At 48.3% G+C, this 57,671-nt stretch carries 59 protein-coding genes and 1 pseudogene (2 of these 60 only partly in view); 6 read left to right on the top strand and 54 right to left on the bottom strand.

The genetic code is table 11. The features are described 5' to 3' along the window. The 6 genes from ACFORK_RS03330 to ACFORK_RS03305 form a co-directional block, all read right to left on the bottom strand. Window positions 1–147 carry the start of a PDDEXK family nuclease gene (locus tag ACFORK_RS03330; RefSeq protein ID WP_379195567.1) on the bottom strand. It extends 717 nt beyond the left edge of the window, so the window shows 147 of its 864 coding nt (coding positions 1–147); the start codon lies at window positions 145–147; its stop codon lies off the left edge, out of view. A gap of 766 nt (window positions 148–913) precedes the next feature. Then, window positions 914–1,516 carry a DUF4145 domain-containing protein gene (locus ACFORK_RS03325; RefSeq protein ID WP_379195565.1) on the bottom strand — a complete coding sequence of 201 codons (603 nt, stop codon included), beginning with the start codon at window positions 1,514–1,516 and terminating at the stop codon, window positions 914–916. Between the two features lie 232 nt (window positions 1,517–1,748). Further along, entirely contained in the window at window positions 1,749–1,988 is a 240-nt protein-coding gene (locus tag ACFORK_RS03320) for a hypothetical protein (RefSeq protein WP_379195563.1), read from the bottom strand. Between the two features lie 19 nt (window positions 1,989–2,007). Continuing rightward, window positions 2,008–2,460, bottom strand: a complete 453-nt coding sequence (locus ACFORK_RS03315; protein ID WP_379195561.1) for a hypothetical protein — start codon at window positions 2,458–2,460, stop codon at window positions 2,008–2,010. Then, a complete protein-coding gene (locus tag ACFORK_RS03310) occupies window positions 2,454–2,657 on the bottom strand; it encodes a hypothetical protein (protein WP_379195559.1) in 204 nt (67 codons plus the stop codon). The genes ACFORK_RS03315 and ACFORK_RS03310 overlap by 7 nt, the downstream gene beginning before the upstream one ends. Window positions 2,658–3,117: 460 nt before the next feature. Then, on the bottom strand, window positions 3,118–3,366 hold the full coding sequence (locus ACFORK_RS03305; RefSeq protein ID WP_379195557.1) for a DUF7669 domain-containing protein: 249 nt from the start codon (window positions 3,364–3,366) through the stop codon (window positions 3,118–3,120). 179 nt (window positions 3,367–3,545) lie between these two features. On the opposite strand from ACFORK_RS03305, the gene ACFORK_RS03300 reads away from it, so the two are divergent. Continuing rightward, window positions 3,546–4,529, top strand: coding sequence for a hypothetical protein (locus ACFORK_RS03300; RefSeq protein WP_379195555.1), 984 nt, complete (start codon window positions 3,546–3,548; stop codon window positions 4,527–4,529). Beyond that, complete coding sequence (locus ACFORK_RS03295; RefSeq protein WP_379195553.1) at window positions 4,522–4,647, top strand: hypothetical protein; 126 nt, start codon at window positions 4,522–4,524, stop codon at window positions 4,645–4,647. The genes ACFORK_RS03300 and ACFORK_RS03295 overlap by 8 nt, the downstream gene beginning before the upstream one ends. Window positions 4,648–4,808: 161 nt before the next feature. Here ACFORK_RS03295 and ACFORK_RS03290 read toward each other — a convergent pair. The 27 genes and pseudogenes from ACFORK_RS03290 to ACFORK_RS03160 all read right to left on the bottom strand — a co-directional run bounded on the left by ACFORK_RS03290 (window position 4,809) and on the right by ACFORK_RS03160 (window position 28,227). After that, a pseudogene (locus ACFORK_RS03290) lies at window positions 4,809–5,772 on the bottom strand (tyrosine-type recombinase/integrase). 173 nt (window positions 5,773–5,945) lie between these two features. Further along, window positions 5,946–6,764, bottom strand: a complete 819-nt coding sequence (gene spo0A / locus ACFORK_RS03285) for a sporulation transcription factor Spo0A (RefSeq protein ID WP_379195551.1) — start codon at window positions 6,762–6,764, stop codon at window positions 5,946–5,948. Window positions 6,765–6,963: 199 nt separating this feature from the next. Next, entirely contained in the window at window positions 6,964–8,082 is a 1,119-nt protein-coding gene (gene spoIVB / locus ACFORK_RS03280) for a SpoIVB peptidase (RefSeq protein WP_379195549.1), read from the bottom strand. Between the two features lie 122 nt (window positions 8,083–8,204). Beyond that, entirely contained in the window at window positions 8,205–9,947 is a 1,743-nt protein-coding gene (gene recN, locus ACFORK_RS03275; RefSeq protein ID WP_379195547.1) for a DNA repair protein RecN, read from the bottom strand. 55 nt (window positions 9,948–10,002) lie between these two features. Beyond that, window positions 10,003–10,452: a transcriptional regulator AhrC/ArgR gene (gene ahrC / locus ACFORK_RS03270; protein WP_175373063.1), complete on the bottom strand. Its 450-nt coding sequence runs from the start codon at window positions 10,450–10,452 to the stop codon at window positions 10,003–10,005. Between the two features lie 30 nt (window positions 10,453–10,482). After that, window positions 10,483–10,962: a hypothetical protein gene (locus ACFORK_RS03265; RefSeq protein ID WP_379195772.1), complete on the bottom strand. Its 480-nt coding sequence runs from the start codon at window positions 10,960–10,962 to the stop codon at window positions 10,483–10,485. Between the two features lie 59 nt (window positions 10,963–11,021). Continuing rightward, window positions 11,022–11,921 (bottom strand): TlyA family RNA methyltransferase, encoded by a 900-nt coding sequence (locus ACFORK_RS03260; RefSeq protein WP_379195544.1) that lies wholly within the window; start codon window positions 11,919–11,921, stop codon window positions 11,022–11,024. A gap of 48 nt (window positions 11,922–11,969) precedes the next feature. Then, window positions 11,970–13,874, bottom strand: a complete 1,905-nt coding sequence (gene dxs, locus ACFORK_RS03255) for a 1-deoxy-D-xylulose-5-phosphate synthase (RefSeq protein WP_379195542.1) — start codon at window positions 13,872–13,874, stop codon at window positions 11,970–11,972. A 97-nt stretch (window positions 13,875–13,971) separates the two neighbouring features. Then, window positions 13,972–14,916, bottom strand: coding sequence for a polyprenyl synthetase family protein (locus ACFORK_RS03250; protein ID WP_379195539.1), 945 nt, complete (start codon window positions 14,914–14,916; stop codon window positions 13,972–13,974). Next, a complete protein-coding gene (gene xseB / locus ACFORK_RS03245) occupies window positions 14,903–15,157 on the bottom strand; it encodes an exodeoxyribonuclease VII small subunit (RefSeq protein ID WP_379195537.1) in 255 nt (84 codons plus the stop codon). The genes ACFORK_RS03250 and xseB overlap by 14 nt, the downstream gene beginning before the upstream one ends. Beyond that, complete coding sequence (gene xseA / locus ACFORK_RS03240; protein ID WP_379195535.1) at window positions 15,129–16,514, bottom strand: exodeoxyribonuclease VII large subunit; 1,386 nt, start codon at window positions 16,512–16,514, stop codon at window positions 15,129–15,131. Before xseA ends, xseB begins: the two co-directional genes overlap by 29 nt. A 9-nt stretch (window positions 16,515–16,523) precedes the next feature. Beyond that, entirely contained in the window at window positions 16,524–17,381 is an 858-nt protein-coding gene (folD, locus tag ACFORK_RS03235) for a bifunctional methylenetetrahydrofolate dehydrogenase/methenyltetrahydrofolate cyclohydrolase FolD (protein WP_379195533.1), read from the bottom strand. Window positions 17,382–17,913: 532 nt separating this feature from the next. Then, a complete protein-coding gene (nusB, locus tag ACFORK_RS03230; RefSeq protein WP_066363708.1) occupies window positions 17,914–18,369 on the bottom strand; it encodes a transcription antitermination factor NusB in 456 nt (151 codons plus the stop codon). Between the two features lie 197 nt (window positions 18,370–18,566). Next, window positions 18,567–18,803: a DUF2273 domain-containing protein gene (locus tag ACFORK_RS03225; RefSeq protein WP_379195530.1), complete on the bottom strand. Its 237-nt coding sequence runs from the start codon at window positions 18,801–18,803 to the stop codon at window positions 18,567–18,569. Window positions 18,804–18,818: 15 nt separating this feature from the next. Next, window positions 18,819–19,358, bottom strand: a complete 540-nt coding sequence (gene amaP, locus ACFORK_RS03220) for an alkaline shock response membrane anchor protein AmaP (RefSeq protein ID WP_379195528.1) — start codon at window positions 19,356–19,358, stop codon at window positions 18,819–18,821. Between the two features lie 75 nt (window positions 19,359–19,433). Next, window positions 19,434–19,847: an Asp23/Gls24 family envelope stress response protein gene (locus ACFORK_RS03215; RefSeq protein ID WP_379195770.1), complete on the bottom strand. Its 414-nt coding sequence runs from the start codon at window positions 19,845–19,847 to the stop codon at window positions 19,434–19,436. A 113-nt stretch (window positions 19,848–19,960) separates the two neighbouring features. After that, the gene (accC, locus tag ACFORK_RS03210) at window positions 19,961–21,304 is read right to left on the bottom strand and encodes an acetyl-CoA carboxylase biotin carboxylase subunit (RefSeq protein ID WP_379195526.1); all 1,344 of its coding nucleotides are present in this window, start codon (window positions 21,302–21,304) and stop codon (window positions 19,961–19,963) included. Between the two features lie 55 nt (window positions 21,305–21,359). Beyond that, window positions 21,360–21,866 carry an acetyl-CoA carboxylase biotin carboxyl carrier protein gene (gene accB / locus ACFORK_RS03205; RefSeq protein ID WP_379195524.1) on the bottom strand — a complete coding sequence of 169 codons (507 nt, stop codon included), beginning with the start codon at window positions 21,864–21,866 and terminating at the stop codon, window positions 21,360–21,362. Window positions 21,867–22,015: 149 nt separating this feature from the next. Continuing rightward, complete coding sequence (locus ACFORK_RS03200; RefSeq protein WP_379195522.1) at window positions 22,016–22,903, bottom strand: SpoIIIAH-like family protein; 888 nt, start codon at window positions 22,901–22,903, stop codon at window positions 22,016–22,018. A gap of 31 nt (window positions 22,904–22,934) precedes the next feature. Next, entirely contained in the window at window positions 22,935–23,576 is a 642-nt protein-coding gene (gene spoIIIAG, locus ACFORK_RS03195; protein WP_379195520.1) for a stage III sporulation protein AG, read from the bottom strand. A gap of 46 nt (window positions 23,577–23,622) precedes the next feature. After that, complete coding sequence (spoIIIAF, locus tag ACFORK_RS03190; protein WP_379195518.1) at window positions 23,623–24,390, bottom strand: stage III sporulation protein AF; 768 nt, start codon at window positions 24,388–24,390, stop codon at window positions 23,623–23,625. Between the two features lie 84 nt (window positions 24,391–24,474). After that, on the bottom strand, window positions 24,475–25,701 hold the full coding sequence (gene spoIIIAE / locus ACFORK_RS03185; protein ID WP_379195516.1) for a stage III sporulation protein AE: 1,227 nt from the start codon (window positions 25,699–25,701) through the stop codon (window positions 24,475–24,477). Between the two features lie 47 nt (window positions 25,702–25,748). Beyond that, on the bottom strand, window positions 25,749–26,138 hold the full coding sequence (gene spoIIIAD / locus ACFORK_RS03180) for a stage III sporulation protein AD (RefSeq protein ID WP_379195514.1): 390 nt from the start codon (window positions 26,136–26,138) through the stop codon (window positions 25,749–25,751). A 12-nt stretch (window positions 26,139–26,150) separates the two neighbouring features. Continuing rightward, the gene (gene spoIIIAC, locus ACFORK_RS03175; protein ID WP_379195512.1) at window positions 26,151–26,354 is read right to left on the bottom strand and encodes a stage III sporulation protein AC; all 204 of its coding nucleotides are present in this window, start codon (window positions 26,352–26,354) and stop codon (window positions 26,151–26,153) included. Between the two features lie 13 nt (window positions 26,355–26,367). Then, window positions 26,368–26,886, bottom strand: coding sequence for a stage III sporulation protein SpoIIIAB (spoIIIAB, locus tag ACFORK_RS03170; RefSeq protein ID WP_379195510.1), 519 nt, complete (start codon window positions 26,884–26,886; stop codon window positions 26,368–26,370). Beyond that, window positions 26,879–27,880 carry a stage III sporulation protein AA gene (gene spoIIIAA, locus ACFORK_RS03165; protein WP_379195508.1) on the bottom strand — a complete coding sequence of 334 codons (1,002 nt, stop codon included), beginning with the start codon at window positions 27,878–27,880 and terminating at the stop codon, window positions 26,879–26,881. Before spoIIIAA ends, spoIIIAB begins: the two co-directional genes overlap by 8 nt. Before the next feature lie 83 nt (window positions 27,881–27,963). Beyond that, window positions 27,964–28,227 carry a YqhV family protein gene (locus tag ACFORK_RS03160; RefSeq protein WP_379195506.1) on the bottom strand — a complete coding sequence of 88 codons (264 nt, stop codon included), beginning with the start codon at window positions 28,225–28,227 and terminating at the stop codon, window positions 27,964–27,966. Window positions 28,228–28,454: 227 nt separating this feature from the next. On the opposite strand from ACFORK_RS03160, the gene ACFORK_RS03155 reads away from it, so the two are divergent. Beyond that, window positions 28,455–29,321, top strand: coding sequence for a YitT family protein (locus ACFORK_RS03155; protein WP_379195504.1), 867 nt, complete (start codon window positions 28,455–28,457; stop codon window positions 29,319–29,321). Between the two features lie 671 nt (window positions 29,322–29,992). On the opposite strand, the gene ACFORK_RS03150 is transcribed toward ACFORK_RS03155, so the two are convergent. From ACFORK_RS03150 to ACFORK_RS03135, 4 genes are all read right to left on the bottom strand, one after another. After that, complete coding sequence (locus ACFORK_RS03150) at window positions 29,993–31,246, bottom strand: aspartate kinase (protein ID WP_379195768.1); 1,254 nt, start codon at window positions 31,244–31,246, stop codon at window positions 29,993–29,995. A 273-nt stretch (window positions 31,247–31,519) separates the two neighbouring features. After that, window positions 31,520–32,077 (bottom strand): elongation factor P, encoded by a 558-nt coding sequence (gene efp, locus ACFORK_RS03145; RefSeq protein WP_379195502.1) that lies wholly within the window; start codon window positions 32,075–32,077, stop codon window positions 31,520–31,522. Between the two features lie 93 nt (window positions 32,078–32,170). Continuing rightward, window positions 32,171–33,241 carry a M24 family metallopeptidase gene (locus ACFORK_RS03140; RefSeq protein ID WP_379195500.1) on the bottom strand — a complete coding sequence of 357 codons (1,071 nt, stop codon included), beginning with the start codon at window positions 33,239–33,241 and terminating at the stop codon, window positions 32,171–32,173. Window positions 33,242–33,316: 75 nt separating this feature from the next. Further along, window positions 33,317–33,808 carry a YqhR family membrane protein gene (locus tag ACFORK_RS03135; RefSeq protein ID WP_379195498.1) on the bottom strand — a complete coding sequence of 164 codons (492 nt, stop codon included), beginning with the start codon at window positions 33,806–33,808 and terminating at the stop codon, window positions 33,317–33,319. 159 nt (window positions 33,809–33,967) lie between these two features. On the opposite strand from ACFORK_RS03135, the gene ACFORK_RS03130 reads away from it, so the two are divergent. Both ACFORK_RS03130 and ACFORK_RS03125 read left to right on the top strand, forming a co-directional pair. Further along, window positions 33,968–34,963: a DUF1385 domain-containing protein gene (locus ACFORK_RS03130; protein WP_379195496.1), complete on the top strand. Its 996-nt coding sequence runs from the start codon at window positions 33,968–33,970 to the stop codon at window positions 34,961–34,963. A 7-nt stretch (window positions 34,964–34,970) separates the two neighbouring features. Beyond that, on the top strand, window positions 34,971–35,312 hold the full coding sequence (locus tag ACFORK_RS03125; RefSeq protein WP_379195493.1) for a hypothetical protein: 342 nt from the start codon (window positions 34,971–34,973) through the stop codon (window positions 35,310–35,312). Between the two features lie 65 nt (window positions 35,313–35,377). Here ACFORK_RS03125 and ACFORK_RS03120 read toward each other — a convergent pair whose 3' ends face one another. The 3 genes from ACFORK_RS03120 to mntR form a co-directional block, all read right to left on the bottom strand. After that, window positions 35,378–36,301, bottom strand: coding sequence for a patatin-like phospholipase family protein (locus ACFORK_RS03120; protein ID WP_379195766.1), 924 nt, complete (start codon window positions 36,299–36,301; stop codon window positions 35,378–35,380). A gap of 90 nt (window positions 36,302–36,391) precedes the next feature. Then, window positions 36,392–38,098 (bottom strand): family 10 glycosylhydrolase, encoded by a 1,707-nt coding sequence (locus tag ACFORK_RS03115; protein ID WP_379195491.1) that lies wholly within the window; start codon window positions 38,096–38,098, stop codon window positions 36,392–36,394. A 138-nt stretch (window positions 38,099–38,236) separates the two neighbouring features. After that, window positions 38,237–38,662 (bottom strand): transcriptional regulator MntR, encoded by a 426-nt coding sequence (mntR, locus tag ACFORK_RS03110; protein ID WP_379195489.1) that lies wholly within the window; start codon window positions 38,660–38,662, stop codon window positions 38,237–38,239. A gap of 193 nt (window positions 38,663–38,855) precedes the next feature. Between mntR and splB the strand changes: the two genes are divergently transcribed. Then, the gene (gene splB / locus ACFORK_RS03105) at window positions 38,856–39,932 is read left to right on the top strand and encodes a spore photoproduct lyase (RefSeq protein WP_379195487.1); all 1,077 of its coding nucleotides are present in this window, start codon (window positions 38,856–38,858) and stop codon (window positions 39,930–39,932) included. A gap of 145 nt (window positions 39,933–40,077) precedes the next feature. Here the strand turns inward: splB and ACFORK_RS03100 are convergent, their stop codons facing one another. The 14 genes from ACFORK_RS03100 to ACFORK_RS03035 form a co-directional block, all read right to left on the bottom strand. After that, a complete protein-coding gene (locus tag ACFORK_RS03100) occupies window positions 40,078–40,791 on the bottom strand; it encodes a cytochrome c biogenesis CcdA family protein (protein WP_379195485.1) in 714 nt (237 codons plus the stop codon). A gap of 221 nt (window positions 40,792–41,012) precedes the next feature. Continuing rightward, a complete protein-coding gene (locus ACFORK_RS03095; RefSeq protein ID WP_379195483.1) occupies window positions 41,013–41,816 on the bottom strand; it encodes a metal ABC transporter permease in 804 nt (267 codons plus the stop codon). Between the two features lie 763 nt (window positions 41,817–42,579). Next, window positions 42,580–43,296 (bottom strand): metal ABC transporter ATP-binding protein, encoded by a 717-nt coding sequence (locus tag ACFORK_RS03090; RefSeq protein ID WP_483874833.1) that lies wholly within the window; start codon window positions 43,294–43,296, stop codon window positions 42,580–42,582. Between the two features lie 66 nt (window positions 43,297–43,362). Continuing rightward, the gene (locus tag ACFORK_RS03085; protein ID WP_379195479.1) at window positions 43,363–44,358 is read right to left on the bottom strand and encodes a metal ABC transporter solute-binding protein, Zn/Mn family; all 996 of its coding nucleotides are present in this window, start codon (window positions 44,356–44,358) and stop codon (window positions 43,363–43,365) included. Window positions 44,359–44,635: 277 nt separating this feature from the next. Next, window positions 44,636–45,769 (bottom strand): hypothetical protein, encoded by a 1,134-nt coding sequence (locus ACFORK_RS03080; RefSeq protein WP_379195477.1) that lies wholly within the window; start codon window positions 45,767–45,769, stop codon window positions 44,636–44,638. Between the two features lie 316 nt (window positions 45,770–46,085). Further along, window positions 46,086–48,098 (bottom strand): methionine--tRNA ligase, encoded by a 2,013-nt coding sequence (metG, locus tag ACFORK_RS03075; RefSeq protein WP_379195475.1) that lies wholly within the window; start codon window positions 48,096–48,098, stop codon window positions 46,086–46,088. A gap of 348 nt (window positions 48,099–48,446) precedes the next feature. Next, window positions 48,447–48,710, bottom strand: a complete 264-nt coding sequence (gene yidD, locus ACFORK_RS03070) for a membrane protein insertion efficiency factor YidD (RefSeq protein ID WP_379195473.1) — start codon at window positions 48,708–48,710, stop codon at window positions 48,447–48,449. Between the two features lies 1 nt (window position 48,711). Next, window positions 48,712–49,173, bottom strand: a complete 462-nt coding sequence (locus ACFORK_RS03065) for a Fur family transcriptional regulator (protein ID WP_379195471.1) — start codon at window positions 49,171–49,173, stop codon at window positions 48,712–48,714. A gap of 216 nt (window positions 49,174–49,389) precedes the next feature. Continuing rightward, the gene (locus ACFORK_RS03060; RefSeq protein ID WP_379195469.1) at window positions 49,390–51,642 is read right to left on the bottom strand and encodes a stalk domain-containing protein; all 2,253 of its coding nucleotides are present in this window, start codon (window positions 51,640–51,642) and stop codon (window positions 49,390–49,392) included. Between the two features lie 314 nt (window positions 51,643–51,956). Further along, window positions 51,957–52,748: a response regulator transcription factor gene (locus ACFORK_RS03055; protein ID WP_379195467.1), complete on the bottom strand. Its 792-nt coding sequence runs from the start codon at window positions 52,746–52,748 to the stop codon at window positions 51,957–51,959. Continuing rightward, window positions 52,726–54,579: a cache domain-containing sensor histidine kinase gene (locus tag ACFORK_RS03050; protein ID WP_379195465.1), complete on the bottom strand. Its 1,854-nt coding sequence runs from the start codon at window positions 54,577–54,579 to the stop codon at window positions 52,726–52,728. Before ACFORK_RS03050 ends, ACFORK_RS03055 begins: the two co-directional genes overlap by 23 nt. A gap of 25 nt (window positions 54,580–54,604) precedes the next feature. Next, the gene (locus tag ACFORK_RS03045; protein ID WP_379195463.1) at window positions 54,605–55,432 is read right to left on the bottom strand and encodes a carbohydrate ABC transporter permease; all 828 of its coding nucleotides are present in this window, start codon (window positions 55,430–55,432) and stop codon (window positions 54,605–54,607) included. Continuing rightward, on the bottom strand, window positions 55,432–56,316 hold the full coding sequence (locus ACFORK_RS03040) for a carbohydrate ABC transporter permease (RefSeq protein ID WP_379195461.1): 885 nt from the start codon (window positions 56,314–56,316) through the stop codon (window positions 55,432–55,434). Before ACFORK_RS03040 ends, ACFORK_RS03045 begins: the two co-directional genes overlap by 1 nt. Before the next feature lie 99 nt (window positions 56,317–56,415). Continuing rightward, window positions 56,416–57,671, bottom strand: partial view of an extracellular solute-binding protein gene (locus tag ACFORK_RS03035; protein ID WP_379195459.1) — the 3' portion only. 157 nt of this gene lie beyond the right edge of the window; the window shows 1,256 of its 1,413 coding nt (coding positions 158–1,413); its start codon lies beyond the right edge, outside the window; its stop codon occupies window positions 56,416–56,418.

The raw sequence follows: 57,671 nt of genomic DNA, 5'->3' as shown, positions 1-57,671 counted from the left end.
TGCCATAAAATCATTAATATAATTCATATATCTTGAGTATCTTGAACTTTTGTAATTTATGTCCTTTATACCAAACCATTTTAATACAGAAGGCATTCGATTTAAATATTCTAATGTATGTGTACTGGTAAAACTAAGTATATTCATATTTTTATTCACCTTCCAAACCTATTATCGACCGATTTTAAAACTATTTACTAATATAATTAGTATAACACTACTCTTTTTCATTATGTTTGTCATATTCATTGGCTAATAGAGGATAGAGATGAATGAAAGACTCTACTGAATTGGTGCCTACTACTGTAACGTTATAGCACATAATTATCACTCCGATTTCTCTCAAATTTATGGAAGTCTGTAAACATTATCTCTCTAGTATTACCCAGCGATATTTTACTACGGAAAATAGTTTCAGCATATTAGGTTTATTTTGCTTCAATCGATTTAAGCTGTACGCTGTGTATAACTTCTATCCCTTACGAAAAATTTTGCAGAGGGTACATCTTCAATCAAACAACTGTTAGTGTGGAGAAATAAAAAGCGGTACATGTATCTGTTATGGGCAGATGAGCATGTACCTTTAATTGCTGCTGAGACGTTCTAGGGCTGACTGTGAGGTTGTTATATGTAGAAAGTAAAACAGTCAAACAATCTTCGGGAGGATCTAATAGAATGATGTCTTTAGCAACCACAAAATGTTACCCTCACAAAACATATTTGCACTAAATTGTATCACTCAAAAAATACCCTCCGATAATTCTAGAGCGAAATTTAAAACATTCTGCAGTAAGGAGACAAAAAACCTTATAAGTCAAGGCTTTCAGGTATTCTTCTTCTCCTTAAGTGACCTTTGATTTCTTAGCATTATTGGAAGTATGCTACCACAATACTACCATAATTGACTGATGCTTTATGAGTCGCTAGGTCTTCTTTTCATGAAGTTCTCGAACTTGTTTCTCAAAACATAAACATAATCACATATTGCTATTGCAAAATCTAAAAGGTCCGAAGCGTCTACTTTATTTATCATCACATCAGAGGCATGCGCTCCGACATTCCGATGAATTCGCAGAGTATTTCCCCATTCATAAATTCTCTTGTCAATAATCTCACGCTCAAGCAATTCCTTAAGACCACCAGCGATGTTCGAACTCTTAGTGTCAAAATCCTTACAAATACCCTCAACAGCCCTTCCACACATAACAGCGCATGCCAAATACGCACTACCTTTAAAGCATTTCTCAGCCTCATTCAGAGAGAAACTGACCGTCTCAGGTAAATCCCAAGACAATTCTCTTCTAGGCTCTGGCCATAACCTAACAGCATGACTCCATTCAAATTCATCATGCCCTATCTGCCAGTATTCTGTTCGGGCTAACAATGAACTTTTACAGATAGGACATTCTAAAAGAACTCGCTTCGTCGGATGATCTTCATATTCGCCAAAAGTTTCATGCTCGCCTCTTACAATACCATCTACTTTAGATGCACAATACGGACACTCGACAATCATACCTTACCTCAATTCTGGAAACTAATCCATCTCAATAAAATTCTGTAGTGCGAATTAACAATGAGTACTTGTGTTAACACGTTCCACTTCACCATATTTATTCTACGTTATTATCACACATTCCTGCACTTTAAATATGAGTTTGTCTATTGGGTTCTTAATTTAGCCATTATTTACATCAAATGATTGCACTTTGGTTACCTCTCTTGCTAGTTAAACTAATCTTGATTTTTCATCTCTCATACCCGAGCGAATTTATATCGTCCAGCCGTATGCTTATAGGTTTCTGTTCAGCGCCGACAAGCATCATAACCCTGCCAAATTCAGTCTTCTTGTATTCAAATTGTACCGGAATTGCCACGCCTTGTTCATAGAAGGTAATGACTCCATAGTTATTGTTTGTAAAGGCTATTTTAAAGGCTTGTTTCTCTGATTTCCAGTTTCCTTCAGAATCCGTCAATTCATATTCCATATATTCCGTTGATACCTCATTAGGATAAAGGCTTGTTAGCAGATGATGCTTCTACTGAAGGATTTGGCTCACCTGCCGTTACTGGTATCGTTACCTTTCCTTCATTATATGCTGTTACGGATTGATACATATTAGTAAAGATGGTTTGGTCGTTATTGAATGATGAAGGGTACATAATATAGTCATCGACTTTTTGCCTCCACAGCTCCGTTCCTTTGGTGCCGTCAATAGCAATCAGATCAGAATAGGCAGGAGTACCTTTATACTTTTCATACTCTCCACCCCAAGCGCCAATGTATAATGCATCCTCAAGTATGGACGGCTGGGGTACAATCCAAGGAATGGTGGCGCGGTACTTCTCATCACCTATCTTAATCTTCCATAACTCCTTACCTGATTTAGCATCGATGCCAACCATTTGTCCGCTTCTCACTTCGGATGCGATTACCTTATCTTTAAGCAAGGTTAACACAGGGGTTTTGGCACCTCAAAGACATCATTACCATACTGCCATTCCTGCATTTTGGTCTTAAATTCAATAGCAGTGACATGTCCGCTCAGATCGACTATGTAGAGCTGATCTCCAGCGACATTCAAACTGGATATTGGCGCATCCGTGCTTATGGAGTCAATCTCCTTCCCATTTTTCTCATCTACAATATGAATCACGACATCAATTGGAACATAAAGCTTATTCGCTGCTAAAACAAAACCGACAAAGGGGATTGCATTGCCATATTCCCAACTTACTTTGCTTGTTTTGATGTCTATCGCTTCTAGGGTGACGACCCGACGTTAGTTTGTTCTGGGAGCTGATGAAATGATTAGATTCGCTGTAGGCAGTGTATTGAAATACTTAGAGATTATGGAACCAGTAACTTCATCCGTACACAACTCACCAAACTTGTGGAAGTTTGCATTACCAAGATTAACTGATCTGTAACGAACCTTATATCTTAGGATACCTCCGCAGCGCTCAATCTCTTCTTTCGTCACTCCCTTCTCTTTTAGTGACATTCTTCTGCTTATCATAGACCTGAAGCTCTATGTAACAGCGGTCAGTTCATCTCCTCCCAATTGAACTTAGGGATAAGCTCTGTAACAGTTTTAGTTTTCATGGTTACCACTCCTACAAATTAATGACCTTGTAGTAACCGTCTCCGATCCGTTCGTAATCATTAAAGACCGTAGCGTGATGCCGCTTTGCATTAGCGCAGCATTTTGAAACGATATGTGTCCTGATCGTAGATTCAGCATAGTTCGTATTGTTGCGCTGCATGTACTCAATAGCTTCCTTAGGTGTGAACCGATTTTCTCCTTTGGCTTTAACTATGATTCTCGTTGCTTGTAACAGTTCATCCCTGCAAGTGCTTTTCATTCAGAATCGCCCCATTCATGATTTTCCTCATCTTAACATAAACTTCATTTTCCAGAATAGTAATCTTCTATTGTGATTAAGTGTTGTGATTAGAGCCAATGTCTAATTCATTTCCGCATTCAACATCCATTGTTTTCATATTGTAGGCGGGCTACAATCGGTTCAAGAGGTGAAAAACAATGTTGAAAGCGGAATTGCTCGAACGAGTTCGAGAGCACGGAATATCAATAAGCAGCAATATGATTGAGCGGTACGTCGAATATGGTCTTATCGTTGGAAATCGTGTGAGTTTAGGATTCTCCCAGGGTGTCGTTACCCACTACGATGAGCGGACAATAGACGCTATTATCTTAATTGATAAGCTTAAATCTAGCAGACTATGTAAGCATCAGAAGGACTATATCTTCATCCTTTATTGGAAAGGATATCCTGTTCAGTGGGACAAGCTAAAGGCTCGACTTATTGAATTCCATTCGAGCATTATGAATACATTCAAGGAAGTTGCAGGTTATACTGCACATCCTGAGTATCCTGAGATCATCGAAGATATCGCTAACAACGAAGCAGCAAGAGCACCTAAAGCAATTGGAAGGCCAACAAAACATTCTGAAGAGATGCAGAGGATCGAAGCAAAAGAATCTGCTAAGCGATTAATGATAGTCAGTAAACTCGTTTCTGACATAATCGACAACGGAACCATATCGTTGGATGTGTTTCACACTTTCAATCAACTATCTAATATCGACTCGGAAGTAATGAATGAGACTATTCTTGGGCCAACAAACAACTGGCTGCAGATGATGACCTGGAAGAATTCAGTAAGACACTCAGATGAGCAAGACTATCAAGAAGCTTACGAACTTATCGCAATACTAAAGGAATACTGGTCGGATCTAGAGGTTCACTTCGGAAGCGTATATGATATTCCTTTCTTCGGGAATAGCATTAAAAATCTAGAGGATTCTTTTCAATTAAAGTTATTTACAGACAAGCCATCGTTCTACAGATATGTTTTGCTTGTCTTAATCAGCGGTGGTTTTAGACAAAAACTCATGCAGTTCTTGTCCAATCCTTCCACGAGAGGAAACTGGAATCAAATTATCGCGGCTCTCCCTGCTCATCTCGCTCAGATTACAGGAGAGGAGGTGACACTCAATGGGTAACGTCGGAATCGCATTAGGCGGTGGCAAGGCCTTCTCTGCCCCTGCATGGTTCATCCTGGTTCTTATCAGTTTGGCCGTTATCGGAATCAACCATTTAATCAAAAGAGCAAAAAATTAAACAAATTGAGCACCTTCTCTATTGTGAGATAGGTGCTCGATGTTGTGTACTACTTCACAGCCACATTCTGAGGCTAATACAGCTTTAAATCGAGACTTACAGGGAAATATATTCCCTAACCTCTAGGGCTTCAAGACGCCTCTTAGAGCTTCACTACATAATCAAATCCCATCCATATGCGCTATAGGACTATGCTTCTGGTACTTTCTAGCGATCTCATCGTTTGTAAAATCCAGGTACGCTTTCTGAGTTACTTCCACTGAACTATGTCCAAGGATGCGGCACAAGCTAAACCAGTCCCCATTGTTCAAGATGTTGTACTTAGCAAAGTTATTCCTCAGTTGGTGAGGATGAATGGACACCCTTACCTGTTCTCCTGCCTGACGCAATGCTCTTTCATAATTGCGAACTTCTAGCTGCGTTCCTCTGGTCGTCGGAAACAAGAACGGACTCTCCGAATATCTGTCCCTGTACTTCATCCATTGCTTCATGTCATTAGCAAGCTTGAATGAGAAGTAAACATAACGCTCCTGCTTATTCTTTGGGTTCGTGATTAGAATGCTCTTATGTGTGAAATCGAAATGCTCAGGAAAAAGGGACAGGCACTCTCCAATCCGCCAAGAGCTTAGTTATGATGTAGTTCCTGTAACCGTGAAAGGTCGATGAATCAAACTGCTTTAACACTCGCTTGATTTCATCAGATGTCAGCATCTTCTTCATCTTCCGTTCAGACTCAGGGTTGTCAATACTATCCATTTAATTTTTCGGGATTTCTCGCTCAGCATGGTACAGATAATAGAAGAACACTTTGATGTTTCGAACGTAGTTGGCTATGGTTGTCATCGATATGTCCTTCTTATAGTCGCTTCGGTTATCTGGATGATTGATGTTCTTGGTTTCTTCCTTGTTGACGACCGTGTATTTGCCCCGCTCCCGCAGATACTTAATGTATTGGCGAATATGTCCTGACTGGACTTTCTTCACATCTTCAATCCCAAAGCTCTGCTTCAAGAACAGCGTAAACAACTTAAGGGTTTGTTCATAGGGTGCCATTGTCTTGCGGGAAAGATTCTTGGAACTGCAATAAAGCATAAAATTGTCGAGGTGGAATTCCATGTCTGTCATAAGAAATACCACTCCTTTATGGGATTGTTAGGAACCCAATAAACAAGTGGTATTTGTTGGCTTACTTATTCGATATTTATCGGCTCAAAACGTCCACTTTCGGATATTTATAGCCATAATTGCAATAGCCCTTGACACTCACAATCCCTTACCCCTCACTCCTCCTTACCCTTTCAAGAAACCTTATGCTCAATGCGCAGCTTGTCTGCTACCATGGCAATAAACTCCGAGTTAGTCGGCTTGGATTTGGAGATATTAATCGTGTAGCCGAACAGGTGGCTGATGCTGTCAATGTTGCCACGGGTCCAGGCCACTTCGATGGCGTGGCGGATGGCGCGTTCAACACGGGAAGGCGTGGTTTTGAACTTTTCAGCGATGGCCGGGTACAGCGTTTTGGTGATGGCACCCAGGATTTCGATGTTATTGTACACCATGGTGATCGCCTCACGCAGGTACTGATATCCCTTGATATGGGCCGGAACACCAATCTCATGGATGATGGAGGTAATGTTGGCATCCAGATTCTTGCCCTTGGACAATGGCACCACATTAGATCTTGAAGCCGTGAAGCCCGACATCCCGGAAGAAGAGGAAGAGGTCAGATTGGATTGTACGCCCACCAATTGCCGCACCCGGTTCGCAAGAACTTCCATATCGAACGGTTTCAAAATATAATAAGATGCCCCTAGCTGCACAGCTCTTTGCGTAATGTTCTCCTGTCCAAAAGCTGTCAGCATAATGATCTTGGGCTGCGGATTCAGGTCCATTTCACGCAGACGCTCAAGCACACCCAGTCCGTCCAAATGAGGCATAATAATATCAAGAATAAGGACATCGGGAACTTTACGTGTTTCGCTAAGCATATGCAGTACTTCTTCCCCATTGTACGCGATGCCCGTTACAGTCATGTCTTCCTGTTCTGTAATATATTCGGCTAGCAAGTTCGTAAATTCCCGGTTATCATCGGCCAACAACACTTCGATATTCTGCACTGGCTGCTTCCTCCTTATTTATACCTGCTATTCGAAAATAACAATTTTGTCTTCTCTCCCTTACGTTTTCGACATCTGGATTGAATTTCCTTCTGTCGAAAATTATTTTTCTTTATTTTTTTTCAGGGTTAGATTATAATTAATTATTTTATTGCACGGTTCGATGTAGTTCGGTCAGCTTCGACAAAAAATCTTAAGGCTAAATGGCCTTAAGATATTGTTGTAAGCTATTTTGTTCGCTGATTACTCCGGAATCCCTTAGCATCCATTCGATGAAGCAGCCGTACCCGGATTTAGGATCGTTCACGAATACATGGGTGACGGCGCCGATCAGACGGCCTTTCTGCACAATGGGGCTACCGCTCATCCCTTGCACAATCCCTCCGGTCTTGTCGAGCAGACGAGGATCGGTAATCCGCAGAATCAAACCCTTTGTGGCAGGAACCTGCTGCTTAGCTACATGGATGATCTCCACATCGAAACGTTCCACCTGTTGGCCGTCTACAACGGTCAGGATCTGCGCTGGTCCTTCTTTCACATCGTTGCTCAGTGCAATCGGAATCGGCTCTTTATAGAGGCTGTGTTCCGGGTTACGGTCCATTTTGCCGAAGATACCAAAGTCCGTATTACTCTCCACATTTCCTAGAACCTGACTCTCCTTGAGAAAATGAGCTCTTTTCTCACCAGGATCGCCGTCCTGGCTCTTGGATATCGAGGTAACACTGGACTGCACAATATGGCCGCTGCCGACTACAATAGGTGTTCCTGTGTTCATGTCGGTAATGACATGCCCGAGTGCACCATACACCCCCTGCTGCGGAGCATAAAAGGTCAGGGTACCTACCCCTGCTGCTGAATCCCGGATGTAAAGTCCAAGACGCCACACCTTGTCATTGCGGTCGTAGGCGGGTTTAAGCTTGGCGGTATGCTCCTTGCCACCTCTTTTAAAGACGATGTTGAGGAATTCGCCTGCTTTACCAGCACGCTCCACCAGTTTGGCTACCTTGGACACTTCATCCAGCTTCACACCGTCAATGGAGGTCATCAGATCCCCGGGCAGCAGTCCGCTGTTCTCGCCAGGTGAAATCTTGGAGGACTGTGAAGTCTGGACCATGTGATGCCCGACAACCAGCACGCCTGCAGATTTCACCTTCACACCAATCGTCTGTCCTCCCGGAATGACCTTCAGCTCCGGATCAATTCCCTTCTGCACCGTCTTGGCCTGGTTAGGCTCACGCTCCGGTGAAGAGGCAAAGCTTGTGATGGGTCCCGTTATGCCTGATAAACTGAGAAAGAAGGCAAGTAAAAGGCCGGGCATTAACTTCCTGAGGTTCGGCTTCAATGGCTGTCACGCTCCCTTTTGCTTCTTTCGCTTGACGAAAAAGGTGGTCGCCAATTGCGTACCTATAAGATAACCTTGCCCCCAGGCTTTTATTACTGTCAATCATTGTCCCGCTTACCCTGCGCAGCCTTGCTGGCCCCCGCCAGATTAAGCATTTCCTGCGCATGATGCAGCGTCTTTTCGGTAATTTCCACGCCACCCAGCATCCGGGCCAACTCCTTCACCCGTCCATCCTCGGACAGGGCTTCGACCTCGGTCATGGTCCGCTCATCCTCCACCTTTTTACGGATCAGGTACTGATGATCAGCCATACAGGCGACCTGCGGCAAGTGGGTAATGGAGAACACCTGACAAGAAGAAGACAGCTTAAACAGCTTATCCGCTATGGATTGTGCTGCACGACCGCTGACACCGGTATCCACCTCGTCAAAGATCAATACAGGAATAGCGTCGGTCCGGGCAAAAATACTCTTCATCGCCAGCATAATCCGCGACAGCTCACCGCCAGAAGCGATTTTGCCCAGTGGGCGCAGTGGCTCCCCGGGGTTTGGAGAGATCATGAACTCGGCGCTGTCGATTCCCTGTCTCGTTAAACGAATGCGCTGGCCTTGGTATTCAATGCCCCGCGGGTCCTCCAGTGTCTCCAAGCTGACCTTAAGCGATGTCCGCTCCATCTGGAGATCCTTCAGCTCGCTTTCCACCTGGGTAGCCAGATCGTCCGCACAGATCCGTCTTGCCTCGGTTAGCTCACCAGCTGCCTCCATTAATACAGCAAGCAGTTTATCGCGCTTCACAGTCAACTTCTCAAGATACTCGTCTTTATTCTCCAATAAATCGGTTTCCCGGTGAATTTGCTCATAATAAGCAAGGATCTGCTCTACACTGTCTCCATATTTACGGCGCAAGCCAGTAATCAGATCCAGCCGGTTCTCAATATCCTCCAGCCGCTGCGGATTGAATTCGATATCTTCACGATAGTCGCGAAGCTGAAACGCCGCATCCTCCAATTGATAATAGGAAGACTGCAGTTGCTCCAGAATGCTCTTCAAGCCTTTTTCATCATAACGGACGGCGTCTTCCAGCCTTGAAATGACTTTACCAATTGATTCCAGACCCTGGCGATCATACAGCAGTTCGTATGCCCCCGATACGGAATCCATCATTTTCTCACTGTGGGATAGTTTGACCCTTTCTTCGGAAAGTAATTCATCTTCACCCGGTTTTAATGCCGCCGAAGAAATCTCCTCCAGCTGAAAACGATACAGATCCAGCATCTGGTATGCCTTTTGACTGGATTCCTGCAATTCCCGTAGTTCTCTCTCCACCTTGGCAAAAGCGGTATACCGCTCCTGATACACCGCTTTAAGCGGCCCAATAATCGGTTCGCCGTAAGTATCCAGTAATCCGAGATGGCGTTCCGCCTTCAGCAGATTCTGATGCTCGTGCTGGCCGTGGATGTTGACCAGTTGTTCCCCAATTTCCCGTAGCATGCTGAGGTTGACCATCTGTCCGTTAACGCGGGAAGTACTCTTGCCCTGCAAGGTGATCTCGCGCCTGATGATCAGGTGTTCCTCCTTCTGTGCCTGGATGCCCAGTCTCTCCAGCGTTTCCCACACCGGATGGCTGTCCGGCAGGCTGAACAGTGCTTCCATCTCCGCCTTCTCACAGCCGTAACGAATGGAATCAGCGGACCCGCGTCCGCCGGCAATCAGTCCCAGCGCATCAATGATAATGGATTTACCTGCACCGGTCTCACCGGTAAGCACATGAAATCCGGGAAAAAAATGAACATCCACCGCCTCCACGACGGCCAAATTGCGGATTGATAACGTTTCTAACACGAAAAGAAGCACCTCCGAAAAGTCATGCCATTGGCTATTGATTAATGCTAGAGGATTACGAAATATAACCCATAATCTGCGAAATCACCGTTTTGCTGTCTTCGGGCTGGCGGCAAATAATAAGGATGGTATCATCCCCGGAAATAGTTCCCATAATCTGCGGCCAATCAATATTGTCGATCAAAGCGGCAACGGAATTTGCCGTACCCGGCAAACACTTCATCACAACCAGGTTACCGGAAAAGTCAATCTGTACGAAGTTGTCCACCAATACACGCTTGAGCTTCTGAACCGGATTGTAACGCTGATCTGTCGGAAGGGAATATTTATATCTGCCGTCATCCATCGGTACCTTGATCAGCAAGAGCTCCTTGATATCACGAGACACCGTAGCCTGGGTTACCTGAAAACCGGCATCCCGCAGCGCTTCCACCAGCTCGTCCTGTGTTTCTATTTCCTTTTGTGTAATAATCTCGCGAATCTTGATATGTCGTTGTCCCTTCATTGTTGCCTCCCGTTTTTTAAAAAAATTAGCTTAATTGGATTCACCATCGTCTTTGCCGAGTTCAATCACATGGATGGCTGCAGTCGCCATATTGACATACAGCACACCACTGCATTCGGGGTAGATCAGCAGATAAGGCAGCAAATAATCACGCAGCCCGCTGCCGGTGAAATCCAGCGGCTTGCGGGGGCGGGCAAGAATCACCATATAGAAGGACCCGTCCTCTTTGGCGACAACATAATCTATGAAGATCCTGCTGTACATCGCCGCTCCATTGACCCGGAATGACAGAGGAATCTTCAATTTGCCGCCAATCACCTCGTACCCAGCCTCTTCCATAAAGTCGATGGCCGGATGCGGGGGAATATCATTATTTATCGGAATCTTATCTTTAATCATTGAACGCGGAGAGCCCTCCAGCCATACATACAATCTGTATAACAAGCCTATGGCAACCGCGATTCCAATCACCGTCATGACGATCTTGTCAGAGCTACCTGCCACATCCATCACCTCGGAGATTTATTCGTGCGAACCCCCGCAAAATCCTCCCCAATGACAAAAGAAACTCACCGCCGTGAGTTTCCATGAGTTGTATTGACACTAAACGTGGCGTTAGCCTCCTTGATGACCTTATCGGCCAACGCAGCAAAGCTGACGGCAGCAGGCGCAGCTTCCGCACTATCAGGGTGCTCTACGGCTTTCTCTGCTACAGACTCATCAGCCGGATCAAGTCGCCAGTGAGCCAGGAACTCCACATTGCCCTCTCCACCGGTAATCGGCGAGAAGGTCAGATCCTGAAGACTATAGCCCAGCTCGGCCGCCATCGAAAGCACATTGACCAGCACTTCCTTATGCACAGCAGATTCACGAACTACGCCAGATTTCCCAACCTTCTCCCGGCCTGCTTCGAACTGCGGCTTGATCAGCGCGGCAACATCTGCCGGACGCTTCAGCAGCGCCATCAGCGGCGGGAGAATGATTTTAAGGGAAATGAATGATACGTCGATGCTGGCAAAATCGGGAACAGGCCCCTTTAGATCCGGAGGTGTCATATAACGGAAGTTGGTCCGTTCCATGACACTGACCCGCTCATCGTTGCGTAGCGACCAGTCCAGCTGATTGTAGCCGACATCAATGGCGTAGACATGACTGGCGCCATGCTGCAACGCACAATCCGTAAATCCGCCAGTGGAAGAACCAATATCAAGCATAGTCCGTCCGGTAAGATCAATACCAAAGGTACAGAGCGCTTTCTCCAGCTTCAATCCACCTCTACTAACATAAGGATGGACAGCCCCTTTAACTTTCAGAACGGATTCGCGCGATACCTTCATGCCTGGTTTCTCGATCCGCTCTTCATCCGCGAGAATGAGGCCGGCCATAATGGCGGCCTTGGCTTTCTCACGGCTTTCAAAATACCCCTGCTCCACGAGCAGTACATCTATCCGTTCTTTACGGTGTTCCATGGTCATCTCCCATTGTTCAAAGGATGCGGGTTACAGCTTCCGGTCTTCTCAGGAAGACGAAGTGTTCTTATATGAAAAGGCGCGCAGCGCGCTCATCGACTTGATTCGTTTGCAGAGCGCCTCGACGGTAAGGCCCGCCACCTGACGCTGCTCCTTGATCGAGCCGTGCTCCACGAATACATCCGGCACACCCATTGGATGAACCCTGACATCGTATAGCTCATGCTCCGCATAAAATTCCAGCACAGCACTGCCCAAGCTGCCAGCTTGACTTGCTTCTTCCAATACAACCATGCTTGTTCCGGCATGAGCGAGGTCCAGCAGCATCGAATTATCCATCGGCTTCAGGAAGCGGGCATTGACTACACCAACTTGAATACCTTCACGCTTCAGCAGCTCAGCTGCTTCTTCTGCAAGCTGAACCATTGGCCCGCAGGCCACAACCGCGTATTCATCGCCCGGACGTACCCGTTCCCAAGTACCTATCGGTATGGTGTGCAGCTCTTCATCAAGCGGAACACCTGTGCCATTGATCCGCGGATAACGATAAGCAATCGGGCCGTCATTGTAATCTAGTGCTGTCTTCATCATATGGCGCAGTTCATTCTCATCCTTCGGCATCATCAGCACGATATTCGGAATATGGCGCATGAAGGCAATATCGTATACCCCTTGATGCGTCTCTCCATCAGCGCCGACAAAGCCGGCCCGGTCGATTGCGAACATGACATTGGCATTGTGGCGGCAAATATCATGCAAAATCTGGTCGTAAGCCCGCTGCATAAAGGTGGAATAGACCGCGAACACCGGCTTCATGCCCTCCATCGCCAGCGCGGCACAGAGGGTAGCGGCATGCTGCTCAGCAATGCCGACATCAATCATACGATCAGGGAATTCCTTAGCGAACGGGAACAGTCCCGATCCGCCTGGCATAGCAGGCGTAACGGCAATCAGACGCTTATCTTCACGACCCAGTTCGATCAATGTCTTGCCAAATACTTCGGTGTACATCGGATTGCCGACTGCTTTAAGCACTTGGCCGGATTCGATTTTGTAAGGGGAAATCCCATGCCATTTGTGAGAATCGGCTTCCGCCGGTTTATAGCCCTTACCCTTCGTAGTAAGCACATGCACAAGCACAGGACCGTTCACATTATCGGCCTGTTGGAAGGTCTCGATCACTTTCTCAAGATCGTGACCATCTACAGGTCCAAGATACGTAAAGCCCAGTTCTTCAAAAAGAACACCGGGAACCATCATATATTTAAGGCTGTCTTTCACCCACTCCGCCGTTTTGGCGAGGCGATCTCCGATCGCGGGGATTTTCTTGAGCAGTCCTTCAACTTCGTCTTTGGCGCGCAAATAGTGGCGGTCTGAACGAATCTTGCTCAAATAATTGTGCATAGCCCCTACATTCGGCGCAATGGACATTTCATTGTCGTTCAGAATTACCATCAGTTTACGCTTCTCGTGTCCAATATGATTCAGCGCTTCAAAAGCCATACCGCCGGTGAGCGCACCATCACCGATTACGGCAATCACGTTGTTGTCTTCGCCTTTCATATCCCGGGCCATAGCCATGCCCATAGCTGCTGACAGGGAGGTGCTGCTGTGCCCGGCCTCCCAAACGTCATGCTCACTCTCGTTACGTTTGACGAATCCCGAGAGCCCTCCATGCTTCTTGAGGGTATCGAAACGATCCTTCCGTCCGGTCAAAATTTTGTGGACATAAGACTGATGCCCGACGTCAAAAATGATTTTGTCCTGAGGACTATCATAGCAGTAATGCAGGGCCAGCGTGAGCTCCACGACTCCCAAATTTGGTGCTAGATGCCCTCCGGTTACAGACAGCTTTTCAATCAGGAAATGACGAATTTCCTCAGCAAGAACACCCATTTCTTCGATTGATAGCATTTTCAACTGCGCAGGCTCATTTATTTGTGGAAGCAGCACGTGTATTCCCCGCTTTCCTAGTTGTTGTAAAATATATAAATCCCATTATAACACAAACGAAACGGCTGTCGAAGTACAGCCGTTTCCGTATTTGATTCTAATGATCCCGCTTCATGAGATAATCGGCGATCTCCAACAGCCGGCTAGGGTCAGTGAAACCGCCGTCCAGCACGGCTTTCCGGGCTGTCATCGTCAATCTCTCCACCTCGGATTTCGAAGCCTCAATCCCGATAAAAAACGGATATGTGACTTTTTGCTGCTCGATATCACTTCCTGTTTTTTTACCAAGTTTGCCTTCGTCGCCGATCAGATCCAGAATATCGTCCTGAACCTGGAAGGCCAGTCCAATATTTGTTCCGAATTCCCGCAGGGCGTTCAGCTGCTGCTCATTCGCACCCGCGATCCGTCCTCCCGCCAAGAGCGAGAAGATAAACAGATCACCAGTCTTGTGCTCATGAATGTAACGAAGCTGCTCCAGGCTGGTTAAGCCTTGTTCACCCTCCATATCGGCCACTTGACCGCCAACCATCCCACGTGGACCGGCCATTTCAGCCAGTTCCTCTACGATGGCAAGCGAGCTCTCCGCCGGAATACCATGACGCCGTGTGGCTTGTACAATGCTGTAGAACGCGTGGGTCAGTAGTGCATCTCCGGCCAAGATGGCTGTCGCTTCACCGAACACCTTGTGATTCGTCAACTTACCGCGCCGGTAATCATCATTGTCCATAGCTGGCAGGTCATCATGCACTAGTGAATACGTATGTACCATTTCGATGGCAGCAGCTACAGGCAGCGCAGCAGAGCGTGATCCACCCAGTGCTTCACAAGCCGCGACGACAAGCAGTGGCCGCAGGCGTTTGCCCCCGGCCATCAGCGAATACTGCATCGCCTTATGCAAGTTATCAGGAACAAACCATGCCTCAGGGATGGTTGTCTCCAGTTCAGTCGTGACCAGATCATTAATTATCGCAATATAGGACTCAATGGGTTCCCGCAGGGGCTCCCCGGCGATCCCTTCGGGATTGCTGTCAAAAGGACTCATCGCTGACCCCTTCCAGACCGCCAAACGGCTTCTTGCGCAGTTCGCCGTCTTCTTCTACAATCATCTCAATCTTGCGTTCTACCTGCTCCAGCTTGTTGCCGCACAGCTGGGACAGTTTCATACCCTGCTGAAATAAATCGATGGCCTTTTCCAGGGGGACATCGCCGTGCTCAAGCTCCCGCACGATTTCCTCCAGACGGTCCATTGCTCCTTCAAAATCCAGTTCCGCTTCCTTTGTCATCGTCTTTGCCATCCTCCTTCATTCCCCATACCTGGCAATTCAGTTCACCATCATTCAGCTTGACCACCACAAGGTCGCCGAGTGCTACATCGTTCAGCGATTTGACCAAGTGCTGTTGTCCTTCGTCGTAGACGAGGCTGTAGCCTCTCGACATAACTTTGAGCGGGCTTAGCGCGTCGAGGTGGCGCATTTCCGCCACAAATCTCGAACGCTTGTCCCGCAGCCGTGCCCCCATAGCGCCGATCAGTTCACGGCGCAAGCCTTCGGCGCGCTGCCTGGCGGCGATCACGCCGTCACGCGGGTGGAAGCGCTGCAGGCTGTGCCGCAGCACCGCTTCCCGCTCCCGCGCGCGCCCTAAGCGCGCATCTGTCGCGTTTGCGAGCCGCTGGCGCAGCATGTCGAGCTGCTGCGCATGCTGCAGCAGATACCGGCGCGGGTTGACCAGCACCGGCGACCGCTGCAGCGAAGCCAGCCGCTCGCGTCCGCGCTGGGCGCGCCGCTGCAGCCCTTGGCGCAGCCTGCGCTGCTGCTGGCGAAGCTGCGCCGCCAGCTCGGCGGCATGCGGCACCGCCAGCTCAGCCGCAGCTGTAGGCGTCGCCGCGCGGAGATCGGCGGCGAAGTCGGCAATCGTGAAGTCGGTCTCGTGGCCAACGGCCGAGATGACCGGGATATTCGATGCCGCAATCGCACGGGCGACGATCTCTTCGTTGAACGCCCAGAGCTCCTCCAGGGAGCCTCCGCCGCGCCCAACGATTAGCACGTCAGCTTCACCCATCTCGTTCAGGGTCTTGATCGCCTTTACGATGGAAGGCGCAGCGCCTTTGCCCTGCACTGTCACCGGATACAGTACAACCGCGGCTTGCGGGTATCTTCGCTGAAGTGTAATCATAATATCCCGCACAGCTGCGCCGGTCGGAGAAGTTACAACCCCGATGCAGCGGGGCATCCTTGGCAGTGGAGACTTGCGTTCCGCCGCGAATAATCCCTCCTGCTCTAGCTTCGCCTTCAGCTGTTCATAAGCAAGATACAGACTGCCGATGCCATCTGGCTGCATGTGTGTTGCATAGAACTGGTATTGCCCATCCCGCTCATATACAGTCACATTGCCCCTGGCAATGACCCGCGAGCCTTCCTTCGGTACAAAGGGGAGTCGCTGATTATGGGACGCGAACATGATCGCCTTGATTCGGCTGCTCTCATCCTTCAGAGTGAAATACATATGTCCGCTGCCGTGATGTGTAAAGTTGGAGATTTCACCACGTATCCATACATCCGACAGAAGATGATCCGAGTCCAGCTTCATGCGGATGTAACGGTTAAGTTCCTTAATGGAATAGACTTGCCGCTCTGCCGCCATGATTTCTACCTATTCCAGTCCGTGACGGCGTTTAGCTGCAATCAGCGTATTCCCCATCAGCATTGTAATCGTCATAGGGCCCACACCACCCGGTACAGGTGTAATATGGCCAGCAACTTCTTTCGCGCTTTCATAGTCAACATCCCCGGCAAGTTTGCCAGAATCCAAACGGTTCATACCAACATCAATGACGATAGCGCCTGGCTTAACATAGGATGCATCAATGAAATTAGCACGTCCAATCGCAACTACCAGGATATCAGCTTGGCGGCTGAGTTCCACAATGTTGGCTGTACGGGAATGACACATGGTCACTGTAGCATTCTCACGTTGCAATAGCAGGGATACCGGCTTGCCGACAATATTACTGCGACCGATGACCACGGCATGCTTGCCGGAGATCTCGATTCCTGTACGCTTGATCAACTCTATGACACCAGCAGGTGTACATGGAAGAAGGCTATCATCGCCAATAACCAGATTACCCACATTCACCGGATGGAAACCGTCAACATCCTTCTCCACAGCAATCGCATCAATAACGGCTTTTTCTTCGATATGTCCTGGCAATGGCAATTGCACCAGAATCCCGTCAATGTCGTCACGCTGATTCAACTGTTCTACCAGTGCCAGCAGCTCTTCCTGCGAAGTCGAGGCATCTAGTCTATGTACTTCGGAATGGAAGCCCAGACTAATACAGGATTTCTCCTTATTGCGCACATAAACCTGTGAAGCCGGATCTTCCCCTACAAGCACAACGGCAAGACCTGGCTTTACCCCGCGTTCCACAAGCCCAGCAACCTCCCGGGCAATGTCGATGCGAATTTCGTCGGATACTTGTTTACCACTGATGATTGCTGCTGTCATGAAAATCTCTCCTCTTTGGTAGGCTTTGGTTGATTTTATATTATAAATTGAACCTGTTTTGGGGCTCAAGTCAAAATCAGAGGTCAACATTAAAGTTCATTCCTGATTCTAAGATAATTCCTAGCTCTACACAAAACATGGCGTGCTCTCAAAAACCTGGCTTGCAAAGCGTTGCAAAATGCAGGGTCAGCTTGTCTCCTGAAGTCTACCGATGCATTCCTCGTGTCTACTGACAAAAGATCGATATCCTAAATAATGGTAATATCGTACCTTAAAAGTCGGGAATTTCGAGTGTAATGTATATTAAGAGCAATAACCGCACTTAATCTAAAAGATTCGCTTCTCTAAAGCTAAAGTGAACCATTTTAGGGGGCGATAATGCTCCTAAATCATACATTCGCCTGTTTCCCGCCTAATTAAGGGGCATTTTGGAGCTTATTTCCCACAGCGACCTTCAATAGTCCGTGGTTCCTCATATCTAAGTGATTCCTCACAGTCCATGGTTCCCCACAGCATCCTCACCTTAAATTACTTATTGGAGGTGATCAGCTTTAAGCGTGTCCAGTTCCTGGATCATTTTACCCAGTACCCCGTTCACGAACTTGCCGGAATCCTCGGTACCAAAGTGCTTGGCTAGATCAATCGCTTCGTTGACCGATACCTTGGCAGGCACATCGCTTGCGAATACCATTTCAAAAGTCGCCAGACGCAAAATCTGACGGTCCACCCGCGACAAACGGCTCATTTGCCAGCCCTTCAAGTAATACTCCAGCATGTCATCAATCGCTACCTTATGTTCCCATACGCCATTCACATGATCTACTACATAGTGCTTCAGTTCAATCTCATCGGTAATGACACGCTCCGTCTCATTCTCCTCCGAAGCCTCTTCCAGCAGCATTTCTACCGCTTCAGCACTGTCCACATCATTCATTTCCATTTGGTACAGGCTTTGTACAATAATCTCTCTCGCTAAACGTCTCTTCATGTGTTCCTCCTAAAATCTTGTTTCGCATATCTTTATTTTAAGCCCAAATTTAGCACATTCTATCCCTATATAGGACACAGATTATTACAACTGCGGCAGGAGTCTTCTCTCCACAAAAAAACCGCGTGATCTTTCTTCCGGGGCAACGAACATCAGCAAACCTACAATTCCTGCTTCGGGAGAAAGACTATCGCGGTTCATTTGAAAGGACGCCAGCGTCCAGACAACCACTCCACCAGCTCCTGCCATCTAACCAACAGAGACTGCGCGTGATCGTCCTTCCTTTTGCCAAGCGTATATCCGATGAACACTACCAGTGCAAAGAACAGCATATCCCAAAAACCGCTAATCAAATAAATCAAACCGAGAATGATCCCGAAGGTAACTCCGGCGATCCTACCCCCGTGACTTTCCCATACTTCTCTCCAGGACATAGGGGAAACCCACCTCTATTCCACTCGACTTTTGAAGCTTGGAGACTGTGACAGGTTGGCAATATATACGGACACATCCGCGACTGGTATGCCAGTCGTCTCCTGCACGAAATCGTGCACCTGACGCTGAACTTCCGTGGTCAGCAGCGGGAGCGAATGCTCTCCGTCCACCACCGCGCGGATCATGATTTCAAGACCCGCCTGAGAGACGCGAATACGCGACTTCAGGTCACGAATGCCTTTCACCTTGCCGGCAGCCTTAAGGCTGAGGTTCTCAATCGTTTCCATGGAGATCTGGATATCTCCGTACTCTGTGCGCTGATCCACCGAAGGCAGGGTTGCCCGGTCACGTCGCATCGAGATGTAGAAGAAACGAATGCTGAGCAAGAACAGGATCACCGCGATCGTGATCGCAACAATGTAGACTGCCGGCCCATCCTTAATCTCCACCGTTCTAGGGATGGCCCCGCTCAAGAGGAGGATGGCTATTGCAGATAATATTCCGATGCTAAGGCTGTAGATGAAGAGCAGAAGCCTGTCCAAAATTTTCGCCACGAGTCTCATAACCTCCTTAAATTAGAGTAAACCCTCGACGTTGCTGTCGGGGGTTTATAGAAGAACGGGTGGCTTTTATTTCACACGAACCACAGCTTCAACATCCTCGTTCTTTTCTACAGTGGTGCTCTTGAACTGCACATCATGAATATGAACATTGACTTCCACAACGGTAAGTCCAGTCATGGTCTCGATGGAACGCTTAACATTGCGCTGAATCTCCGCAGCTACTTCAGGAAGACGGTTGCCGTACTCGATGATTACGGATACATCTACCGCAGCCTCGCGTTGTCCAACCTCTACCTTTACACCTTTGGACAGGTTCTTACGTCCGAGAAGTTCCACAATACCTCCGGCAAATCCACCGCTCATGCCGGCCACACCTTTAACTTCTACGGTTGCCAAACCTGCGATTACCTCGATTACTTCCGGGGCGATTTGGATTTCACCGATTTCAGTCCGTTCAAATTCCGTCGGCAATGTACTCATATTAGCCTTCACACCTTTCAACATGTTGTTCATGATTTCAAGCTTAAAGCACGTCTCTTATTAAACATACTATATCATTTGGCGAACTTTATGACAAACAAAGTACAGTCGTCCTAAACTTCATACTCTTCCAGGAATTTGATATCAAAGTTCCCATCCAAGAACACAGGATGTTCGAGCAGTTTTTGATGGAACGGAATAGTCGTATGGATTCCTTCCACCGCGAACTCGCCCAGGGCGCGCTTCATCTTCGCAATGGCTTCCTGACGGGTTGGTGCCCAGACAATCAGCTTTGCAATCATGGAATCATAGAAAGGCGAAATGGTATACCCAGGATAAGCGCCGCTGTCTACGCGAACACCAAGACCTCCTGGTGGCAGATAGAAGCCGATTTTGCCCGGAGAAGGCATGAAATTCTTCTCAGGATCTTCGGCATTGATTCGGCATTCGATGGACCAGCCGTCAATGACAATATCCTCTTGCTTGAATGAAAGCGGATTGCCTTCAGCAACAGAAATCATTTCCTTGATCAGGTCAACACCGGTAACCATTTCAGTAACTGGGTGTTCGACTTGAATCCGGGTGTTCATTTCCATGAAATAGAATTTACCATCCGGTCCGAGTAGAAATTCCAGTGTACCTGCTCCGGAATAGTTCACGGCAAGCGCTGCACGTACGGCTGCATTACCCATAGCCTCACGAATTTCCGGTGTCAGTACGGCGCAAGGCGCTTCCTCCACCAGTTTCTGACGACGGCGCTGCACGGAGCAGTCCCGTTCACCCAGATGGACCACATTTCCATGCTTATCGGCAATAATCTGTATCTCAACATGCTTCATTCCCGTCAGGAATTTCTCCAGATAGACTCCGGCGTTGCCGAAGGCCTTCTGTGCTTCCTGCTGGGCTGCAGTAATCTGCTTCACCAGGGATTCTTCATCCTCAGCAATCCGGATGCCCTTGCCTCCGCCGCCCGCTGTTGCCTTGACGATGATCGGATACCCGATCTCACGGCCCAGCGCTATAGCTTCCTCTACATCACCCACAAGGCCATCAGAACCCGGGATGACCGGAACTCCGGCCTGCTTCATGGTGTCTTTCGCCACAGCCTTGTCACCCATACGCGTAATCGCTTCCGGGGAAGGCCCGATAAATGTAATGTTGCAAGACTCGCAAATCTCAGCAAAGTCAGCGTTCTCCGCGAGAAAACCGTATCCCGGATGGATCGCATCGCATTCGGTCAACGTGGCAACACTCATAATATTTGTAAAGTTCAGATAGCTGTCCTTGGATGGCATTGGTCCAATGCAGTAGGCCTCATCTGCCAACCGGACATGCAGTGAGTCCCTGTCGGGCTCGGAATAGACTGCCACGGTGGAAATGCCGAGTTCACGACAGGCCCGAATAATGCGGACCGCTATTTCTCCACGGTTGGCAATCAGCACTTTTTGAATGTTCATGCGTTTCCTCCCAAAAGTATTGCGGAGCCTTAAGCTCCGCATGATTTACAGCATATTATTCCGGTTTGACCAAGAACAATGGCTGGCCGTATTCCACAAGCTGGCCGTTCTCGACCAAGACGGATACGATTTCGCCTTTCACTTCTGCTTCCAGTTCATTCATCAGCTTCATAGCTTCGATAATGCACACTGTTGTCTTGGCATTGACACGGTCGCCGACAGATACAAACGACGGCGTTTCAGGAGATGCGGCACTATAGAAGGTACCCACCATCGGAGACACGATTGTATGTAGTGTACTTTCTGCAGGAGTAGACGGAGTCTGCACCTGACCAGGTGTCTCGATCACAGTCGGCTGCACCGCTGGTTGTTGCGGAACAGGCTGTTGCAGAACAGGCTGCGTCAGAGGATAGGCATAAGGAACCGCTGTTCCGTCGGCCTCAGGGCGGTTCGGTTTGCGGATAGCCAGTTTCATTCCTTCGTTCTCAATCTCCAGCTCATGTACGGAGGATGTCTGGTCCAGCAATTTGATCAATTCCTTAATTTCGCTTAATTTGAACATAAAATCAGTTCACTCCTTCAGCTTTCTCTCGAAACCGCTCTTCTTCGCGGACAAGATAACTTTAAGTATTATATCATAAACGCTAGAAATGGAAAGAGCCCGGGATAACCCGAGCAATTTCGCTATTTTCTTTGCTTTTTTTTCATAGCTTATTGCTGAGAGATGTACTGTACGCTGACCTTGTCTTGTGTAACGCTAAGTTCTTTCATGACCAGGTCCACAATGCCCACCGCTTGCTTCACATCCAGCTTGTCACTCAGAACGATCACTTTGTAGAAATTGTTGCTGTCTTCCTTGACGACGGCTTCCCCATATTTTTGCTGGAGTTGCTCTTCGATGGCAGTTATTTTGGATTCTTTCTCTTCTAACGCACTAAGCTGCTGCTGAGCTACAGCGTTCTCAGCCGGTGTTTTATCCATGTCATTGATCATAGCCATCAGATCCCGTTGCTGCTTCACATTCTTTTGCTCACGCTCGTACAAGTAGTTGTTGAAGAAACTGCTTGCGGAGACACTTTGGGAGGCGACTTCGTCCAGAATATCAGCATCTTTTTTAGCTGATGTTTTCTCGCCTGCTGCGGTTTTCTTATCGGCACTCTTGTCGCTGCCGCTCTTGCTGTCAGCAGTTGATTTGTTACCGTCAGTGTTTATATCCGTTGCAGACGATTTATCGGCTGTTTTGTCTGAAGCACCGGATTTTACCGATTCATTATTCTTGTTATCAGTAGCCTTGCTGCTGTCTCCTGTAGTCGCTGCTGTGCTGTCATCTAATGTTGCAGGGTCCTGTACAGCATTCTGAGCGGTAGTTCCCCCATCGCCGGTAACATCACCTTGTGTCACAACTTCATTAACCTCGAAGCCTTTATCAAGCGCATTATTGGGAGAGTTTCCCTTAGCTGCGCCATCCACCTGCATGCTGCCTGCCGTCTCCTTTGGAACCGAAGCACCGGAGTCCTCTGTGAACAAATAATATGCGGATAATACCACCATCAAGCTGAGCATCGATACTAACCAAATCGTTTGTCTTTTGCCGTTCATTCCTTATTCCTCCTTTTATGCTTTCCTTCTTCTATTCCTGCTTGCGCGGAACTACAGAGATCTTGTAGCTAGGTACATTCAGTCCTTTCTGAACGGCTTGCTCAATCAAGCCCCGAACGACCTTGTTCTCTGCTCCTTTGGCTACCACCAGCACACCGCGCACCTGAGGTTTGAGCCGCTTGGTTATGATCGGGGTCTGATCCCCGGACTGAGAGTAGGTTACGATCTCGCCGTCCCTTGTGTACTGTGTCGTATGGCGTTTTCCCCCGTTGGCATCCGTCTCTTCACTAAGCTGCTGAGAGTCTTTGACATCTCGCTGCACGACGATCTCCTCGGTAGAATCAACGGTAACCATAATATCCACTGTCCCCACACCGACGATTTTCTCCAGAATTTCCTTGGTGCGGTCCTCCATGGCTTGTTCTATGCTGGAAAAAGAATTTGCTGCCCCAGGATCAGCCTGCTGGATTGTAGCTTGTGAACTGCCGGTACTGGGCGGCTCCCGGCCCGTATTCTCACTGTCGAGCTTCTTCACATTCACAAAAGAATTGAAGAGCATAATCGCCGCGCCCAGCAAGCCCAGAATAATCAGCCAGCGGAATGTATGACTCCGCTTTGGGCTTCCCGCTCCACCCCCGGCCCACTGTTCCAGCTTTTTCAACCAATTTCCCATCCCTGTAACCCCCCTTCATTGTTTGGCATACTCTTCATTCTTCGCCTTACAACTTCTTGTCGCTTACGTTTTGATCTTGTATGTGGATGACCTCCGGATTAAGGTCCCATTTTTGCTTTAGCAGTTCAGTGATTGACTTCGCTTCTTTCGATGACTCTCCGCTCTCTTCGACACTGCCCTTTGCTCCCGCCTGTCCGGTCTGGGATGGCACTGCACTTGGTGTGCCCCCTATAGATACCTCTACGGCTTCCACAGGAGGGATGACAATCGGCTGGGAGACTGCTGCGCCGGAGGCACCTCCCTTCCCTGCCTCCGTCCCTGAGGGGGAAGGGGCTGCAGGCAGCGCTACCGTTACGCCTGAAATCATCGGGACATCCTCGCCGCTGCCCTCAGGGGGCTTGCCCATGGCCAGCGAGACAGTCACGCGAACACCTCGGACGCTTGTCTCGCTGATAATCTGCTCTCGCATCTGTCCTGCTACTTCCTCAGCCGCCAGCTTGAGGCTCTGCTCCTGACGGCCCTGGGCTAACTTCTGTCCGTCCGCCAAAATTTTCTCCAACGAATCTTCCCCTTTACCTGTGCTTGAGAACAGGCCACCAGTCTTCTCCTGCTGGCCTATCGCCATGCTTAGCTCCTTGGCAGCGTCTCCCTTCAACAAGGAAACGACGGGGTTCAGCAGAGTGAGTAGGATCAACAGGCTGAGCACCAGTCTGGCATAACGCTCCATAGATTTGCTTGGAAGGAGCAACTCCACGAAAGCAGCCAGCAGCACCACAAGGATGATCTCACGCAGCCAATCGCTTAACCAGGTCATTGTCTCCCTCCCAAAAGTGTGTTACATGTCCAGTACCCCTGAAATCCTTAGCTACAATCTGGGTTCAGAGACACCAATCTACACTCACCTCATCATTACCGTGACATTGCCTGCGGTCAGCATAATGGTGACGGCCAGGAAGAACATGAGCGAGACCGCAGCCAAGGCGGCGAACACATACACCATACTTTTTCCAATGGTCTGCAGGCAGGATACAATCGGTGTCTCGCCGAGCGGCTGCATCACAGCAGCAGCAACATTGTAGATGAGAGCAAGCACCAGGATTTTGATCGCCGGGAATGCACAGAGGAACAAAATAATGATGACTCCCGACAACCCAATGGCGTTCTTCACCAGCAGTGAAGCGGAGATGACGGTGTCCGTAGCATCCGCGAACATTTTGCCGATGACCGGAACGAAATTTCCCGTTATATACTTTGCAGCCCTGATCGTAACCCCGTCAGTGACCGAGCTGGTAATGCCCCTGACGGATATGACGCCCAGAAACACAGTCAGCAGTACCCCCAGCAGCCCGGCACCGATATTGCGCAGCAGATTGGCCAGTTGGGTAAGCTTGTATTTCTCGGACAGCGAGCTGACCAGATGCAGCACGGCCGAGAAGAATAGCAGCGGGAAAACCACAGTGTGAATTAAGGTACCAACCGTATGGATCATGAACACGATCAATGGATGCGTGACTGAGACTGTGATGATATTCCCCATGGAAGCAAGAAGCGCGAAGAGCAGCGGAATCATCGCCATCATGAAATCAATCATCTTATCGATCGCATCCTTGGCATAACCGATAGCAATATTGAAACTGTTGACGGCAATGACGAGCACTACCATATAACAGAGGGTATACGCGACTTTACTGACGGTTTTACGTTCAAAAGCGGTCTGTAGCGTCTCCAGAATCATACTCATCACACTGATCATGACAATGGTGACGAGGAGCTTGCCGTTATAGAGTACCTCGTGCCACATGTACCCTCCCAGGCCTGACAGCACCCCTTTCATGCTGAGTCCCTTGTCTCCTGGTAGCAGCATATCCATAAGGGTAGGGGTGGCCCCGTCCGGGAAGAATCCGCCGTAATCCTTCATCAGCTGATCCCAGTATTGGTCGACTTTGTCCTTGGGGAGACTCTCCACCTGGCTTTTCACCCATTGATCCACCGGTGTTGAGTTCCCATCAGGAGAGGATGCTGGCGAAGCAGCGGCGCTCCCGGCACACCACAGCATCAGGAGGCAGGGGAGCAGAAGCAGTATGCGTTTGAACGGTGGAGGGCGAAACTTGCGGCGTTCCGGCATGACTTCTCCTCCCTGTCCCTGTTTCGCGTTCGTAGTTCTTTAAGACCCTATGCGGGTAAAAGCTTCATAACCGTTTCGATGATAATGCTAATGATGGGCACGGCCAGCACCATGATCAGTATTTTTCCGGCTAGCTCAATCTTTGAGGCAATCGACTCCTGGCCTGCATCACGCACCACCTGAGCGCCAAATTCGGCAATGTAGGAAATCCCGATAATTTTGAATATGGTCTTTAAGTAGATCATTTCCATGCCAGAGGATTCGGCGATCCGCTCCAGTGTGGAGAGAACCATCCCGATTTTTCCAATCAGGAACAGAAAGATCAGAACACCTGTGGCAGCTGTGAGCAGGAAGGCGAACATCGGCTTTTGTTCCTTCAGGACGAGTATCAATATGGTCGACATGAGCCCGATCCCTACAACTTGAATGATCTCCATGACACGCCGCGCCTAATGAAAAAGAAAGATCGTTTTGATTTCCTGGAGCAATCCGTCCAGCATTCGGATAACCATGAACAGCACGACAACGAACCCGATGACTGTGACCCAATGGGCGATATCCTCTTTACCCATCTGCTTCAACACGGTATGAATCATGGCGATGATGATGCCAATGCCGGCAATTTGGAAGATGGCATTCACTTCAATATTCATTCCTGGCACCTCGCTAAAAGATCAAAATGACGATCAATGCTCCAAGCAGCAGACCCAGGCTTTTGCTCATAGTTTCGTATTTGCCTTGATCCTCTCTGGCCGCTGTCTCTTCCTGCTTCAATTGCTGCAAAGCCAGCGCGATATGGTTGCTCTGGTTCGACCTGTCGCTTGTGCCAAGCGTACAGCTTAGCTGCCTCATAATCTCTTTCTCCGCTACCTTCAACGCTGCGGCCTTCCAGTGAACCTCCATCGCCCGGCCGAAGGCCTCCTCTGCGCTGCGATCATGCGGCGGTGACATTTCCTCGGCAGCTTGGACGAACAAGGCTCGCAGCGGTTCCTTGCACTGCTGTCCGATCCGCCGCAGCGCTTCCGGCAATGGTGTAAAGCCGTACATAATCTCCGTCTCCAGTCGCTGCAGGGCGGCGATCAGGCCACGGATATTCCGGGGGCGGTCGGCATACTGCCTGGCCCGTTGGAACCCGGCCAGTGTGCCGGCTAACACGACCAGCACGGCGCCGAACAGTTTAAGCATGGCGTTCACCGCCTATCCGCTCCCCCGGGGAGCTTGGCAGCAGCGCGCGTTTCTGACCGTCCAGGATGCGGAAGGATAGTCCCGCCTCACCGCGGCGCAGAATCACATAACGCTCAAACATCTTGTGCTCGATCAGGCTACCTAATCCCGGTCTGCGGGCCAGCTCGGCCACTTCCTTACCGTGAGCGGAAGCCACGACCGTGATGCCTGCGTGCAGTGCTTCAGTTACCGCTTCGGCATCCTCCGGACGGCCAATCTCATCAGCAATAATGACGTCTGGAGAAAGCGAGCGAATCATCATCATCATTCCTTCCGCTTTGGGGCAGCCGTCCAAAATGTCGGTGCGTGGGCCTACATCGAAGGCGGGAATTCCGCGTCTGCTCCCTGCAATCTCGGATCGTTCATCGACGATACCAACCTTGAGACCTTGCCGGACTCCATCCTGTCTGTTCTGACTACCGCCTGAGATTTGTCTGGCGAGATCGCGCAGCAGTGTAGTCTTGCCATGCTGGGGCGGGGAAAGGATCAGCGTATGCAGCACCCGCATTCGACCTTTGTCCAGCAGATAAGGCAGCACCGCGTCCGCCACACCTGGTACCTCACGTGCGATGCGCACATTGAATCCGGTGATATCGCGCAAATGCTCGACACCGCCCCCGCTAAGCACCGTTCGCCCAGCCAGTCCAATTCGATGCCCTCCAGGAATCGTAATGAAGCCCTTTCGCAGCTCTTCTTCCATCGTATACAAGGAATGGTTGCTGATCAGATCCAGCAACCGATGGCTGTCCTCGCGATCCGGCCGATAAGCTTCGCCTGGCTTTTGTGTGAGGCTACCATCGCCGCTTAGAAAGTGGTACTTGCCGGAATAGTTGATTTCGAGCGGCCGGCCTTCGCGGACCCGGATTTCCTCTACCGCCGATAAAAGCTGTAAGGGAAGGCTTTTTAGCAACACTCTTACTTTTTCAGGGAATAAGTGAAGCCACTCATTTGCCATACACGCTACCCCCAAGTTGTCCTCTACTTCTTCTGCTTTAATTCATATTTATGCTTGTACCGGTCAAATATGACTATCATCTATCATTTTTTTAGAATTCCAATTAAGAGAAAGGCAACACCGCAACCAATCCAGCCTAGCTTGCCCCAAGACAGTTCCTGTGCCATCCCGGTGAGTCCAATCGTCGTGGTTAGAATTAGGATCGTGGGGCCTACTAAAGCCAGTGTAGAATTAACGGCCAGTGCCTTATCCACCTGATTAAGCCGCAGCATAATCAGCGCAGCTATAATCTCGGCGCTCCCGGACAACATTCTAAGTACTGCCATCCAACTTACATACTTGTCCAAATCTGTTCATCTCCTTTTGACAAGATTAATAACACTCCTACTTCCTTGGAATCATCTACTTCAAGCCATTATTCATGGATATGCGGGACAGGCACGGATTAGACAGGAAAGATAGGGAAGATTAAGGGGAGGATTGTGAAACAAATCATAGTGATCATCTCGATAAGAAAATATCATCGGTATGATAAATTTATTTTTACACGAGAAAAAAAGAGGGGATCATCATTATGCATGTTCGAAGTTTATGGGCAGGACTAACTGGCGCAGTTGCTGTGAAGCGGGCGCGAGAAGTGGTAATTATTATTATCTCGGCCTTCTTGGTCGCCAGCGGACTGCGTCTGTTTCTGATTCCGCACCAGTTGTTAAGTGGAGGTATAGCCGGGGCAGCATCGGTAGTCGGGTATCTAACCAATCCGAAATATATCACTATATTTTATTTTGCAATGAACTTACCGATTTTGGTGTGGGGCTTTATCGCTGTGGGCAAGAAGTATATCTGTCTAAGCATGCTCTCGGTGGTGGCTACAACCTGGTTCATGACGATTATTCCCGTGGTGAAATTGACCAAGGACCCGATTCTGGCCAGTATTTTCGGTGGGGTAATTATTGCCTGCGGGGTTGGATTCGCGCTGCGAGTCGGTGGTTCCTCCGGGGGATTTGATATTCTTGGCTCTATTATTACCCGTAAGCACGATATTCCGATGGGCTCGATCCTGTTCGTCATGGACGGGGTTGTGATTTTGAGTCTCGGTTTCTTCAAAAGCTGGGATTCGGCCCTGTATGCCATGCTCTGCATCTTCGTCAAAAGCCGGGTCGTGGATATGATTCACATCCGCCACATCAAACTGACCTGCTTCATCGTCACCAAGGAACGGGAGAAAATGCTGAACCGGCTCACCCTTCTGCCGCATGGGGTTACCGTAGTGAATGCGGAGGGTGGTTACAGTCATGAGGGCAACACCATGCTGATGACGGTCACAACCCGCTATGAGCTGTCGGAGCTTAGAAAGACGATCCTGGAGACTGATCCGAAAGCCTTCGTCAATGTGCTGGAGACGGTAGAGATTCTGGGCCGGTTCAGAAGGCTTGCCTAGCAGTGCGGAGTGATCCGATAGATTCAGATTCGAGTTTTTTCAAAGAGTGCAGCCGCTATATAGAACGTATTAAAAAACAAACATAGCCAAGAAAAAGAGAGCTTTATAAAAGGTTCAAAGTGTAATTAATGGCATTTTCGCACCTTAAATCCTCTGCAGCTAGGAGGTAGTGGAGATTAAGTGCAATATTGCACCTTAAATTCTTGAGAATACACTGTCCAGCATGCTTTTTCAAAAAATAAGATGCAATATTGCCCTTATTTCCCTAATTTGCTTTTATTGAAGAAAAATAAGGTACAAAAATGCTCTTAGTTGGGGAGTAGTCCCTCTTTTTCACTGTTAAGACGACTGATGAAGGGGAATGTAGCGCTTCTAGCGAAAAATCTGTTGACAGTCTAAATTCCGGCGCCAGCTCTCCTTATAGAAGGCTGCTTTCAGACGTGCTCTTTCAGGCGAGCACTTCAGGCGAGCACTTCAGGCGAGCACTTCAGACGAGATCTTTTCGACGAGCACTTTCTATCTACACAGTCCCAAGCTTCCCTGTTCGCGCATCTTTGCTTTTGGTTAATTTCTTTTGTTCGTATTACATAGTTCCACATAAAACCATAAAAACAGGGATGCCGGCAGCCGTAATGGCTGCTGACATCCCTGTTTGTGCGTTCACGTATAGCTTAACGACGGTCCTGTGGGCCGCCCACAAAAGCTTGCTCAGTGGTATCCAAATTATAGGCGGTGTGAAGCGCCTGAATAATATTTTGCAGATTGCCCGATTCAATGACACAAGATACTTTGATCTCGGACGTACTAACCATCTTGATGCTAACGCCTTGTCTCGAGATAACATCAAACATCTGTGCGGCCACGCCAGGATGGCTGACCATACCAGCGCCGACAATGGATACCTTGATAAGATTATCCTCGGAGGTCACTTCACGGTAAGGCAGTGCGCTATGCAGCTCCTTAATCACTTCCTTAGCACGTTCCAGATCATCCAGCGAGACGGTAAAGGAGAAATCTGCATGCTCCCCTTGTACGCCGCTCTGTACAATAATATCCACATCAATGCCTTCTTCAGCCAGCTTGCCGAAGACTTGGGCCAGTACACCCGGCACATCAGGCACTCCCAAAATGCTGATCCGCGCCACGTTCTTGTCGTAGGCAATACCGCTTACCACTACTCCCTGCTCCATGTTTGTTTCCTCCTTCACAACAGTACCTTCATTATGGTTAAAGCTTGATCTGACGACCAGCTTGACTTGGTGACGTTTAGCATACTCTACAGCACGCGGATGCAGAACAGCAGCGCCCAGATTGGCGAGCTCCAGCATCTCGTCGTAAGAGATTTCTTTCAGTTTGCGCGCAGTCTTCACGATCCGCGGGTCGGTTGAGTAAATCCCGTCGACATCAGTGTAGATCTCACACACATCCGCTTTGATCGCCGCCGCAAGTGCAACAGCCGTTGTGTCAGAACCACCGCGACCTAGCGTGGTGATCTCTCCGTTCACCGTCATCCCCTGGAAGCCGGCAACGATGACAATCTGGTTCTTCTCCAGCGACTCCAGCACGCGGTCAGGCAAAATTTCGTTAATGCGAGCCCGTCCGTGCGTTTCATCTGTACGGAATCCAGCCTGCCAGCCTGTATAGGACACAGCGTCCCGGCCAATCCCATGCAGTGCGATAGACAACAAAGCCACAGAGATTTGCTCCCCTGTAGTCATCAGCATATCCATTTCACGCGCTGGTGGCTGAGCGTTCAGCTCCTTCGCCTGATCAATCAAATCATCTGTCGTATCGCCCATGGCGGATACAACTACAACACAGCGGTGGCCCTCATCTTGCTTCTGTGCAATACGTCCTGCGACCCGCTTCATGCGTTCGATGTCGCCAACGGAGCTGCCCCCGAATTTCATGACATAAAGTGACAAAGTCTCATTCACTCCCTATTTCGGTCTATGTAGTATCTAACTTTCAGTTTCCCGCTTTAAATCAGTATAATACGAAATTAGTGTTATGCGTTAATGGTTTCACAAAAAAATATCCGGGCAATTCTTGGATTGTCCGGAAACAGGCCCCTTACAAAAGGATTTTAACAGGAATTTATTTGTTTTGGAAACCCAAACACGTACAAGCCCCACCGCTAATGCAGGGGGCTTGTACGCAATAAAATCTTATATGGAACATAGCTCTTGACTGAAAGACTACGCGCGGGAGATGTATTTACCTTCGCGAGTATCGATCAGAAGAACGTCGCCTTCGTTGATGAACAAAGGTACTTGTACGGTGTGACCAGTCTCCAGCGTCGCGGCTTTAGTAGCACCTTGAGCGGTGTTTCCTTTAACGCCTGGCTCAGTTTCAGTAACCTTCAGCTCTACGCTGGTAGGCAGGTTGATCCCGAGGATCTCGCCTTGATAGCTCACGATGTTCACAGTCATGTTCTCTTTCAGGAAGTGAAGTTCCCATTCAAGCTGCTTGCTGGACAGTTCGAACTGATCGTAAGTTTCGTTGTCCATGAAAGTGTGCTCCGAACCGCTGGCATACAGGTACTGTACACCACGATTTTCGATGATGGCGCGACCGATGGTTTCGCCTGCACGGAAAGTACGCTCAACGGTGTTACCGTTGCGCAGGTTTTTAAGCTTGGAGCGTACGAATGCCGCACCTTTACCTGGCTTAACATGCTGGAAATCAAGAACGGTGAAGATATCGCCGTCCACCTCTACGGTCAAACCTGTTTTAAAATCGTTAACTGAAATCACAAATACCCCTCCTGAAATCAATAATTATAATGGAACCCTGATGAGAAAATATAGTCTTCCCGTTCGAAAGCTACTCATGGGCTTAAAACCGAATTACAATACTGTATACTCTTTGGACGAGTGCGTCAGCAGCGCAATGCCGCTTTCCGTAATCACTACATCATCTTCAATGCGTACGCCGCCAAGACCCGGCAGATAAATCCCCGGCTCCACGGTAACTACCATGCCTGGCTCCATAATCTCATCACTGAGCTTGGAGAGACGCGGCCATTCATGCACTTCCATACCAAGACCATGGCCTGTGCTGTGTCCGAACTGCTCGCCGTAGCCATAACGCGTAATGATATCACGCGCCAGTGCGTCGCATTCACGTCCAGTCATGCCAGGTTTGATATTGGCCAGCGTATGTAGCTGAGCTTCCAGCACAATATCATAAATCTCTTTCAGCTTCGGATCTGGTGATCCCAGCGCAATGGTCCGCGTCAGGTCGGAGCAGTATCCGTCAAGCAGAGCACCGAAGTCCAAGGTTATGAACTCATTGCCCTTGATCACACGGCTGCTCGCCACACCATGCGGCATCGACGAACGTTCACCGGAAGCCACGATCGTATCGAAGGACGAAGACGTTGCCCCATGGGTACGCATGTAGAATTCCATTTCCAGATCCACATCACGTTCGGTCATGCCCGGTTTGATCACATTCAGAATATGGCGGAAAGTATCATCCGCGAGCGCGCCAGCCCGTCTCATGACAGCCAGCTCTTCTTCATCCTTGTAGGTGCGCAGGTTCTCAACAGCCTTGGATACCGGAACCAACTCAGCCGGCTTCAAAGCATCCGCATAAGCTGTATAAGCGCTGTAAGCCACATGATCCTGTTCAAAGCCAATACGCACATTGTTGCCTGCTGGCAGCAATTCACGTACGGTATCTAGAAACTTGGAAGCGTGCTCTACCACTTTTAATCCGTTTGATTGATCCGCTGCCTGTGTCATATACCTGAAGTCTGTCAGCAAATATGCATCATCACCTGTGACGAGTACATAGCCTGACGATCCGGTAAATCCGCTCAAATAGCGGCGGTTGATGTCGCTGGTAATTAAGATCGCATCCAAACCCTGATCCAGCAAAGTCTTGCGCAGCTTGGAGACACGCTTGTTGCCCATTTTCATTCTCCTCTCAAAATAGCCACATTGTATTTTAACATAGGGTTATGCCCTTGAGAAGTTTTTTTGAGGCGTTTAAGTAAGTATGCTCTTCTGTTCCCGCTTACGCTCATCTGTGTACTCCATTGCAGTGGTGTAGCCAATAAACAGTCCCCAGAGTAAAAATACGCAAAATTCACTGACCACTGAATTCCATGGCAGCCGGAATGGCCGCTGTAACAGGAAGAGCCAGGAACCCGCCAGGAAGAGGCCTGCCCACCAGAGTATGCCATAAATCATCCCCGGCCACGGGCCCTTTAACCAGCGTAGTGCGAATACATAAATCAGGGCAGCGATCACCGACAGAACAATAAAGAACAAGTAACCGATCAGATGGCCCGCCGGCTTCAGCAAGAAGTCATGCTTGAAGAAAGGTTCTGCCAAAAAAGCAGGAATGACCTTGGTAAAGCGCAGTGTATACATGATCCAGCGGGCACCTCCCCAGATGAATCCGGCAAAAAAGCCCAGCTCCACGGCAAACACAAACCGATTTGTATGCACGGTCTTCTGTTGTTGTGACTTGCTCATCTTGACTGTACACCCTTTCCTCATTGGTTTAATGAGGCCTAAACATCCTTATCCTCACTCTAATGGATAGTATGTACAGTAAAAGCCGATCCAACTAGTAATGTCCGTAAAAATTAGTTACAATGAAGGATATACAAATATATTACAACGGGAAGGTGAATGCGGTTGTCCCAGGAAACTCCAAGCTACGGCGGCCAAGCCGTTATTGAAGGCGTCATGTTCGGCGGCAAGCATGTTAACGTAACTGCCGTACGGCGCAAGAATCAGGAAATCACATTTTTGGAGGTACCGAGGAGCGACAAAAGCTGGGTCGTTAAACTGCGCAAAATCCCGCTGCTTCGCGGCCTTGTCAGTATTATAGATGCCAGCGCCAAGGGCTCCAAGCACCTGAATTATTCCGCAGAATCTTATGCCGAGGATGAGGTAGAGCCAGAAGAAGCCGCCAAACCTAAGAAGAAGGATAAGGAAGAGGGCTGGAGCCTCGGGATGATTTTTGGCGTCGCAGTCATGGGTATTCTTTCGTTTATCTTTGGCAAGGTGATTTTCACCCTCGTACCGGTATTCGTTGAAAGTTTCTTTTTTAAGAATGCATTTGATAACTATGTTTTGCACAACATCATAGAAGGTGCCATCAAGCTGATTCTGCTGCTCGTCTATCTGTGGGCGATCTCCCAGACACCGGTTATCAAGCGGCTCTTCCAGTATCATGGCGCGGAGCATAAGGTCATCAGCGCTTTTGAAGCTGGTGAGGAATTGACCGTGCGCAACGTACAGAAGTACAGCCGCCTGCATTACCGCTGCGGAAGCAGCTTCATGATGCTGACGATTGTGCTTGGCGTCATTATTTACTCTGTAGTTCCATGGGATAGTCTGTGGGAACGTGTCATTCAGCGGATTATTTTGCTGCCGGTGGTTATCGGGGTCTCCTTTGAAGTCTTGAAGGGAACGAACGCAGTACGCGACATACCAGGATTGAAGTACCTGGGCTATCCGGGTCTGTGGCTTCAATTGCTCACAACGAAGGAGCCTAAGGACGAACAAGTAGAGGTATCTATCGCTTCCTTCAACCGCATGCGGGAGTTGGACGCAGAGATCGAAGCAAAGGGTTATGCGGGAGCAAGTGTGTCAGGCATATTGGATCCGGCGAAAGGATGAGTGGCCTATGAAAAGGCATGCTTTGATTTTTTGGAGTGCAATACTGCTGGCAGCATTCGGAGTGGTGAACGCGATCATCGATAGTAATTGGAGGGCGTTATCTGAACTGATTATCCCGGTTCTCTTGATCGCTGTGATCTATTATTTCTTCAAAAAACGGTCTTATGGCGGAGGCACGCGTGGATCGAAGATCAAGGTTAAGCCCTCCCAGAAGACGATGGCCAAGGTAGCTGGCGCAACTGGCGCCCGCAAGAGCCAGGCCTCGCCTGGCAAACGCAAAAGCTATCCATTCCAGGTCATCGAAGGCAGCAAGGGCAAGAACGATGATCACCTACCCAAATATCATTAATGCAAAAAAGGCATCTCCACGTTAGCTTGTCACGTGAGAGATGCCTTTTTCATTAAGTCTGCTCTTCAATGCGGCCGCCAGCCCTTGAAGAACGCCTCGCCCGCCTTGAATCCAGAATCATATAGCTTGTCACTTAGTTCCGGTGTAATGTCAAATTGGGTCGTACCGACCCCCAGCGTGGGAATTCTTACAGTGCGGTCAAGCTTCTGCTTCTCAATATACCGTTCATCATGGGCGGATAGCATGGTGGATATCATCGCCTGCAGCATCGTGAATGGACCGGTAATCCGGTTCGGCTGAGGATCTGCCCTGCCTATCATTCTATAGCCGACAACAGGAGCCAGTGGACTTGCAGACGGTCCGCTATTTTCCTGGAACAACCATAACGGAAAATTACTCAGCAAGCCGCCATCTACGATGTACACGATTTGCTCTCTAAATCGCTTGCCTTTCGCAGCCTCTCCACTTAATCGCAGCATGACCGGATCGAAGAAATAGGGAATACTGCAGCTCATGCGCACCGCTCTCGCCACGCTAAACTGTTCCGGCGATATGCCGTAGTCCTTAAGCCCATCTGGAAGCACGACAATCCGCCCATTCGTAATATCCGAAGCGACAATGTACAATTTACCGCGTGGCAGATCGCCGAATGTACGCACCCCCTTTTGTTCCAGGATGCCGCGAATCCACGATTCCAACGCTTCGCCAGAATACAATCCTTTCTTCAGCATCACCCGCAGGGCCGGACCGACAATGCCGGTGTTGAAGACAGGTGCCCGCTTCAGAAACATCGTGAAGGCTGTCTCCCTAATAATCCCGCTCATTTCCTCCCCGTTATAGCCTGCGGCAATCAGGCTGGCCACAATGGAGCCAGAAGACGTCCCTGCCACTTTTCTAAAGGTACGTCCTGCCCTCTCAGTTGCCGCTACAGCACCCGCCAGTGCAATCCCCTTTACTCCCCCGCCTTCAAATACAGCATTAATAGCCATAACCATAGAATTACCCCCGTTCCCATAGATCTTACTGCTTATCTATGAGCACGGGGGTACATTCATGACTTATAAGGGATAACTAAAGAATCAGGGCTTAAAATAAAATGTCAGCAGGCTTGAAAGGCCAAACGGATCTCTGACAACAATATCATTGGCGCGGAACATAATGCTTCCCGCCACCTCATTATATTTCTCGTTATATTTCAATTGATTGATAATCTGCTGACCGCTCTGCCATTCCGCACTTTGGTCGCTGGCCCCTACTTTATAAGCTGCCAGGCCGATGTAGAGCTTCACGTTAGTGTTACCTACCTCATTCACCCACCAATCCACCAGCTTGTCATACCGTGCGGCGTTGAAAGACAGACTCCAATAAATCTGCGGAGCAACATAATCGATCCAACCCTGCTTGACCCATGTCCGCACATCGGCATACATGCTGTCATAGGCGGTTACGCCTGCGGTGGTATCAGAGCCAGTGCTGTCCATCTTGATGTTGCGCCAGACGCCAAACGGACTAATGCCATACGATACCGATGGCTTGGCGCTGTGAATCTGTGACCCAAGTTGGCGAACGAACTCATTGATGTTGTCCCGGCGCCAGTCGTCCTTCGATACGACTCCCTTGGCGTTATAACTCTTGAAGGTTCCATCATCGGAGAAGGTCGTATTCGACGGATAGAAATAATCGTCCAGATGAACGCCATCAATGTCATAGCCATTGACGACTTCCATTACCGTATCAATAATATGCTGACGAGCCTCAGGCACCCCTGGATTTATGTACAGCTTGCCTCCAGCATTCACTATCCATTCAGGATGAGCTTTAACTACATGATTACTCGCAAGGCCTGTAGTTGAAGCATCCGTTGTAGCCCGGAACGGGTTGAACCAGGCATGAAATTGCATACCGCGTGCGTGTGCTGCACTGACCATATAGGCGAGCGGGTCATAGCCCGGGTCTTTGCCTTGCGTTCCGGTCAATACCTTCGACCATGGCACCAGGGACGAAGGATACAGGCTATCTGCAGAGGGTCTAACCTGCACGAAGACTGCATTAAAGCCCACTGCCTTCAGCTTGTCCAGCAGATTATCAAATTCCTGCTTCTGCTTGTCGATTTTCCCGGCGGAAGATACTGATGGCCAATCCAGATTGAAAACAGAGGAAATCCATGCGCCTTTCATCTCTTTGCTGACCCCGGCCCCAGGTAACGGAACATTTGGTACTGTTCCAGTTGGTGATGGCGTCGTCGTTGGTGCTGGCGTTGCTGTAGAAGCTGGTGTCCCTGTAGGCACAGGTGTAGAGGTAGGTGCAGTCGATGGTGTCGGCTGCGGACCTGAGGATTGCGGCGGCTCTGCCCCTGTATACAAGGAAATATGCTTCGTTACTTGATCCCATACCACCTGCAACCCGAGCTGTTCACTGACAAAACGCAGTGGTACCATTACCCGCCCCTGCTTCACCTCTACGGTGGATTCTAGGGTTATAGCTGTTCCATTCACGAGGGCGTTCTTCTGGCCGCTAGTCAGCTTGATTACCGTGTCGCCCTGCGTGATCGTAGCTGTCTTACTGTTCTGATTCCATTCAACGCCGGCGCGCAGCCCTTTACTAATAACGCTGATAGGCACCATTGTCACATTCTTTGGTGTGATATAAGGTGGCACATCACTGACCAGTGCCTCCCCATCCAGTTCAATCGTAATCTGAATCCCCGCTGCACGTATCCCTACAGAAAACAGCGGCAGACTCAGGATGATTACCAGTAATCCAAGCATCCATTTACGGTATTTCATAATTCCTCCCCAATCCAAAAAGTGTGGTAAAAAACAAAAAAACGGAGTCATCCTAAAAAGGACGGTATCCGTTTTGACGTAAAAAACTGGGAAAGGTTGCGGTAAATCCGTAGAAAAGGAAGATCCGGGTTCCTTTTTCTAAGAATCGCTAACCAGTTCATCATGAATATTATACAGCGTCTGCACTCGTTCCTGGTCCCGGCGGAAGTATTCCACCAGTGTCTCAATACGTGTGATCGAATCCCAGCTCAAGTGATGCTCGATGCCTTCAACATCCTTATAGATATTCTCCTCTTGCACACCGATCAGTTCGAGAAATTGCTCTAACAGCTGATGACGGTCAACCAGTCGTTTTCCCACTTTTTTTCCTTTATTGGTCAGGACAAGCCCACGATATTTCTCATAGATGAGATATTCGTCCTTATCCAGTTTTTGGATCATCTTGGTCACAGATGAAGGGTGGACTTCCAATCCCTCGGCAATATCCGAGACCCGCGCATACCCTTTCTCATCAATGAGCTTGTATATGCGCTCCAAATAATCCTCCATGCTGGGTGTTGGCATTCAACTTTACCTCTTTTCTATAATGAGCGTGGCGCAGGCGGCCAAACCTTGCTCTAACAATGATACATGTTTCTCCCGCTCCTTGGCAAGTCCCGCCACATTTTGCAGTCCAAATTGCACAGCATTACCACGGTTTCAATGACTATAAAATCAGCACACTAAAGATATCCCCTATGTGAAGGAGCGTGTATGCATGTCTACAGTGACACCGAAACGCCCTGCAGTCAGGCGGCAAATAAAACCTACAGCCCCCTTCATGCCTGAGCTTGTTTTTTTCGAGCCGAACGCCCTGAATTATCCCAAAGGGGAGCGGATTATGGCTTGGGTTAAGAGCAATAATATCCCTTACCGCATGACTACCTCGCATAACCGTATCACCAATCTTCCCGGCGAAACGGAAATCGAGCAGTATAAAATCGCCAAACGAACACTTGTTGTCGGATTACGCAAAACACTAACCTTCGACCAGTCCAAGCCTTCTGCTGATTATGCTATTCCTATCGCGACCGGATGTATGGGGCACTGCCATTATTGTTATCTTCAAACCACGCTTGGATCCAAGCCTTATATTCGCGTATATGTCAATACAGATGATGTGATGGATGCTGCCAAAAAATATATTGAAGAGCGCTCACCGGAAATCACCACGTTCGAAGCAGCCTGTACCTCCGATCCACTAGGCCTGGAGCATATTACAGGTTCTCTGGAGGAGCTGATTAATTTCATGGCCAAAGAGCCGCTGGGGCGGCTGCGATTTGTTACCAAGTATCAGCATGTAGATTCGCTGCTCAAGCTTCAGCACAACGGTCATACGCGTATCCGCTTCAGTATCAACGCCGATTATGTCATCAAGAATTTTGAGCCGGCGACTGCCCGGTTTGAGGAACGCATAGAGGCCGCTGGAAAGATCGCACGAGCCGGGTACCCGCTAGGCTTCATTATTGCCCCTATTATCTGGCATGACGGCTGGCAGGAGGGTTATGCCGAGCTGCTGTCCAAGCTTGCCGAAGCTCTGCCTTCAGAGGCGGGAAAAGGCTTGACCTTTGAGATGATTCAGCATCGCTTCACCAAGACAGCAAAGACGGTCATTGAGAAGCGTTATCCGAAGTCGAAGCTGGAGATGGATATTGAGAAGCGGAAAAAGAAATGGGGGCGTTGGGGCCAGAACAAATATGTGTACCCTGATGAACAACAAACCGCCCTGCGAGAATTCATCACAGAGCGGATTTTCGAGCATTTTCCAGAAGGCAAGATTGATTATTTCACCTGATGACTCAGGCAGCATTAGCAGCATCTTCTATATAGATTGAACTTAGGATTCTAATATAGGGTTAATTTTTTTAGTTCAATCTATATAGCTAAAGAAGCAGGATGGATCATAGCCATTGTCCCATATAATTGCAGATTAGTTCAGCCTAAAATTTCAGCCAATCAGGTGTAATACCCTGCAACCAAATCGTGATGCGGAACATCTGATCCGTAAAGAGCAGCAGGCCCATAAACACCATCAGGACACCGCCGATCTTCATTAACAAGTTGGAGTATTTAAGGATGCGTCTGGCTCCGCCCAGAAAGAAAGCTAAGGCAAAGAAAGGTAGCGCAAACCCGACACTGTATGCGGTAATTAGGGTGAACCACGTGCCGGGATCACTGGCGGAGAGCGCAATGATAGCCGTCAGAATCGGGCCAATGCACGGTGACCAGCCGGCAGAAAAGCCAATGCCGAAGATAAAAGATCCGGCATAGCCTGCCGGCTTCCATTTGAGATTCAGCTTTCGTTCACGCATCAGAAATTGCGGCTGAAAAACACCGAGCAGAAACAGACCCATAACAATAATAAGGATTGCCGACAGCTGGCGGATCAGATCACGCTGGCCGTTGAAGAACTGCCCGAACAACCCCGCGCCAAAGCCTAAAGTGTAAAAAACCGCTGAAAACCCAAGGATAAATGCCAAAGTATGACTCAAGGTCCGGAAACGGACCTCTTTGGAGTTGCCGCCGCTCTTCAATTGCTGAACAGATAATCCGGTTATGTAAGACAAATACGAAGGATAAAGAGGCAGGCAGCATGGAGAGATAAATGAAGCCAGACCCGCAGCAAAGGCTATCCCTGCATTAATGTTGGACAAAGCAGCAGCGCTCCTTCCCGATTAATGTCTCTTCCGCAAACCTTCTTTAGTATGATGGCTTCATGATGACTTCTGATGTCTCGATGTTATGTTAAAATGCTTAGCTCACATGTTCATTTGCACTCATTCGTTTTTTAGACTCTCAGTTTCTTCGCATTCACATGCTGTGGGCACTCACACGTTCAACCCCACCTACATGGGGCTACTAACTTATTCTCTGCTTAAGTTGGCAGACCCTTCTTTCCGATCAGCGTGAGCGCAAGCAATGCGATAAGCAGCAGGACAATCGTCGCCCCTGGGGCAAGATTCCAGATTCCGGCTACAACAAGTCCACCCACGACCGCAATTTCCGCGATAACCACCGATACAATGACCGATGATTTAAAGCTGCGGGATAACAGTAGACTAATGGCAACAGGTATGGTCAGCAGCGCGGATACTAGCAACGAACCCACGATTTTGATCGCTGTGCTGATTACCAGTGCGGTCAGAATCGTGATTAACATGTTCAACAGCTTCACCGGCAGTCCGCTGACGCTCGCAGCATCCTCCTCAAAGCTGAGCAAAAAGAACTCCTTGAAGAATAACGCAACCACGACCACAACCGCTATCGTAACCAATCCAACAACGAGCAAGTCCGTATTGTCGAGCGTATAGATGCTACCGAACAGATAGCTCATCACATCTGCATTGTACCCTTTGCCCAGAGTGAAAAAAAGCGAGGCCAGCGCTACACCGCCAGACATGATGATCGCAATCGACAACTCGGCGTAGCTTTTGTACGCCTTGCGGAGCTTCTCAATGGCAAAGGAGGCGGCAACGGCGAAAATCAGCCCTGCGCCCAGCGGATAAAATCCCGCCAAAAAGCCCAGCGCCACACCGGCAATCGTGACATGCGCGAGCGTGTCTCCGATCATCGACAGTCGTCTAAGAACAAGAAAAACGCCTATAAGCGGCGCAGTAATACCAATCAGCAGCCCGCCCGCAAGCGCCCGCTGGAAAAAATCGCTGAATAGAATTTCCAAAATTGATTCTCCTTTTTTATTCGATCCCTCCCAAACCCTCCCTTCCCCAAGGGAGGGCCCCAAAGGGCTGCACCCTCTGGACACCGCTAAGTGCAACTGACGTAGGCGGAAGGGATTGCTGTGACTAGAGCCGTTTGACGCATGATCGCTTTCGTCCCTCACGGGACACGCTTTACGGTGGACGGGACTTAGGGACTTAAAAGATCTACTAACAAGATCAAAGGCAAGATAAAGGTCAAAAGCAAGATCAAAAGCAAGGGCGAAGACCTGATGTTATCCTATGTTATACAATGGATAACTGCAAGAACCAGTGCTCTTGGTTATCCTATGTTATACAATGGATAACCGCAAGGTCCAATGCTCTTGGTTATCCTATGTTATACAATGGATAACCGCAAGGTCTAGTGCTCTTGGTTATCCCATGTTATACAATGGATAACCGCAAGGTCCAGTGCTCTTGGTTATCTAACGTTGCACTGTTGATACCTTCCGATACCGGAACACTCGGGGAGCATAACTGGAAAAACTCCAGTTATTTAAGAAGGATAGCTCCTTTTTCTTAAATTAGCTGGAATTATTCCCGTTAATCTAGCATTTTAATTGGATTCGAGCTGAATAACTGAAAATAACAGGAGTTTATCCCGTTATTTTAATACTGACCAAGAAATGTATCAGATTAACGGGAGAAAATCCCGTTATTATGACGTACTAGTCAGCATTTGCTGAATTTCATCTTTCAGGCCGAGGATTACCACGGCATCCGTCAACTAAGCGTGTGCTGAAGATTATCCTCGACGCAATCCTGTACATCATGAGAGTGGCGGCAGTAGAAATTGATTTTACCGTTACGCTGGACAGGCTCCTGGCCCAAATAATTACGGATCATATCAATGTCATGCGACACCATCAGGAAGGTCATATGATGATGAGCATGCATATGCGTGATCAGGTCGAAAAATCCGGCCTGTGTCTCGGCATCAATCCCAACAGTAGGTTCGTCCAAAATAAGCAGATCCGGGTGATTGATCAGCGCCCGCGCCAGGAACACACGCTGCTGCTGACCGCCGGAGAGCTGACCGACTCTTTTATCCGCAATATCCTGAATACGCATCACTTCGAGTGCATCATCACACTGCCGTTGCTGTGCCTTCGATACTCTGCGGATTAGGTTCTTGTTGTTGTAAAGACCGGACAGCACCACTTCGCGCACAGTCGCCGGGAACAACGGGTTAAACGCGTTTTTCTGCGGCACATAGCCGATCCGCTCCCAGTCCTTAAACTTACGCACGGATTGACCAAACAACTTGATGTCACCGCTACTCGGAGGCAGCAGGCCAACGATCATTTTCATCAACGTGGTTTTACCGGCTCCATTAGAACCAATGATGCCAAGAAAATCACGCTCTTTTACAGTATAGCTAAGTCCGGATATAACTTTTTGCTCTCCATAGGAAAAGGAAAGATCCTGTATCTCAATCATATGTTGATGACAGTCCAGGGATACCGGTTGCATGCGTAGTACCACCTTTCACGTATACTTTCCTTATTATTGTAAGGCTAGAATCAGATTTTGCAAATTTTTCTCCATCAGGGTGAAATAATTATCATTGTTTTTCTCCTGTTCCTGGGTCAGACCCTCTACCGGGTTCAACACTAGTGTCGATACCCCAGTTTCATTCGCCAGTGTTTTGGCAAGACGGTCAGAGACCAGTTCCTCGAAGAAAATATACTTAATCCCTTCATCCTTCACGAGCTTCGCTAATGCAACCAAATCCTGACCACGTGGCTCAGCATCCGGTGACAAGCCCATGATCGCATGCTGATCGAGACCATAATCACGAGTCAAATAGCCGAAGGCCTGATGGGAGACCACAATTTCTTTGCCCGGAACCTTGGCGAGTTCGGTTTCGAACTTGACGTCAAGTGCCTTGAGGCGCTCTGCCAGCTTATTATAACGCTCCTCATAGGCATCTTTGTGCCCGGGATCAACGTTTTGCAGGCTGTTTTTAATATTTTCGGCCATAATCAGCGCCGACTTCGGACTTACCCAAGTATGCGGGTCCGTGTGCAGGCTATCTCCGCCCGTATTTCCATTCTCTGCACCATGATCCTCCGCCCCACTCTCATGATCAGCATTATCGCTGCCGCCATGGTTATGACCGTCATCTTCATTTGTTTTGATCAAAGCAATGCCCTGACTCACTTCCACGGCCTGCACTTTACTTCCACGATCCAGCCCCTTCAGGAAGTTCGGTACCCAGCCCTCAAGCCCGGCACCATTATACAAAAACAGCTGCGCTTTGGACGTATTCATAATATCCTGGCTACGAGGTGTCCAATCATGCGGTTCTACACCGACCGGCAGCAGGTTGATGGCATGGATGTCATCCCCACCAATTTCTTTGGCAAATTCATATATAGGATAAAATGTGGTGACCACGTTTACTTTGCCCTCCACAATATTTCCACCACTCTTTGCGCCGCATCCGGCGAGTACAAGAACCAGCATCAGGGCAACCACAATCCACCCTTTGCGTGACATACGTGAAACCATAATACCTATCGACTCCTCAGATCGTAATGTTTACTATGCGAATTATAATAGTAATAGTTACGATAAGTCAACTCTTATGACTATGATATTTCTGCTTTTTCAGCAAAACAACTTTCTCAGAACACCATGGAGATCCCAAATTAAAATAAATAAAACTGCAACCCAATAGTCAGATGACCCAACTATCGGACTGCAGTTCAGTTACGGTTGTAAATCACTTCGGCTGTTAATGGCTACATATCTATTCCGTAATTCGCTCTTCACACTAGAACTTCACGGTTTTTATCGCAGCTTTGTCATCGCCATCCGGTGCAAGAAAAACTGCACTACGTGCTTCGACATTCACTTGGAGTAAAATCAGCGGTACTGCAGCCTCACCAGTTGCCAGCGCTGCTTGTGCCTGAGTTATATCATAGATTCTCCAGCTATTATTATTCAGATCTTGCACGAACAACGTATTACCGAATAGTTGAGTTTTCCAGCCGTACACGTCCTGGTCCGGAACGAAATTGGCAGTTAGCGAATTGATTAGCTTACCCGTTGCCAACTGATAGGTGTAAAAAACGGGCTGCAGTGCTTCAGGATTACTGATCGTGGCACCCAGCCGTTCTTCATGAGACGTACCCACCAGCAGATTCTTCCCATTCAATTGATAGATAATGTCATGTCCACCAAGGCGTTGTGCGCTACCAAAAGGCAATGAATATTCTTGCTTGCTGAACAAGTTGATAATACGGAGAAAATATGTTGTAGATCCGATGCCCGAACCCTGGTATTTCATCACGACATAAGGGTAACCAGGATAATTGACGTCAAGCAGCCGAATATCTTCATAATTATCATTTAGGTTTAACTTTAGTGAATAGTTCACCTGGCTTGATAACCACGGGCTTTGGAAGAGTTGGAATTGACCATTATTCACTATTGCGATGCGCTCTGGCTCACCGGCGCTTGGTGCTGACCAGCGGGCAGTTAAGAACCCTTCATCTGTATTTTTCGGTAATTTCAGCGCATAGCGAAAGTTATCGCTACTTAGCACCTTGCCGTCATAGTCGAGGACAAGCTTTTTAAGCGCCTTATTTTCTTCGGTTAGGAGTACAATTTTCTTTGAAACGGTCACAACAGCTAAATCATAAAGTTTAAGCGTCCGACCCCACACCACAGTATGAAGTGAGGTATCCAACATTTGCAGTGTGCTACTATCATCACCGTTACGATTCATCAACAATACTCTATTGCCGGTGAGTGGAGTAACCCGGGGCGCATCCAGACCTCCACTATTGAAGGCACTCGCTGGGAGTGTAACTACAGTAGGAGCACTGCTTGTAGCGCTAACTGGAACGGCTAGTGTGTTCAAAATAAGCAATAACAGGAGGGTGAACAGAAAGGTTTTTTTCATAGTGACAAATGATCCCCTTTCGAGACAAATAACGATCTTTTTAAAAAGAAATTACACTTGTCTCCCCATTATATTTCTCAGAACATTAGATGACAAATAATTTTATTTATCCCAAAATGATCCTATTACACAGGACAAAGTATGCGACGGCTACTCCTCTGCATTAACATCAAACAATAAGCGCAACGCAGGGCATAACAGTGTACCGGTTACGACCGGAGAATTACATTGACACATAATTTTTTCAAAAAAAGGGAACATCCCACACAGCTCTCATAGCTGAAGGATGTTCCCTTTAAAGTTCGTTGCAGTCGCCCTACTTCACAATCGCTCCGTTAGGCATGCTGTCCGGTACTGTGGCCAGCGTTAGCTGATCGCCTTTGGAAGCCGCCAAAATCATACCCTGCGACAACTCACCACGCAGCTTAACCGGCTTCAGGTTCACGATACAGATCACCTTTTGTCCTACCAACTCTTCAGGTGTGTAGAACTTCGCTATTCCCGATACAACCTGGCGCTGCTCGTAACCGAGATCCAGTTGGAGCTTCAGCAGCTTGTCAGCCTTCTTCACTGGCTCAGCGGCAATGACTTGCGCCACCCGCAGCTCCGCCTTGGCGAAATCGTCGATGCCGATTTCTTCCTTATGCTCTTCTTCCAGCTCGGATTCAGCCGCTGCAGGAGCCGCTGCGGCCTGCTGAGCTGCTGCGGCCTTGCCACCGCCCATCGCCTCAGCGATGTAAGCCACCTCTTGTTCCACATCAAGACGTGGGAAGATCGGATTGCCCTTCACCAGCTTCGTACCAGCCGGTATCAGGCCAAACGTCTTGCCGCTGTCCCATGTAGTCAGCTCGCCTGACGCAATGCCAAGCTGCTCCCAGATCTTCGCTGGTGCGCCGGTCAGGAACGGCTGTAGCAGAATGGACGCAGTCCGCAAGCTTTCAACAAGATGTCTCATCACGGAAGCCAGCTCCGCAGTTTTGCTCTCATCCTTGGCGAGCGCCCAAGGCTGAGTCTCATCAATATACTTGTTCGTCCGGCTAATGAACGCCCCGATGGCGGTCAATGCAACGGAGAACTCCATTTTCTCCATCGCTTCTTCCACTTTCTCATATGTGCTCTGCGCCGCAGCCAGCAACTCGCCGTCGAATGCGGTTACGTTACCTTCATAAGCCGGAAGCACGCCTTCAAAGTACTTCTCAACCATCGCACCTGTCCGGTTCAATAGGTTGCCAAGGTCATTGGCAAGATCGTAGTTAATCCGGTCTACGAAGCTTTCCGGTGTAAAGGTGCCGTCAGAGCCGAATGGTACTTCGCGCAGCAGATAGTAGCGCAGGGCATCCAGACCGTAGCGGTCAATCAGAGTCACTGGATCAACCACGTTACCCTTGGATTTGGACATTTTTCCATCCTTCATCAGCAACCAACCGTGTGCAAATACTTTCTTCGGCAGTGGCTCGCCCAGTGCCATCAAAATAATTGGCCAGTAGATGGTGTGGAAACGAACGATCTCTTTACCCACGATATGCACATCTGCAGGCCAGAATTTATCGTACAAACTACGGTCTGCCGAGCCATAGCCCAGTGCAGTAATGTAGTTGGTGAGGGCGTCAATCCATACATACACCACATGCTTCGCGTCACCCTTTACTTTAACGCCCCAGTCGAAGGTGGTACGGGATACTGCCAAATCTTCCAGACCCGGCTTGATAAAGTTGTTGATCATCTCGTTCTTACGGGATTCCGGCAGAATGAACTCCGGGTTCTCCTCGTAAAATTTCAGCAGACGGTCTGCATATTTGCTCATCCGGAAGAAGTAGCTTTCTTCCTTGACGAGCTCTACCGCATGACCACTATCCGGGCTTTTCGCGCTAATAATGACTCCATTGCCGTCGCGCTCTACATCAACGAGTTGTGTCTCGGTGTAAAAGGTCTCGTCAGGAATGCTGTACCAACCCTCGTAATCACCTTTGTAAATGTCACCCTGCTTCAGCAAACGGTCAAAAATATCCTGCACGATCGTTTTGTGGCGTTCTTCTGTAGTCCGAATGAAATCATCATTGGAAATATCCAGTTTGCGCCACAGGTCCTTAATACCGACAACAATATCGTCAACGAATTGCTGCGGGGTCTTGCCAGCTTCACCGGCCTTTTGTTCGATCTTCTGTCCATGCTCATCTGTACCGGTCAAGTAATGAACCTCGTAGCCACGCAGGCGCTTGTAACGGGCCATAGCATCCCCGGCTACCGTTGAATAGGCATGCCCGATGTGCAGCTTGTCACTCGGATAATAGATTGGTGTTGTCAGATAAAAAGTTTTCTTGTCGCTCATTTGTCGTCACCCTTTCTTCTCCATAAAAAAACAAAAAACTCCCGCCCCCTTATGGGGCGAGAGTAAACTCACGCGTTACCACCCAAAATTCCCTGTCTCCTCACAGAGAACAGGCTTCTCCAGTTCCCTTGCCGGGAACTGCCCATTAACGCTGGAACACGCCGTTATCTTACGTGAACCTACATACGGTTCCCGCTCGAACACAGTTCCTCCCGGACCATATTCAATCTGGCGTCCCCTGCCGGTTCTCAGCTTCCCCCGGTTCTCTGTACAGGTATCCCGATCTACTCATCCGTTCCTCGGAAATCAAGTTATTATCCAAAATATACCCAAAAAGACGCCGTCATGTCAAGTAACCTGAGACGTTCCTCCCTTTGGGGGCTCCTCCTTGAGCGGGGGGACAGGGTCCAAGCCTCCCGGGTGAAAAGGATGACAGCGGGCAATGCGCTTGGCAGCGAGCCATGAACCTTTCAAGGGACCATGAACTTCTATCGCTTCCAGTGCATAGGCTGAACAGGTCGGGTAAAAGCGGCAAGTAGCCGGCTTAATCGGTGAAATAAACTTGCGGTATACCCGGATTGGCGCCTGAATCGCTCTGCGTCCGACTCCCATCTTAATGCCCTGCTTTGCTGAGACTCGCCGGCGTTGATTCCTCTTCTCGGGTCTCTTCACAATCCTTGCAGTAACCGAACACCTCAAATTTATGCTTGACGACCCGGAACTGATCCGGTGTATCAGTCAAATTCATCGGGCAGAAATGAATGGGATAAGTCTTCATGCACTGAAGGCAAATCATATGATGGTGATGATGATCGTGTACGCAGCTGGCCTTGAACTTCACGCCATCTTCAAAGACGACCTGTTCAAGCACACCAAGCTCCTCCATTACCCGGAGATTGCGGTAGACGGTATCAAAGCTGAGACCGCTATACTTGCGGCCCATGTGATCATAGACATCCTTCGCTGACAAATATCCTGTATTCTCGCCGAATAACTTGGCAAGCGTTTTGCGCTGATCGGTGATTCGCAGTCCCTGCCCCGACATGACTTCCAATATTTGATCTGTCGACAGCATACGCTCATCTCCCATAATATTTGTTCATTTCAATTACACTCTCTTTATAATGCCCCAAAATATAGACTCCGTCAATGAAGCTCCTTGCCCGCATGAGATCAAATATCAATCCATGAGTATTATATCCACAAAAAAACCCGAGGCACGTTCAATGTCAGAACGCCCTCGGGATGTGTAAGAAAGTCTATTTATAAGTGCTTGAAACTGAAAATGTCCTTACTTCTTGGCTGGAAGCGGTGTGAAGACAAAGTTTACAGGAAGATTACTTCCCGATGCAACTGTGAACAGCATCTCAACCGAACCCTCATATGCACCGGTGCGGAAGAGCACTGCATTCATGTCGGAATTTGACAGGCTTCCTTTATTCGCCAGATTCACTATCACACCATTCACAAGAACAGATCCAAGGTAGTTGCCTCCACGCGGGTTGAATGTGATGAGTGTGTTTGGTGCTACGCGATCAAGCTTGATTTTGTACAATACCCCAAAGTTCCCGGCATTGGAAGCTTCGGTTCCATACATAGGATCCACACCAACAAGGTTCGGATCGTTCTTATTGTCTCCCAGAACAAGTCTGGACGGTGTTGTTCCGATTACATCAGGTACGTTGATGATACGAGTGGAATCAGGATACGTACCACGGTTATGCACGCCGTCGCGGTCAAGAATAGGCAGAAGCGGCAAAGTGGCCAATGGATCCTTGGTCTGCTCGATCATCATTACGTCATATTGGATGGCATAATCACTTACCAGATCAGCACTAAGGGAAATAATGTCCCCCGGTTTCATTGCGACTTTACTTGTGTCGGTCAGGATCGGCACACTTTGTCCCGGCTGAAGGGTAATCGTGCTGTAGTTCTCGCCAGTCACAATTGAATTATAGTATTTCATGACAGAAATTTTGCCTGTGTACTCCGGTGATGCTGCAGGACCGGCAAATCCGACAAATTGCGTCGTAATCGTTGCTGGTTCTGGGTTTTTATTCGTTGCAATGATATACACTTTCTGTCTTGTGCTCATGTTGTTCTTATGGTGAACCAAGAAACGTGTCGATCCAAGAGCCGTCTCGCGGTACAGTACCCCTTCAGTGTTCACTGTTTCAGGGCTGTTACTGCGGATCAGTGTGTATGGCTCGGAAGAAGTGTTGTATCCCACATTAGGATAGCTCGGGATACTACCACCATCGATGGTCAGAACATCACCCGGCTGGGTGAATAACTTGGCAACTTCGTCCTGCGTATACAACTGCTCATTCGTAATATTAATCGTCTTTTCAAAAGTACTGCTCAATCCCTGTTTGTCCGTAACCTTCAATTGGATGGAGATTGGACCCGGGTTGAAATAGGCAAGTGCACGATTCGACCATTCGGTCGTAATTGTTTCACCTTCGGGATCATAGCTTTGGTCGGTAATGACCACAGGCTCACCCATTTTATATTCATCTTTGTCTGTCGTGAAGCTGGCTACCGGCGGCTGGTTAGGCTGCAGGACATTGATGGTTACAGAGTAAGGATTACTCCATTGTCCACTCTCGTCTCTAACAGAGTAGCTAATAGTATAAGACCCTGGTTGATCATATACATCCTGCTTACCATCCCAGCGTTCATCAACGATGGCGGTGCCATTCGGGGAAGAGCTGGTTGTAGTAAAGACTACCGGCTGGCCAGCATAGATTTCGGTAGGCTGTACCGTGAAGGATGCTTTAGGTTTCGTATCCAGTGTCAGATTAACACTTTTTTGCACATTATCTACGGTATAAGGAATACTGAGCGCTGCAGTAATAGAAGTTAATGGAATCATAAATGTGCCATTGAACAGGTAGGCAGGACCTTTCATCGTTACCTTTTTGCCGTTGACGGTGTAGACATTGCTGTCCGTCTTGAAACGCATAACGTCAGTGCCTTTAGTAACGACTGTTTCCTTTGTTTTGTTGTCAAAATAGAATTTCACCCCTACCCGCTCCACCATAGCACGGATTGAAACGTAGGATACACCATTCTTGACAGCCATTGGCTGGTTAGCCAGATACAGAACTCCATTGGAATACATCTTGTTGCTGTTCATCATCAGAATAAGCTGGTTAGGGCCACTGGTAGGAACAGGCTGTACGCTTTGGTTCGGGGTTACAGTTGGTGTTGGGGTTGCGCTTGGTACTGGCGTTGCTGTTGGCAATGTTGTGGATACAGGTGTTTCTGTCGTTACAGGTACGTCACTTGGTGGTGGCGTGGGTGAAATTTCACCTGCTCCAGGCACTGCATTGTTAAGAGGCTGTTCAGTGGCCTCTGGCTGATGCGGTAACGAGTCTGTTGCTTGCGACGGATTGACGGCGTTCTGCTGCGTAGTATCCGGAACAGCAGCACCGACAGTGCCGATCACGGTTCCACTCACAGAGGACGCAAATGCCGGAACGGCTGCAGCGACCTGAGAAACCGCCAATACAGCAACTAATGCGAGTTTTCTAAAATTCATTGTATGACTCCTTCTGCTCCTATTTGATGGAATATTAGCGCGCGTTCGATATTCAGCAGCTACATTCCCTGCAAACATACTGTCATCCATACGGACGACGGTTAAGTTTGCTGCGTACCTTTTTAACAAAACATAGTATTAGACGCAGTAGGTCTTAAAAAGTTTCAGAAATGTAAAGAAAAGATTAACTACATCTTCCATAAACACGGAAAAACACCTCTCTGAATCAAAAACCATGATCCATTGAGGTGTTCATAGTATGTCATTACTCATTTTTTATAGGGTTTTAATTACTTGGAAAGCATACCAAATGCTTACTCGGCACTCTGCTTCCAAGCCTCTCGATACTCCTTGGGCGTCATCCCCGTCTGCTTCTGGAATACTTTGGTGAAATAACGCCGTTCTTGATAGCCGACACCCGAACCAATCACCGCAATGCTTTTCTCGCTGTGGGCCAGCATGAACTTAGCGGCATCGACCCGTTGCTGCGTTACATATTCGACAAACGTCATCGAGAAGCGGTTCTTGAACAGCAAGCAGAAGTAGCTGCTGCTAATGCCAAGCTTGCCGGCCACCTCTTCAATGCCAATGTCAGAACTCAACTTTTCAGTAATGTACTGAACCGCCATGTTCATGAGCTGATCGGAGGATTTTTTCGAGTTCTCGCTTGCGTTATCCGGCACTTCCTGGAACAAAGGAAGACTATTAAACAATTTATCTTTGTACTTCCTGCTGCGAATATGGGCCCCAATCTCACGTACCTTATTGCCTAGCTCCTCATAATGTATCGGCTTGCAGATATACTCCCTCACCCCGAGCCGGATCGCTTCACGAGCATAATCAAACTCCTGGTATCCCGTGAGCAGCAGCACCTCACACTCATTGCCAAGTTCACGCAGCTTGCCCACGAATGTCAGGCCATCCATAACCGGCATGCGGATATCGCACAGTACAAGATCAGGATGTTCCTCCTCAGCAATACGCAAGGCATCCCTGCCGCTCCGGGCCATGCCCGCCACAGTCATACCCATGTCCTCCCAGGGCAGCACACGGTTCAAATTGTTGAGAATCGGCGCTTCATCGTCAACCAATAATACTTTTAGCATAATGATCTTCCCCCTGCTCGTATTTAGGTATGACGCATTGTATGATCGTTCCCTGTCCGGGGCTGGAGCAGATAAAGACACCGTACAAATCTCCGTATTCAATACGGATACGGTCGGCTACACTGCGGACGCCAAGTCCTCGCCGCTCATGATTCATCCGATTCTCCGGTTTGTCCTCAGCTTCTTGCTCCGCATTCTCGTTCACCATGTACTGAAACAACGATAACTGAGCCGGCGTCATACCAATCCCGTTGTCTGAGATTCTCAGGACCAGATTCCCCCGCTCTTCCCAGCCCTGAATGATCAACTTGCCTGTATAATCAATCCCCTCAAAGCCGTGTTGAATGCTGTTCTCCACAAGCGGCTGGAGCGTAAGCTTCAGAATCCCGCAGCTCATCAGCTCATCAGGAATGTCGATCTCATAGTCGAATAGATCCTCAAACCGGAACTTCTGGATATCCAAATAATTGCGAAGATGCTTTATCTCTTCCTCAACGGTAATCTCGTCCCTGCCCTGAATGCTAATCCGCAAAATACTCGCCAGCCTGTAGACCATTTCACTTACTTTGCGCCCTTCATTCTGCACGGCCAGCACATTGATCGACTCCAGTGTGTTGAACAGAAAATGAGGCTTAATCTGTGCCTGCAAAACACGCATCTCAGCCTGATTCTTGCGGCGCTGCTCGACCTGAACCCGGGTGAACAGACCATTGATCTTATTCATAAGATCGTTAAAACCTTTTGCCAGCAGAGTCAACTCATCGTTTCCTTTTTCCTCAACACGAGTAGTCAGATCTCCATCTTCTACACGGCGCATGAAGCGGACAATGACCGCAATGGCACCCGTAATCCTGTTCATAAAGAATAGGTTAAAGAACACGGCCGCCAAAAAACAGATAAAGACGACGAACACAAACCAGCGTGCAAATACTGTTACTTCACGAGATAGCGTGTCCCAGGAGGTCACGGATACCAGACTCCAAGGGTAATCCTTCAGGTGATACACAGATAGAATGCTTTTCTCTCCAGCAAATTCAGTCTTCACGCTCTGAAATCCAGACTTGAAATCGATCTCTTTCGTTGTGAACGAATCGATATTTTGTCCGTCCAGCTTGTTGTCAGGATCGAACAGGATCATACCATCATCATTAACCAGCATAAAGGATACCTTCTGATTGCTGTCGCCAATCTTCAAGTTACGAAAAATCGATTGGAATTCCCAATTCTTGACCTGTACCACTAATATGCCGATGTTCTGAAAATAGCTTAGCTCCTTCACAAGCCGGATTTGTGTAAAGACAGGTTCAACGCCTGTCAATTCCGGGTATTCGTGAGGAGCCAGCCATTTGGGTACACCATTGAGCGTCATGACTTCCTTGTACAGATCGCTCTGTTTGAATTTATCATACGGCAGCGTGCGGAAATTTTCCTTATTAAATACCGATACAATCTGTGAGCTGCCTTTTCCATTAAAATTGTAAAGAAAAGCATAACTGATCGAAGGATGGTTGTATAACAGACTCCGGAAGCTGCGCTGGCTGGCATTCAAGCTGAGCTGCTCAGCATCCGTCAGATCCTGTTTGGAAGGATCGTCGGCACTTAGCGCCATATGAAACACTGAGGTGGCAATTCCGTTGTCTGTTACATTATCCATGTCTTTGAAGACATTGGAGATACTATAGCTGATCGCCTTCAGGGAATATTCCGACTGCTGGCTATATTTGGTCTCAATCGAATTATAAGTCACGAAGAACATGATCATGCCTAGAATAAATAATGGAATGATGATCAGGCCCACAAATGCCGTAAATAATTTGTAGCGCAAATTCATCGGCTATGCTCCTGACCTTAAGAAATTATCCCTTCACACTGCCCGCAGTAACGCCTTCAATGATTTTCTCCTGCAGAATCGCATAGATAATAACCACTGGCAATACGCTGTAGACAATCCCCGCCGACATCTGTGCATAGTTCATTTGATACTGATCTCGGAATTGGACCATGCCCACTGGGAGTGTGCGCAGTTCATCATTGGAGAGGAAGTAGTTGGCCAGCAAGAATTCATTCCAATTTCCCAGGAAATTCACGATGAATACTGTAACCATTGCAGGAACTGTAAGCGGTACTATAATTCTAGCAAAGATTCCCGGTGCCTTCAAGCCATCCACAACCGCCGCTTCCTCAATTTCTGAAGGCAGAGAGCGCATAAATGCAGCTAAAATAATGATCGTAAATGGTATCGCATTCGCAATATATGGGATGATCAGCGCCCAGTGTGTGTTTAAGATACCAAGTTTACGTACAATGTTGTAAATCGGTAGCATCAATGCATTGTTCGGAATCAACATCCCTACAAGAACGAGAGAGAACAATATCGTATTCCATTTACCCTGGCGCATGCGTGTGATCGCAAACGCGAACATGGAAGCCAGCAAGATAGATACAACTGAAGATAAGACCGAAATGTACAAGCTGTTGAAGAAATAGGTACTTATTTTCGCATTAACCCATGCCTCAACATAGTTATTGAAGACAAATTCTTTCGGGATACCAAAAGGATTAAGGGCAATCGCGTTGTTATCCTTCTTCACGGACGAGAACAGTACGAACAGGAAAGGAAACAGGATGACTAATAGATAACCCAACAGGATCACATGGGGTAGACTCTTTTTCAGGGTGCGCATCAGTATTCCACCCTTTCTGTACGCCGGGCAATAAGCACCTGATACAATACCGTGACCACCAGCGTGAATGCAAAGATCAGGACTGCGATGGCATTGCCGTACCCATATTTGAAGTTGGTAATTGCATATTTAATCATGTACGTCGCCATTACTTCAGTCGAACCAGCCGGTCCGCCCTTCGTCATTACGATAACGATGTCCGCAGCCTTCATCGCACCCGCGATGGACAGCATGATGACTACTGAAATAATAGGAACGATTAAAGGAAGCGTAATTCGGGTCGCCCGCTGAAAACGGGTTGCACCATCGATTGCCGCAGCTTCATCCAGTTCGCCTGGAATGGACAGAATAGCTGCCAGCACCATGACAATATAAAATCCGGTCCACTGCCACGCATTGGTGATCAGGATGGACAGCATCGCGAACCGCTCATCCGACAACCAGTATACCGGGTTAATTCCGACCAAACTCAGCAGTTTGTTAAAGAGTCCGATGTTAGGCTCGTAGATAAAGCCCCACAGGATTCCGATAACAGCCGTCGACATAATCGATGGCATAAAAACCGCTGTCTTATAGAGACCCTTCAGCTTCTTCACATTTGCGATTAGAAGAGAGAAGATCACGATCAAGGGAACTTGGATAAACACAGAGAACAGGATGAACCATCCATTGTTTTTCACCGAAATCCAGAACCTTGGATCTCCGAAAGCTTTCGAATAATTACTAAAACCAGTGAATTTAACTGTCGATGATACACCATTCCAACTGGTGAAGCTGTAGTAGATGGAACTGAAAATGGGATAAATGAAGAACATCAGGAACAGAATTAACGCAGGAATAACAAACAACGTAAAGACCACAGGGCTTCTCAATGCTTTATTCATGGCTACCTCCAATTGCTTAGACATCAGGGAACGATTTAAGGAAGTATTTTAAAAAATGTACCCTGGAACAAGCGCCAGGGTACATTCAGTTCCTGCTTCTTATTCCACTGCTGCGTTGGCTTCTTCCTGAACCTTTTGCAGTGCTTCGCCCATCTTCTCAGGTGTGGTCTGTCCGCCGATCAGCTTTTGAATTTGAATGTTGCTGATCTCAGTGGTTACATCCGCTTGCACAAGAGAGTCAAAAGCTGGGAATGAGGATTGGGAGTTGTTCAGTACAGCCACGATCTCGCTCATCAGATCATCTGTAATATTTTGATTCAATACGTTCTGGTCAATCTTCATTGCAGGCAGCACACCATCTTCTACAAGTCCGCGAAGCTGCATTTCTTCATTAAACAGGTTCTTGATGAAAGATTTCACTGCAGCCAATTGACGAGGGTCATTAGCTACCGCAGCAGAGAAGCCGTAACCATTGTTCACATCGCGCATCAGGGATGTTTGGTCACCCACGCCGCCTTCAACTGGTGGAATATTGAAGAATCCAACCTTGCCGATCAGACCTTCACCAGATTGACCTGGTTTAAATACGGAAGATTTCCATGTTCCGTCATACAACAGGATGGCTTCACCGCTCGTGAATTGTGTTGTATATTCAGCGTACTCGAAGCCTAGCTCGCCTTTTTTGAAGTAACCTTTGTCTTCCCAATCTTTGTACTTGGCAAAGCCGGCAACGACTTGCGGATCTGTCCATTTAGCTTCGCCAGTAGCGAACTTAGCAGTGACTTCCGGTCCAGCATAGCGCGACCACAGGTGGTTAGCCAACATCAACGGTACCCAGCCTGCTTTGGAAGCAGCAGCCAATGGCACTTTGCCGTCAGCCTTGATATCTGCCAGTTGTTGTTCCAGCTCGGCAAAAGTCGTAGGAGCCTTCCAACCTTTGCTGTTGTAGTACTCTTTGTTATAGAAGAATCCTTCCCCGGAACCGCCGATTGGCAATCCGTAGATCTTACCTTCATAAGTAAACGGATCAAGGTTGGAGAACTTATCTTTGATACCCAGTTCTTCCAGAATAGGTGTCAGATCAAGAAGCTTGTTTTCTTTCGCATAAATCTTGGAGTCAGGGCTACCGAACAGATCGAATACCTGCGGTGGATTGCCTGCTGCCATTTCACCACGAAGTTTTTCTTTACGGTTAACGTCTGATTCAACGCCGTCCAGCTTAAAGGTTAAACCAGGAACTTCCCCTTCTACTTTCTTAACTACATCCTCCAAAATAGCCAAGCGTTTTTGTTTATCTGCCCCTACTTGTGTATGACGAATCGTCATTTCGAACGGTTCCGCGCTTACCGGTTCTT

Source organism: Paenibacillus sp. GCM10012306, assembly GCF_042649265.1.
GTDB lineage: Bacteria > Bacillota > Bacilli > Paenibacillales > Paenibacillaceae > Paenibacillus_AQ.
This window is presented reverse-complemented; position numbering and strand designations above follow the sequence as displayed.

Bases quoted from the DNA above. Each gene is read 5' to 3' on its own strand.
- ACFORK_RS03325 (WP_379195565.1), bottom strand. From the start codon at position 1,516: ATGATTGTCGAGTGTCCGTATTGTGCATCTAAAGTAGATGGTATTGTA.
- ACFORK_RS03320 (WP_379195563.1), bottom strand. From the start codon at position 1,988: ATGGAATATGAATTGACGGATTCTGAAGGAAACTGGAAATCAGAGAAA.
- ACFORK_RS03305 (WP_379195557.1), bottom strand. From the start codon at position 3,366: ATGAAAAGCACTTGCAGGGATGAACTGTTACAAGCAACGAGAATCATA.
- ACFORK_RS03300 (WP_379195555.1), top strand. From the start codon at position 3,546: ATGTTGAAAGCGGAATTGCTCGAACGAGTTCGAGAGCACGGAATATCA.
- ACFORK_RS03295 (WP_379195553.1), top strand. From the start codon at position 4,522: ATGGGTAACGTCGGAATCGCATTAGGCGGTGGCAAGGCCTTCTCTGCC.
- spoIVB (WP_379195549.1), bottom strand. From the start codon at position 8,082: ATGCCCGGCCTTTTACTTGCCTTCTTTCTCAGTTTATCAGGCATAACG.
- ahrC (WP_175373063.1), bottom strand. From the start codon at position 10,452: ATGAAGGGACAACGACATATCAAGATTCGCGAGATTATTACACAAAAG.
- ACFORK_RS03265 (WP_379195772.1), bottom strand. From the start codon at position 10,962: ATGGATGTGGCAGGTAGCTCTGACAAGATCGTCATGACGGTGATTGGA.
- ACFORK_RS03260 (WP_379195544.1), bottom strand. From the start codon at position 11,921: ATGGAACACCGTAAAGAACGGATAGATGTACTGCTCGTGGAGCAGGGG.
- ACFORK_RS03250 (WP_379195539.1), bottom strand. From the start codon at position 14,916: ATGAGTCCTTTTGACAGCAATCCCGAAGGGATCGCCGGGGAGCCCCTG.
- xseB (WP_379195537.1), bottom strand. From the start codon at position 15,157: ATGACAAAGGAAGCGGAACTGGATTTTGAAGGAGCAATGGACCGTCTG.
- xseA (WP_379195535.1), bottom strand. From the start codon at position 16,514: ATGGCGGCAGAGCGGCAAGTCTATTCCATTAAGGAACTTAACCGTTAC.
- folD (WP_379195533.1), bottom strand. From the start codon at position 17,381: ATGACAGCAGCAATCATCAGTGGTAAACAAGTATCCGACGAAATTCGC.
- nusB (WP_066363708.1), bottom strand. From the start codon at position 18,369: ATGAAGAGACGTTTAGCGAGAGAGATTATTGTACAAAGCCTGTACCAA.
- ACFORK_RS03225 (WP_379195530.1), bottom strand. From the start codon at position 18,803: ATGTCCTGGAGAGAAGTATGGGAAAGTCACGGGGGTAGGATCGCCGGA.
- ACFORK_RS03215 (WP_379195770.1), bottom strand. From the start codon at position 19,847: ATGAGTACATTGCCGACGGAATTTGAACGGACTGAAATCGGTGAAATC.
- accC (WP_379195526.1), bottom strand. From the start codon at position 21,304: ATGAACATTCAAAAAGTGCTGATTGCCAACCGTGGAGAAATAGCGGTC.
- accB (WP_379195524.1), bottom strand. From the start codon at position 21,866: ATGTTCAAATTAAGCGAAATTAAGGAATTGATCAAATTGCTGGACCAG.
- ACFORK_RS03200 (WP_379195522.1), bottom strand. From the start codon at position 22,903: ATGAACGGCAAAAGACAAACGATTTGGTTAGTATCGATGCTCAGCTTG.
- spoIIIAG (WP_379195520.1), bottom strand. From the start codon at position 23,576: ATGGGAAATTGGTTGAAAAAGCTGGAACAGTGGGCCGGGGGTGGAGCG.
- spoIIIAF (WP_379195518.1), bottom strand. From the start codon at position 24,390: ATGACCTGGTTAAGCGATTGGCTGCGTGAGATCATCCTTGTGGTGCTG.
- spoIIIAE (WP_379195516.1), bottom strand. From the start codon at position 25,701: ATGCCGGAACGCCGCAAGTTTCGCCCTCCACCGTTCAAACGCATACTG.
- spoIIIAD (WP_379195514.1), bottom strand. From the start codon at position 26,138: ATGGAGATCATTCAAGTTGTAGGGATCGGGCTCATGTCGACCATATTG.
- spoIIIAC (WP_379195512.1), bottom strand. From the start codon at position 26,354: ATGAATATTGAAGTGAATGCCATCTTCCAAATTGCCGGCATTGGCATC.
- spoIIIAB (WP_379195510.1), bottom strand. From the start codon at position 26,886: ATGCTTAAACTGTTCGGCGCCGTGCTGGTCGTGTTAGCCGGCACACTG.
- spoIIIAA (WP_379195508.1), bottom strand. From the start codon at position 27,880: ATGGCAAATGAGTGGCTTCACTTATTCCCTGAAAAAGTAAGAGTGTTG.
- ACFORK_RS03155 (WP_379195504.1), top strand. From the start codon at position 28,455: ATGCATGTTCGAAGTTTATGGGCAGGACTAACTGGCGCAGTTGCTGTG.
- ACFORK_RS03140 (WP_379195500.1), bottom strand. From the start codon at position 33,241: ATGGGCAACAAGCGTGTCTCCAAGCTGCGCAAGACTTTGCTGGATCAG.
- ACFORK_RS03135 (WP_379195498.1), bottom strand. From the start codon at position 33,808: ATGAGCAAGTCACAACAACAGAAGACCGTGCATACAAATCGGTTTGTG.
- ACFORK_RS03130 (WP_379195496.1), top strand. From the start codon at position 33,968: ATGCGGTTGTCCCAGGAAACTCCAAGCTACGGCGGCCAAGCCGTTATT.
- ACFORK_RS03125 (WP_379195493.1), top strand. From the start codon at position 34,971: ATGAAAAGGCATGCTTTGATTTTTTGGAGTGCAATACTGCTGGCAGCA.
- ACFORK_RS03120 (WP_379195766.1), bottom strand. From the start codon at position 36,301: ATGGCTATTAATGCTGTATTTGAAGGCGGGGGAGTAAAGGGGATTGCA.
- ACFORK_RS03115 (WP_379195491.1), bottom strand. From the start codon at position 38,098: ATGAAATACCGTAAATGGATGCTTGGATTACTGGTAATCATCCTGAGT.
- mntR (WP_379195489.1), bottom strand. From the start codon at position 38,662: ATGCCAACACCCAGCATGGAGGATTATTTGGAGCGCATATACAAGCTC.
- splB (WP_379195487.1), top strand. From the start codon at position 38,856: ATGTCTACAGTGACACCGAAACGCCCTGCAGTCAGGCGGCAAATAAAA.
- ACFORK_RS03090 (WP_483874833.1), bottom strand. From the start codon at position 43,296: ATGATTGAGATACAGGATCTTTCCTTTTCCTATGGAGAGCAAAAAGTT.
- ACFORK_RS03085 (WP_379195479.1), bottom strand. From the start codon at position 44,358: ATGTCACGCAAAGGGTGGATTGTGGTTGCCCTGATGCTGGTTCTTGTA.
- ACFORK_RS03080 (WP_379195477.1), bottom strand. From the start codon at position 45,769: ATGAAAAAAACCTTTCTGTTCACCCTCCTGTTATTGCTTATTTTGAAC.
- metG (WP_379195475.1), bottom strand. From the start codon at position 48,098: ATGAGCGACAAGAAAACTTTTTATCTGACAACACCAATCTATTATCCG.
- yidD (WP_379195473.1), bottom strand. From the start codon at position 48,710: ATGGGAGTCGGACGCAGAGCGATTCAGGCGCCAATCCGGGTATACCGC.
- ACFORK_RS03065 (WP_379195471.1), bottom strand. From the start codon at position 49,173: ATGCTGTCGACAGATCAAATATTGGAAGTCATGTCGGGGCAGGGACTG.
- ACFORK_RS03060 (WP_379195469.1), bottom strand. From the start codon at position 51,642: ATGAATTTTAGAAAACTCGCATTAGTTGCTGTATTGGCGGTTTCTCAG.
- ACFORK_RS03055 (WP_379195467.1), bottom strand. From the start codon at position 52,748: ATGCTAAAAGTATTATTGGTTGACGATGAAGCGCCGATTCTCAACAAT.
- ACFORK_RS03050 (WP_379195465.1), bottom strand. From the start codon at position 54,579: ATGAATTTGCGCTACAAATTATTTACGGCATTTGTGGGCCTGATCATC.
- ACFORK_RS03045 (WP_379195463.1), bottom strand. From the start codon at position 55,432: ATGCGCACCCTGAAAAAGAGTCTACCCCATGTGATCCTGTTGGGTTAT.
- ACFORK_RS03040 (WP_379195461.1), bottom strand. From the start codon at position 56,316: ATGAATAAAGCATTGAGAAGCCCTGTGGTCTTTACGTTGTTTGTTATT.